53 protein-coding genes, 1 pseudogene and 1 riboswitch (1 of these 55 only partly in view) are annotated in these 57,531 nt (G+C 76.0%); of the genes and pseudogenes, 7 read left to right on the forward strand and 47 right to left on the reverse strand.

Going from position 1 to position 57,531, the window contains the following annotated elements; genetic code table 11:
* Positions 1-257 precede the first annotated feature (257 nt).
* The gene (gene pyk, locus ACRYMY_RS09675; protein ID WP_432547050.1) at positions 258-1,697 is read right to left on the reverse strand and encodes a pyruvate kinase; all 1,440 of its coding nucleotides are present in this window, start codon (positions 1,695-1,697) and stop codon (positions 258-260) included.
* A 135-nt stretch (positions 1,698-1,832) separates the two neighbouring features.
* On the opposite strand from pyk, the gene ACRYMY_RS09680 reads away from it, so the two are divergent.
* Positions 1,833-2,273 (forward strand): hypothetical protein, encoded by a 441-nt coding sequence (locus ACRYMY_RS09680; protein WP_432547051.1) that lies wholly within the window; start codon positions 1,833-1,835, stop codon positions 2,271-2,273.
* 85 nt (positions 2,274-2,358) lie between these two features.
* Here the strand turns inward: ACRYMY_RS09680 and ACRYMY_RS09685 are convergent, their stop codons facing one another.
* The 10 genes from ACRYMY_RS09685 to hisI form a co-directional block, all read right to left on the reverse strand.
* Positions 2,359-3,819, reverse strand: coding sequence for a glutamate synthase subunit beta (locus ACRYMY_RS09685; protein ID WP_432547052.1), 1,461 nt, complete (start codon positions 3,817-3,819; stop codon positions 2,359-2,361).
* Complete coding sequence (gene gltB / locus ACRYMY_RS09690) at positions 3,812-8,398, reverse strand: glutamate synthase large subunit (RefSeq protein WP_432547053.1); 4,587 nt, start codon at positions 8,396-8,398, stop codon at positions 3,812-3,814. Before gltB ends, ACRYMY_RS09685 begins: the two co-directional genes overlap by 8 nt.
* A gap of 229 nt (positions 8,399-8,627) precedes the next feature.
* The gene (gene lgt / locus ACRYMY_RS09695) at positions 8,628-9,662 is read right to left on the reverse strand and encodes a prolipoprotein diacylglyceryl transferase (protein ID WP_432547054.1); all 1,035 of its coding nucleotides are present in this window, start codon (positions 9,660-9,662) and stop codon (positions 8,628-8,630) included.
* Entirely contained in the window at positions 9,659-10,510 is an 852-nt protein-coding gene (locus ACRYMY_RS09700; protein ID WP_432547055.1) for a DsbA family protein, read from the reverse strand. The genes lgt and ACRYMY_RS09700 overlap by 4 nt, the downstream gene beginning before the upstream one ends.
* A gap of 127 nt (positions 10,511-10,637) precedes the next feature.
* Positions 10,638-11,465 carry a tryptophan synthase subunit alpha gene (trpA, locus tag ACRYMY_RS09705; RefSeq protein WP_432547107.1) on the reverse strand — a complete coding sequence of 276 codons (828 nt, stop codon included), beginning with the start codon at positions 11,463-11,465 and terminating at the stop codon, positions 10,638-10,640.
* Between the two features lie 17 nt (positions 11,466-11,482).
* Positions 11,483-12,790, reverse strand: coding sequence for a tryptophan synthase subunit beta (trpB, locus tag ACRYMY_RS09710; protein WP_432547056.1), 1,308 nt, complete (start codon positions 12,788-12,790; stop codon positions 11,483-11,485).
* Positions 12,787-13,611 carry an indole-3-glycerol phosphate synthase TrpC gene (gene trpC / locus ACRYMY_RS09715; RefSeq protein ID WP_432547057.1) on the reverse strand — a complete coding sequence of 275 codons (825 nt, stop codon included), beginning with the start codon at positions 13,609-13,611 and terminating at the stop codon, positions 12,787-12,789. The genes trpB and trpC overlap by 4 nt, the downstream gene beginning before the upstream one ends.
* Before the next feature lie 138 nt (positions 13,612-13,749).
* Positions 13,750-14,025 carry an HGxxPAAW family protein gene (locus tag ACRYMY_RS09720; RefSeq protein ID WP_432547058.1) on the reverse strand — a complete coding sequence of 92 codons (276 nt, stop codon included), beginning with the start codon at positions 14,023-14,025 and terminating at the stop codon, positions 13,750-13,752.
* Between the two features lie 63 nt (positions 14,026-14,088).
* The gene (locus ACRYMY_RS09725; protein ID WP_432547059.1) at positions 14,089-14,757 is read right to left on the reverse strand and encodes a Trp biosynthesis-associated membrane protein; all 669 of its coding nucleotides are present in this window, start codon (positions 14,755-14,757) and stop codon (positions 14,089-14,091) included.
* Complete coding sequence (gene hisI / locus ACRYMY_RS09730; RefSeq protein WP_432547060.1) at positions 14,754-15,179, reverse strand: phosphoribosyl-AMP cyclohydrolase; 426 nt, start codon at positions 15,177-15,179, stop codon at positions 14,754-14,756. The genes ACRYMY_RS09725 and hisI overlap by 4 nt, the downstream gene beginning before the upstream one ends.
* Before the next feature lie 99 nt (positions 15,180-15,278).
* Between hisI and ACRYMY_RS09735 the strand changes: the two genes are divergently transcribed.
* Positions 15,279-15,926, forward strand: coding sequence for a TIGR03085 family metal-binding protein (locus ACRYMY_RS09735; protein ID WP_432547061.1), 648 nt, complete (start codon positions 15,279-15,281; stop codon positions 15,924-15,926).
* Positions 15,927-15,932: 6 nt separating this feature from the next.
* Here the strand turns inward: ACRYMY_RS09735 and hisF are convergent, their stop codons facing one another.
* Positions 15,933-16,706: an imidazole glycerol phosphate synthase subunit HisF gene (gene hisF, locus ACRYMY_RS09740; protein ID WP_432547062.1), complete on the reverse strand. Its 774-nt coding sequence runs from the start codon at positions 16,704-16,706 to the stop codon at positions 15,933-15,935.
* Between the two features lie 68 nt (positions 16,707-16,774).
* Between hisF and ACRYMY_RS09745 the strand changes: the two genes are divergently transcribed.
* Entirely contained in the window at positions 16,775-18,031 is a 1,257-nt protein-coding gene (locus ACRYMY_RS09745; protein WP_432547063.1) for a GNAT family N-acetyltransferase, read from the forward strand.
* 3 nt (positions 18,032-18,034) lie between these two features.
* The gene (locus ACRYMY_RS09750; RefSeq protein ID WP_432547064.1) at positions 18,035-18,664 is read left to right on the forward strand and encodes a nucleoside/nucleotide kinase family protein; all 630 of its coding nucleotides are present in this window, start codon (positions 18,035-18,037) and stop codon (positions 18,662-18,664) included.
* Positions 18,665-18,679: 15 nt separating this feature from the next.
* Here the strand turns inward: ACRYMY_RS09750 and ACRYMY_RS09755 are convergent, their stop codons facing one another.
* The 11 genes and pseudogenes from ACRYMY_RS09755 to def form a co-directional block, all read right to left on the reverse strand.
* The gene (locus ACRYMY_RS09755; protein WP_432547065.1) at positions 18,680-19,132 is read right to left on the reverse strand and encodes a PH domain-containing protein; all 453 of its coding nucleotides are present in this window, start codon (positions 19,130-19,132) and stop codon (positions 18,680-18,682) included.
* Complete coding sequence (hisG, locus tag ACRYMY_RS09760; RefSeq protein ID WP_369052222.1) at positions 19,129-19,974, reverse strand: ATP phosphoribosyltransferase; 846 nt, start codon at positions 19,972-19,974, stop codon at positions 19,129-19,131. Before hisG ends, ACRYMY_RS09755 begins: the two co-directional genes overlap by 4 nt.
* Positions 19,975-20,003: 29 nt before the next feature.
* Positions 20,004-20,267 carry a phosphoribosyl-ATP diphosphatase gene (locus ACRYMY_RS09765; protein WP_369052223.1) on the reverse strand — a complete coding sequence of 88 codons (264 nt, stop codon included), beginning with the start codon at positions 20,265-20,267 and terminating at the stop codon, positions 20,004-20,006.
* Positions 20,268-20,343: 76 nt separating this feature from the next.
* The gene (ribH, locus tag ACRYMY_RS09770) at positions 20,344-20,823 is read right to left on the reverse strand and encodes a 6,7-dimethyl-8-ribityllumazine synthase (protein ID WP_432547066.1); all 480 of its coding nucleotides are present in this window, start codon (positions 20,821-20,823) and stop codon (positions 20,344-20,346) included.
* 76 nt (positions 20,824-20,899) lie between these two features.
* A pseudogene (gene ribB, locus ACRYMY_RS09775) lies at positions 20,900-21,470 on the reverse strand (3,4-dihydroxy-2-butanone-4-phosphate synthase); the annotation flags it as partial.
* A gap of 41 nt (positions 21,471-21,511) precedes the next feature.
* A complete protein-coding gene (gene ribD, locus ACRYMY_RS09780) occupies positions 21,512-23,278 on the reverse strand; it encodes a bifunctional diaminohydroxyphosphoribosylaminopyrimidine deaminase/5-amino-6-(5-phosphoribosylamino)uracil reductase RibD (protein WP_432547067.1) in 1,767 nt (588 codons plus the stop codon).
* 89 nt (positions 23,279-23,367) lie between these two features.
* Positions 23,368-23,495, reverse strand: a riboswitch (FMN riboswitch).
* A gap of 96 nt (positions 23,496-23,591) precedes the next feature.
* Positions 23,592-24,257 (reverse strand): ribulose-phosphate 3-epimerase, encoded by a 666-nt coding sequence (gene rpe, locus ACRYMY_RS09785; protein WP_432547068.1) that lies wholly within the window; start codon positions 24,255-24,257, stop codon positions 23,592-23,594.
* Positions 24,258-24,282: 25 nt separating this feature from the next.
* Positions 24,283-25,404 (reverse strand): alpha-hydroxy acid oxidase, encoded by a 1,122-nt coding sequence (locus ACRYMY_RS09790; protein WP_432547069.1) that lies wholly within the window; start codon positions 25,402-25,404, stop codon positions 24,283-24,285.
* A gap of 52 nt (positions 25,405-25,456) precedes the next feature.
* Positions 25,457-27,058 carry an RsmB/NOP family class I SAM-dependent RNA methyltransferase gene (locus ACRYMY_RS09795; protein WP_432547070.1) on the reverse strand — a complete coding sequence of 534 codons (1,602 nt, stop codon included), beginning with the start codon at positions 27,056-27,058 and terminating at the stop codon, positions 25,457-25,459.
* Positions 27,055-27,984: a methionyl-tRNA formyltransferase gene (fmt, locus tag ACRYMY_RS09800; protein WP_432547071.1), complete on the reverse strand. Its 930-nt coding sequence runs from the start codon at positions 27,982-27,984 to the stop codon at positions 27,055-27,057. The genes ACRYMY_RS09795 and fmt overlap by 4 nt, the downstream gene beginning before the upstream one ends.
* Positions 27,984-28,529 carry a peptide deformylase gene (def, locus tag ACRYMY_RS09805; RefSeq protein ID WP_432547072.1) on the reverse strand — a complete coding sequence of 182 codons (546 nt, stop codon included), beginning with the start codon at positions 28,527-28,529 and terminating at the stop codon, positions 27,984-27,986. The genes fmt and def overlap by 1 nt, the downstream gene beginning before the upstream one ends.
* Before the next feature lie 152 nt (positions 28,530-28,681).
* On the opposite strand from def, the gene ACRYMY_RS09810 reads away from it, so the two are divergent.
* Positions 28,682-29,635, forward strand: coding sequence for a DUF368 domain-containing protein (locus ACRYMY_RS09810; RefSeq protein ID WP_432547073.1), 954 nt, complete (start codon positions 28,682-28,684; stop codon positions 29,633-29,635).
* Positions 29,636-29,649: 14 nt separating this feature from the next.
* Here ACRYMY_RS09810 and ACRYMY_RS09815 read toward each other — a convergent pair whose 3' ends face one another.
* From ACRYMY_RS09815 to pyrR, 22 genes are all read right to left on the reverse strand, one after another.
* Positions 29,650-31,533 (reverse strand): primosomal protein N' family DNA-binding protein, encoded by a 1,884-nt coding sequence (locus ACRYMY_RS09815; RefSeq protein WP_432547074.1) that lies wholly within the window; start codon positions 31,531-31,533, stop codon positions 29,650-29,652.
* 266 nt (positions 31,534-31,799) lie between these two features.
* A complete protein-coding gene (metK, locus tag ACRYMY_RS09820) occupies positions 31,800-32,999 on the reverse strand; it encodes a methionine adenosyltransferase (protein WP_432547075.1) in 1,200 nt (399 codons plus the stop codon).
* A complete protein-coding gene (gene coaBC / locus ACRYMY_RS09825) occupies positions 32,996-34,234 on the reverse strand; it encodes a bifunctional phosphopantothenoylcysteine decarboxylase/phosphopantothenate--cysteine ligase CoaBC (protein ID WP_432547076.1) in 1,239 nt (412 codons plus the stop codon). Before coaBC ends, metK begins: the two co-directional genes overlap by 4 nt.
* The gene (rpoZ, locus tag ACRYMY_RS09830) at positions 34,231-34,494 is read right to left on the reverse strand and encodes a DNA-directed RNA polymerase subunit omega (protein WP_369052233.1); all 264 of its coding nucleotides are present in this window, start codon (positions 34,492-34,494) and stop codon (positions 34,231-34,233) included. Before rpoZ ends, coaBC begins: the two co-directional genes overlap by 4 nt.
* A gap of 2 nt (positions 34,495-34,496) precedes the next feature.
* Complete coding sequence (gmk, locus tag ACRYMY_RS09835) at positions 34,497-35,132, reverse strand: guanylate kinase (protein ID WP_432547108.1); 636 nt, start codon at positions 35,130-35,132, stop codon at positions 34,497-34,499.
* Entirely contained in the window at positions 35,129-35,509 is a 381-nt protein-coding gene (mihF, locus tag ACRYMY_RS09840) for an integration host factor, actinobacterial type (RefSeq protein ID WP_432547077.1), read from the reverse strand. Before mihF ends, gmk begins: the two co-directional genes overlap by 4 nt.
* 137 nt (positions 35,510-35,646) lie before the next feature.
* Complete coding sequence (locus ACRYMY_RS09845; protein WP_432547078.1) at positions 35,647-36,714, reverse strand: ABC transporter ATP-binding protein; 1,068 nt, start codon at positions 36,712-36,714, stop codon at positions 35,647-35,649.
* Positions 36,711-37,757, reverse strand: coding sequence for an ABC transporter ATP-binding protein (locus ACRYMY_RS09850; RefSeq protein WP_432547079.1), 1,047 nt, complete (start codon positions 37,755-37,757; stop codon positions 36,711-36,713). Before ACRYMY_RS09850 ends, ACRYMY_RS09845 begins: the two co-directional genes overlap by 4 nt.
* Positions 37,754-38,671, reverse strand: a complete 918-nt coding sequence (locus tag ACRYMY_RS09855; RefSeq protein ID WP_432547080.1) for an ABC transporter permease — start codon at positions 38,669-38,671, stop codon at positions 37,754-37,756. Before ACRYMY_RS09855 ends, ACRYMY_RS09850 begins: the two co-directional genes overlap by 4 nt.
* Positions 38,668-39,672 carry an ABC transporter permease gene (locus ACRYMY_RS09860; RefSeq protein WP_432547081.1) on the reverse strand — a complete coding sequence of 335 codons (1,005 nt, stop codon included), beginning with the start codon at positions 39,670-39,672 and terminating at the stop codon, positions 38,668-38,670. The genes ACRYMY_RS09855 and ACRYMY_RS09860 overlap by 4 nt, the downstream gene beginning before the upstream one ends.
* Positions 39,672-41,375 (reverse strand): ABC transporter substrate-binding protein, encoded by a 1,704-nt coding sequence (locus ACRYMY_RS09865; RefSeq protein ID WP_432547082.1) that lies wholly within the window; start codon positions 41,373-41,375, stop codon positions 39,672-39,674. The genes ACRYMY_RS09860 and ACRYMY_RS09865 overlap by 1 nt, the downstream gene beginning before the upstream one ends.
* Positions 41,376-41,736: 361 nt before the next feature.
* Positions 41,737-42,495 carry an iron ABC transporter ATP-binding protein gene (locus ACRYMY_RS09870; protein ID WP_432547083.1) on the reverse strand — a complete coding sequence of 253 codons (759 nt, stop codon included), beginning with the start codon at positions 42,493-42,495 and terminating at the stop codon, positions 41,737-41,739.
* On the reverse strand, positions 42,492-43,514 hold the full coding sequence (locus ACRYMY_RS09875; protein ID WP_432547109.1) for an iron chelate uptake ABC transporter family permease subunit: 1,023 nt from the start codon (positions 43,512-43,514) through the stop codon (positions 42,492-42,494). Before ACRYMY_RS09875 ends, ACRYMY_RS09870 begins: the two co-directional genes overlap by 4 nt.
* 43 nt (positions 43,515-43,557) lie before the next feature.
* The gene (locus tag ACRYMY_RS09880) at positions 43,558-44,559 is read right to left on the reverse strand and encodes an ABC transporter permease (protein WP_432547084.1); all 1,002 of its coding nucleotides are present in this window, start codon (positions 44,557-44,559) and stop codon (positions 43,558-43,560) included.
* Positions 44,556-45,515 (reverse strand): siderophore ABC transporter substrate-binding protein, encoded by a 960-nt coding sequence (locus ACRYMY_RS09885; RefSeq protein ID WP_432547085.1) that lies wholly within the window; start codon positions 45,513-45,515, stop codon positions 44,556-44,558. Before ACRYMY_RS09885 ends, ACRYMY_RS09880 begins: the two co-directional genes overlap by 4 nt.
* A gap of 275 nt (positions 45,516-45,790) precedes the next feature.
* On the reverse strand, positions 45,791-46,654 hold the full coding sequence (pyrF, locus tag ACRYMY_RS09890; RefSeq protein WP_432547086.1) for an orotidine-5'-phosphate decarboxylase: 864 nt from the start codon (positions 46,652-46,654) through the stop codon (positions 45,791-45,793).
* Complete coding sequence (gene carB / locus ACRYMY_RS09895; protein WP_432547087.1) at positions 46,651-49,956, reverse strand: carbamoyl-phosphate synthase large subunit; 3,306 nt, start codon at positions 49,954-49,956, stop codon at positions 46,651-46,653. Before carB ends, pyrF begins: the two co-directional genes overlap by 4 nt.
* Positions 49,956-51,191: a glutamine-hydrolyzing carbamoyl-phosphate synthase small subunit gene (gene carA / locus ACRYMY_RS09900; protein ID WP_432547088.1), complete on the reverse strand. Its 1,236-nt coding sequence runs from the start codon at positions 51,189-51,191 to the stop codon at positions 49,956-49,958. Before carA ends, carB begins: the two co-directional genes overlap by 1 nt.
* Complete coding sequence (locus ACRYMY_RS09905) at positions 51,188-51,721, reverse strand: PH-like domain-containing protein (protein WP_432547089.1); 534 nt, start codon at positions 51,719-51,721, stop codon at positions 51,188-51,190. Before ACRYMY_RS09905 ends, carA begins: the two co-directional genes overlap by 4 nt.
* Entirely contained in the window at positions 51,721-53,028 is a 1,308-nt protein-coding gene (locus ACRYMY_RS09910) for a dihydroorotase (RefSeq protein WP_432547090.1), read from the reverse strand. The genes ACRYMY_RS09905 and ACRYMY_RS09910 overlap by 1 nt, the downstream gene beginning before the upstream one ends.
* On the reverse strand, positions 53,025-53,993 hold the full coding sequence (locus ACRYMY_RS09915; RefSeq protein WP_432547091.1) for an aspartate carbamoyltransferase catalytic subunit: 969 nt from the start codon (positions 53,991-53,993) through the stop codon (positions 53,025-53,027). Before ACRYMY_RS09915 ends, ACRYMY_RS09910 begins: the two co-directional genes overlap by 4 nt.
* Positions 53,993-54,598, reverse strand: a complete 606-nt coding sequence (pyrR, locus tag ACRYMY_RS09920; protein ID WP_432547092.1) for a bifunctional pyr operon transcriptional regulator/uracil phosphoribosyltransferase PyrR — start codon at positions 54,596-54,598, stop codon at positions 53,993-53,995. The genes ACRYMY_RS09915 and pyrR overlap by 1 nt, the downstream gene beginning before the upstream one ends.
* Before the next feature lie 299 nt (positions 54,599-54,897).
* On the opposite strand from pyrR, the gene bldD reads away from it, so the two are divergent.
* Positions 54,898-55,392 (forward strand): transcriptional regulator BldD, encoded by a 495-nt coding sequence (bldD, locus tag ACRYMY_RS09925; protein ID WP_106206055.1) that lies wholly within the window; start codon positions 54,898-54,900, stop codon positions 55,390-55,392.
* An 82-nt stretch (positions 55,393-55,474) separates the two neighbouring features.
* Here the strand turns inward: bldD and nusB are convergent, their stop codons facing one another.
* Both nusB and efp read right to left on the reverse strand, forming a co-directional pair.
* Positions 55,475-55,885, reverse strand: a complete 411-nt coding sequence (nusB, locus tag ACRYMY_RS09930) for a transcription antitermination factor NusB (RefSeq protein WP_432547093.1) — start codon at positions 55,883-55,885, stop codon at positions 55,475-55,477.
* 1 nt (position 55,886) lies between these two features.
* Entirely contained in the window at positions 55,887-56,447 is a 561-nt protein-coding gene (gene efp / locus ACRYMY_RS09935; protein WP_369052252.1) for an elongation factor P, read from the reverse strand.
* A 182-nt stretch (positions 56,448-56,629) separates the two neighbouring features.
* Here efp and ACRYMY_RS09940 point away from each other — a divergent pair, with 182 nt between their 5' ends.
* Positions 56,630-57,531: the 5' portion of a hypothetical protein gene (locus ACRYMY_RS09940; RefSeq protein ID WP_432547094.1), read on the forward strand. 349 nt of this gene lie beyond the right edge of the window; 902 of the gene's 1,251 nt are visible here — the first part of the coding sequence; its start codon is at positions 56,630-56,632; its stop codon lies beyond the right edge, outside the window.

Consider the following 57,531-nt stretch of genomic DNA (forward strand, 5'->3'; position numbering starts at 1 on the left):
GACGACGACCACCGCGCCGCCCTGCCCGGCACCGCGCACGAGGGAGGCCGCGGCCGTCCACCGGCGCAGCGCCTCCTCCTGGGCGCGCAGGTCCGGCCGGCCCAGCAGCACCCACCCGTCGAGCAGCAACGCCGCCCCGAAGCCCCCCCCCCCCGCCCCCCCCCCCCCCCCCCCCCCCCCCCCCCCCCCCCCCCCCCCCCCCCCCCCCCCCCCCCCCCCCCCCCCCCCCCCCCCCCCCCCCCCGTCCCGCCCACGCCTCAGGCGTAGGCCGAGGACACGCCCGCGGTCGCGTCGCCGATGCGGTGCACGCGCACGGCGTTGGTCGAGCCGACGATGCCCGGGGGGGCACCGGCCACGATGACCACGAGGTCGCCGACCGCGCAGCGGCCCATCTCCTGCAGGCGGGCGTCGACGGCCTTGACCATCTCGTCCGTGGTGTTGATGAACGGCGCGTACTCCGGCTCGGTGCCCCAGCTGAGCGCCAGGCGGCGGCGGACCGCCTCCTCAGGCGTGAACGCCAGCAGCGGGATGGCCGAGCGCAGGCGCGAGAGCCGGCGCGCGGAGTCGCCGCTCTGGGTGAAGGTCACCAGCAGCTTCGCGTCCAGCTGCTTGCCGATCTCTGAGGCGGCCAGGGTGACCGCCCCGCCCTTGGTGTGCGGGGTGGTGCCCAGCGGGGCGATGCGCTCGCCGCCGTGCGCCTCGGTGTTCTCGATGACGCGGGCCATCGTCCGCACGGCCTCGAACGGGAAGGCGCCCACGCTCGTCTCGCCGGACAGCATGAGGGCGTCCGCGCCGTCCAGGACCGCGTTGGCGCAGTCCGACGCCTCGGCGCGGGTGGGCCGCGGGCTGGTGATCATCGACTCGAGCATCTGCGTGGCCACGATGACCGGCTTGGCCTGGCGGCGGGCCAGCTCGATGACGCGCTTCTGGACGAGGGGGACCTCCTCCAGCGGCAGCTCCACGCCCAGGTCGCCGCGCGCGACCATGATGCCGTCGAAGGCCGCCACGATCTCGCGCAGGTTGTCCACGGCCTGCGGCTTCTCGATCTTGGCGATGACGGGGACGGTGACGCCCTCCTCCGCCATGATCCGGTGCACGTCGTCGACGTCGGCGGCGCTGCGCACGAACGACAGCGCCACCATGTCGACGCCCAGGCGCAGGGCGAAGCGCAGGTCGTCGACGTCCTTGTCCGACAGCGCCGGCACGCTGACGGCCACGCCCGGCAGGTTGATGCCCTTGTTGTTCGACACCGGGCCGGGGACCGCGCAGCGGGTCACCACGCGCGGGCCGTCCACCTCCAGGACGTCGAGGCCGACCTTGCCGTCGTCGATGAGGATGCGGTCGCCGGGCGAGACGTCGCCGGGCAGGCCCTCGTAGGTGGTCGAGCACAGGTCCTTCGTGCCGAGGACGTCCTCCGTCGTGATGGTGAAGACGTCGCCGACCGCGAGGTCGTGGGGTCCGTCGGCGAACTTGCCGAGGCGGATCTTCGGACCCTGCAGGTCGGCGAAGATGCCGACGGCGCGGCCCGACGCCTCCGCGGCGGCCCGCACGGTCTCGTACCGGGCCCGGTGCTCGTCCTGGGACCCGTGGCTGAGGTTCATCCGGGCGACGTCCATCCCGGCGTCCACCAGCGCCCGCACCCGCTCCTCGCCGTCCACGGCCGGCCCGAGCGTGCAGACGATCTTGGCTCTGCGCATGCTCCGAGCCTAGGGGGCGGCCGTCCCGCGCCGCGCACCGGGCGGCACCACCGGCTCGTGGGGAGGTCGTGGAGGTCCTCCGGCGCCCGGGGGACCTCGACGTGCGCCGGCGGCGGGAGCGGTCATGCTGGCGGCATGGACGTGCTGGGCCGACACGACGACCGCCTCGACCGCCCCGACCGCGCGCGCGGGGACGACGCGCTGGTGCAGGGCACCGCCGTGGACCTGGAGATCGACGAGCTCATCGAGGAGGGCATGGGCGACCTCGACCACGAGTACGCCGTCTACGTGCGCCTGCACCCCGACGGCACCTGGTCCGCCGACGACCTCGCCGGGCTGGTGCGCCAGCTGCAGGCCGCCCACCCGCGCGTGGAGGACGTCGAGGCGCCCGAGCACGACGTGGTCATCAGCGTCGACGGCGACGGCCTGGACGCCGAGAGCGCCGCCCAGCGGGCGCTGGAGAAGGTCGGCGAGGCCGCCGCCGCGCGCGGGCTGCGCGGGCACGCCGCCGACGTGACGGTCATCAGCGACACGGCCGTGTGGAGCTACGACCGCGAGCAGGTCGCCGCCTGGTGAACCGGGCCGGCTGAGCGCCCGCGGGCACGCGCGAGGGGGCCTCCCGGTCGCACCGGGAGGCCCCCTCGCGCGTGCGGGGCGGCGCTCAGACGGTCAGCGGCTTGGCGTCGGCGCGCACCGGCGCCGGCAGAGCCGTGTCCCCCATGAGGTACTCGTCCACGGCCGCGGCGCACGCCCGGCCCTCGGCGATGGCCCAGACGATGAGCGACTGCCCGCGCCCGGCGTCCCCGGCGACGAACACGCCCGGGGTGGTGGTGGCGTAGCCCGGCGTGCGCGCGAAGCGCGTGCGCTCGTCCTGCGCCAGGCCCAGCTGCTGCACCAGCGGGCCGGCCTCCGGGCCGGAGAAGCCGATGGCCAGCAGCACCAGCTGCGCGGGCAGCTCCCGCTCGGAGCCCTCCACGGGGGTCCAGGTGCCGTCGACCTTGCGCACCTCGACGATCTGCAGGGCGCGCACGCGCCCGTCCTCGTCGCCCAGCAGCGCCTTGGTGCTGGCGGAGAACTCCCGGCGCCCGCCCTCCTCGTGCGAGGAGGACACGGTGAACACCTTGGGCATCGTGGGCCACGGCTCGGCGTCGGCCCGCTCCCCCGGCGCCTGCGGGTAGATGTCCAGCTGCGTCACCGAGCGCGCGCCCTGGCGCAGCGAGGTGCCGTAGCAGTCGGAGCCGGTGTCGCCGCCGCCGATGATGACCACGTCCAGGCCGTGGGCGTCGATGTAGTCGTGCGGCCGCTCCTCGCCCACCGCGACGCGGTTGGTCGGCGGCAGGAACTCCATCGCCTGGTGGATCCCGGCCAGCTCCCGGCCGGGGACGTCCACCTCGCGCCACTGGGTGGCACCCGTGGCGACCACGACGGCGTCGTAGCGCTCGCGCAGCTGCTCACCGGTGATGTCGGTGCCGATGTCGACACCGGGGCGGAAGCGGGTGCCCTCGGCCTCCATCTGCGCCAGCCGGCGGTCCAGGACGGCGCGCTCCATCTTGAACTCGGGGATGCCGTAGCGCATCAGCCCGCCGATCTTGTCGTCGCGCTCGAAGACGGCGACGGTGTGACCGGCCCGGGTCAGCTGCTGCGCGGCCGCCAGGCCCGCCGGGCCGGAGCCGACGACGGCGACGGTCTTGCCCGTCAGGCGCTCCGGCGGGCGCGGCTCCAGCCAGCCGCGCTCGGCGGCCGTCTCGGCGATCATCACCTCGACCTGCTTGATGGTCACCGGCGGCTGGTTGATGCCCAGCACGCACGCCGACTCGCACGGGGCCGGGCACAGCTTGCCCGTGAACTCCGGGAAGTTGTTCGTCGCGTGCAGGCGCTCGGAGGCCTCGGCGAAGTCCCCGCGCGTGACCAGGTCGTTCCACTCGGGGATGAGGTTCCCCAGCGGGCAGGCGCTGTGGCAGAACGGGATGCCGCAGTCCATGCAGCGGCCCGCCTGCCGGCGCAGCTGGTCGGTGTCCTGCTTCTCGTACACCTCGCGCCAGTCCATCAGGCGCAGCGGGACCGGCCGGCGCGGCGGCAGCTCGCGCTCGCGGACCCGCAGGAACCCCCGGGGATCAACCATGAGAAGCCTCCATGATGCGGGTGAGCACGGCGTCGGAGTCGGGCTCCAAGCCCTCGTCGACGGCCTTGGCCCGGACGTCCAGCACGCGCTGGAAGTCCCGCGGGACGATGGTGGTGAAGCGCTGGCGCGCGGCGCCCCAGTCGGCGAGGAGCCGGGCGGCCAGCGGGGAGTCGGTGTTCTCCCGGTGCTCCACGAGCAGGTCGTGGACGCGGGCGGCGGCCTCGTCGTCCAGGGGGCGCAGCGAGACCATGTCGTGGTTGACCCGGTGCTCCTTGAGGTCGAGCACGTGGGCGAACCCGCCGGACATGCCGGCGGCCACGTTGCGGCCCGTGCGGCCCAGGACGACCACCTCCCCGCCCGTCATGTACTCCAGCGCGTGGTCGCCCACGCCCTCCACGACGGCGGTGGCGCCGGAGTTGCGCACGCAGAAGCGCTCGCCGACCTCCCCGCGCAGGAACAGCTTGCCGCTGGTGGCGCCGTAGCCGATGACGTTGCCGGCGACGATGTCGCGCTCGCGCACGGCCGAGGCGCGGTCGGGCCGGACCACGACCGTACCGCCGGACAGGCCCTTGCCGACGTAGTCGTTGGTGTCGCCCACCAGGCGCAGCGTGATGCCGCGCGGCAGGAAGGCGCCGAAGGACTGCCCGCCCGAACCGGTGAGGGTGACGTCGATCGTCCCCTCCGGCAGCCCCCGCTCGCCGTGGCGCAGCGTCAGCTCGTGCCCGAGCATCGTGCCCACGGTGCGGTTGACGTTGCGGATCGGCAGCTCGAAGCGCACCGGTGTGCCGTTCTCCAGGGCCTCGGCGCTGCGCTCGATGAGCACGTGGTCCAGGGCCTTCTCCAGCGCGTGGTCCTGGGTGACCGAGCAGTGCAGCGTGGTGCCCTCCGGCGCCGCGGGAGCGTGCAGGATCGGCGACAGGTCCAGGCCCGAGGCCTTCCAGTGCGCCACGGCGCGGCGGGTGTCGAGGACCTCGACGTGCCCGACGGCCTCCTGCAGGGACCGGAAGCCCAGGGAGGCGAGCAGCTCGCGCACCTCCTGCGCCAGGAACTCGAAGAAGTTCACGACGTGGTCGGCCTGGCCCGTGAAGCGGGCGCGCAGCTCGGGGTTCTGGGTGGCGACGCCGACCGGACAGGTGTCCAGCTGGCACACGCGCATCATGATGCAGCCGGCGACCACGAGCGGTGCGGTGGCGAAGCCGTACTCCTCCGCGCCCAGCAGCGCCGCCACGACCACGTCGCGGCCGGTCTTCAGCTGACCGTCGACCTGCACCGAGATGCGGTCGCGCAGGCCGTTGACCACGAGCGTCTGCTGCGTCTCGGCCAGGCCCAGCTCCCAGGGCCCGCCGGCGTGCTTGAGGCTCGTCAGCGGCGCGGCGCCCGTCCCGCCGTCGTGGCCGGAGATGAGCACGACGTCGGCCTTGGCCTTGGACACGCCCGTGGCGACCGTGCCGACCCCGACCTCGGAGACGAGCTTGACGTGCACGCGCGCCGCGGGGTTGGAGTTCTTCAGGTCGTGGATGAGCTGGGCGAGGTCCTCGATCGAGTAGATGTCGTGGTGCGGCGGCGGGGAGATCAGCCCGACGCCCGGCGTGGAGTGCCGCGTCTTCGCGATGTTCGGGTAGACCTTGTGCCCGGGCAGCTGCCCGCCCTCGCCGGGCTTGGCGCCCTGGGCGACCTTGATCTGCAGGTCGGTGGCGTGCGTGAGGTAGCTGCTGGTGACGCCGAAGCGGCCGGAGGCGATCTGCTTGATCGCCGAGTTGCGCACCGGGTCCAGCAGGCGGTCGACGTCCTCGCCGCCCTCACCGGTGTTGGACTTGCCGCCCAGCCTGTTCATGGCGACGGCCAGGACCTCGTGGGCCTCCTGGCTGATCGAGCCGTAGCTCATCGCGCCGGTGGAGAAGCGCTTGACGATCTCGCTGACCGGCTCGACCTCCTCCAGCGGCACGGGCTCGCGCACGCCCTTCTTCAGCTGCAGCAGGCCGCGCAGCGTCATGAGCCGCTCGGACTGCTCGTCCACCCGCTGGGTGTACTCGCGGTACACCTGCTCGTTGCGCTGGCGGGTGGAGTGCTGGAGCTTGAAGACCGTCTCGGGGTCGAACAGGTGCGGCTCGCCCTCGCGGCGCCACTGGTACTCCCCGCCGACCTCCAGGCGCCGGTGCGCGCGCTCCTGCCCCTCGACGGGGTAGGCGACGCGGTGGCGGCGGGAGACCTCCTCGGCCAGGACGTCGAGGCCGACGCCGCCGAGGCGCGAGGTGGTGGCGGTGAAGTACTCGTCCACCAGCGTCTGGCTCAGGCCGATGGCCTCGAAGACCTGCGCGCCGCGGTAGGAGGCGACCGTCGAGATGCCCATCTTGGACATCACCTTCAGCACGCCCTTGCCCAGCGCCTTGATGAGGTTCCTCACGGCGGTCTGGGCGTCGACGTTGGTGATGACGCCGGTGCGGACGAGGTCCTCGACCGTCTCCATCGCCAGGTACGGGTTGATCGCCGCGGCGCCGTAGCCGATGAGCAGCGCGACGTGGTGCACCTCGCGCACGTCGCCGGCCTCGACGATCAGACCGACCTGGGTGCGCAGCTTCTGGCGCACCAGGTGGTGGTGCACCGCCGAGGTCAGCAGCAGCGACGGGATCGGCGCGTGCTCGGAGGTGGAGTCGCGGTCGGAGAGCACGACGAAGACGGCGCCGTCGGCGATGGCGCGCGAGACCTCCGCGCGGATCTCCTCGATGCGCCGGGCCAGCTCCGCGCCACCGCCGGCGACCCGGTACAGGCCCTTGACGGTGTGCGTCGTGCGGCCCGGGTTGCGGCGGTCGCGGTCGATGTGGACGATCTTGGCGAGCTCGTCGTTGTCGATGACCGGGAAGGGCAGCACCAGCTGGTGGCAGTGCGCCGGGGACTCCGTCAGGACGTTCTGCTGCGGGCCCGCGATGGTCATCAGCGAGGTGACCAGCTCCTCGCGGATCGCGTCCAGCGGCGGGTTGGTCACCTGCGCGAACAGCTGCGTGAAGTAGTCGAAGAGCAGCCGGGGGCGGTCCGACAGGACGGCCAGCGGGGTGTCGGAGCCCATCGAGCCGATCGGCTCGGCGCCCGCGCGCGCCATCGGCGCGAGGATGAGGCGCAGCTCCTCCTCGGTGTAGCCGAAGGTCTGCTGCCGGCGCGCCACCGAGGCGTGGGTGTGCACGACGTGCTCGCGCGGGGGCAGGTCGCCCAGGTGCACGACGTTCTTCAGCCACTCCGCGTACGGCTGGGCCGCGGCCAGCTCCGCCTTGACCTCCTCGTCGTCGACGATGCGCCCGCGGGCGGTGTCGACGAGGAACATCTTGCCCGGGGCCACGCGCCCGCGGGAGACGATCGAGGCGGGGTCGAGCTCGAGGACGCCGACCTCGCTGGCCAGGACCACCAGGCCGTCGTCGGTGACCCAGTAGCGGGAGGGGCGCAGGCCGTTGCGGTCCAGGACGCCGCCGATGACGGTGCCGTCGGTGAAGACCAGGTTGGCCGGGCCGTCCCACGGCTCGGCGGACATGGCGTGGAACTCGTAGAAGGCCCGGCGGGCCGGGTCCATCTCGGTGTTGTTCTCCCACGGCTCGGGGATCATCATCAGCACCGCGTGCGGCAGGGAGCGCCCCGCCAGGTGCAGCAGCTCCAGGACCTCGTCGAAGGAGGCCGAGTCCGAGCCCTCCGTCGCGCACACCGGGCCCAGCCGCTGCACGTCGCCCGGGATGAGCGGGGTGCTCATCGTCGACTCGCGCGCGGCCGTCCAGTTGCGGTTGCCCTTGACCGTGTTGATCTCGCCGTTGTGGGCGATCGTGCGGAAGGGGTGCGCCAGCGGCCACGAGGGGAACGTGTTCGTGGAGAAGCGGGAGTGGACCAGGCCCAGCTCGCTGGTGAAGCGGCGGTCGGACAGGTCGGGGAAGAAGGGCTCCAGCTGACCGGTGGTCAGCATGCCCTTGTAGACGAGCGTCCGCGCCGACAGCGAGGGGAAGTACACGCCCAGCTCGCGCTCGGCGCGCTTGCGCACCGCGTACACGCGCCGGTCCAGGTCGATGCCCGTCTCACCGGCCAGGCCCTCGACGAAGACTTGTGCGAAGAAGGGCATGCAGGCGCGGGCCTGCGCGCCGACGAGGTCGGCGGTCACCGGCACGTCGCGCCAGCCCAGGACGCGCACCTGCTCCTCGGCGGCGATCTCCTCCACGCGCGCGACGGCGGCTGCCCGCTCGTCGGGGTCGACGGGCAGGAAGGCGTTGCCGACCGCGTAGGCGCCCTTGGCGGGCAGCTCGACGCCCAGCTCCGCGGTCACGGCGCGCAGGAACTCGTCGGGGACCTGGGTCAGGATCCCGGCGCCGTCGCCCGTGGTCGTCTCGGCGCCCACCGCGCCGCGGTGGTCGAGGTTGCGCAGGGCCGTCAGGGCGTGCTGGACGATGTCGTGCCCGGGCTCACCGCGCATCGTCGCCACGAAGGCGACGCCGCAGGCGTCCTTCTCGGAGGCGCGGTCGTACAGGCCCGCCTCGGCCGGCAGCGCGGAGAAGGGCAGCGGGTTGGTCGTGCGGTCCGCGGGGGTCCGCGGCGCGAGGGGGAACGACATGGGTGCACCGTCCTCGGAGGTGAGACCCGCAGGGCCTCGGTGGACAGGGGGAGTCCCGGGCGGCGACGTGGGTCGTCCCCGGGCGAGTCCGACTCTCGCTGGGCTGGCCGCGCGCCCGGCGGGCACGCGTCGAACGAGGGGCGGCGCTGGCCCACGTTCACCTCACTGTAACGCCCAGGACCGACGCTTCAGCGCCGCCGGGTCGTCACCGAACCATCACGAACCGGCGTCACCGTGGTGCGGCGCCGTCCTCGCGCGGGTCCTCTCGAGAGCCGCTGACCGGCTCGCTCACGGTCCGTGGCTGCGCCGAGCGCTCAGGGTCGACGGGACGGGCGTCACCGTCGGCCGGCCCTCCGGACGGGGTGTCCGCCGGGGTGGCCAGGGAGGACGGTACCCGCTCCAGCGGCTGGTCCGGACCACCGCCGTGACGGCGGCGGGAGACCACCAGCGCGACCAGGGCCACCAGCAGCACCACCGCGCTGACCCAGGTGTTGACCCGCTGGCCCGCGATGATCGTGGCGTCGTCCACGCGCAGCGCCTCCGTGACCGAGCGCCCGGCCGTGTACAGCACCACGTACAGCAGGAAGGCCTGCCCGTGCCGCAGCCGCCAGCGCCGGTCGGCCAGCACGAGGACGCCCGCGGCCAGCAAGCACCACAGCGACTCGTACAGGAACGTGGGGTGGAAGGTGCCCAGCACCTCGGCGGTGCCGTCCGGGCCGGTGACGGCGCGGCCGGCGGAGCCGTCCCAGCGGTGCACCTCCAGCGCCCACGGCAGGTCGGTCTCGCGCCCGTACAGCTCGTTGTTCCACCAGTTGCCCCAGCGGCCGACGGCCTGCGCCACCAGGAGACCGGGGGCGATGGCGTCGGCGAACGGCGCGAACCGGTAGCCCGCGCGACGGCAGGCGATCCACGCGCCCACGGCCCCCAGGGCGATGGCCCCCCAGATCCCCAGGCCGCCGTCCCACACGTACAGGGCACGCACCGGATCCCCGCCGGGACCGAAGTACGCGTCCGGGGAGGTGACGACGTGGTAGAGCCTGGCACCGACGATGCCCAGCGGCACCGCCCACACGGCCACGTCGAGGGCGAAGTCCTTGCGGCCGCCGCGCGCGCGCCAGCGCCGGTCGGTGATCCACAGGCCCAGCACGATGCCCAGCACGATGCACAGCGCGTAGGCGCGCACGGGCACCGGGCCCAGGTACCAGACCGCCTGCGTGGGGCTCGGGATCGCGGCGGCCAGGCCGGCGCTCAGGCCGGCGGTCACGGGGCGGCCACCGCGGCGACCTGCTCGCGCAGGTACTGCGGGCCCTGGGCGTCCAGGAGGCGGGAGGCGTCCAGGTCGGTCGCCTCCCCGCCGTCGGCCGGGGTCAGCCGCACGGTCGGGGTGCCCTGCACGCCCTGCTCGGCGCGCGCGGCCTCCACCCGGCGCACGTACCCGACGTAGGTGCCCTCGTCGTAGGCGCGCTGCCAGGCCTCCAGGTCCGGCACGCCGGCCTCCTCGGCGAAGGCGCGCAGCTGCTCGTCGGTGTACCCGTCGCCCTCGGCGCCCGGGTTGCCGTCGTGACCGGGCTGGTCGGCGAAGACCACCCGCGTGTACTCGGCGAAGCGGTCCTGCTCGGCGGCCGCGGCGGCCGCGGCGGCCGCCCGCTCGGAGGAGTCGTTGCGCAGGTTGGCGTCCAGGAAGCTGACGGCGTGCACGACCACGCGCGCCTCGCCCTCGGCGGCCAGCTCGGTCAGCGCCTCGCCGGTGGTGTCCTCCAGCTGCGCGCAGAAGGGGCACTGGTAGTCCAGCCACACGTCGACCGTGGGCGCCTCGCCCTCGGCGGGGCTGCCCTCCAGCACGATGCCGCCGGAGGCGGAGGTGGCGGCGGCCGGTGTCGCGCCCTCGGTCGAGGTGGCCGCGTCGCGCTGGCGCACCACGAGGACGACGACGGTGGCCACGACCGCGAGGGCCACGACGACCGCGGTGGTGACCAGCGTCACCCGGCGCCGGCGCTCGCGGGCCAGCTCGCGCTCGCGCAGCGCCGCGGCCCTGGCGCGCCGGGCCTCGCGCGCGTCCTCGGCCTGGCCGGCGCGGGCGGGGTTGCCGCCGGGGCGCTTCTTGCTGCTCACGAAGGGACTCCTCACGGGACGCGCGGACGCCCGCGGGCGGGCCCGCGGGCGGGCGGGAGCGCGCGAGCGCCCTCCCGCGGGTACGACTCCCGGGCCCGGCGGGGGGTTCCGGTGGCCCGGGCGGGCCTCAGCGGCGCCGCACGCCGGCCGACAGGTCGGCGGCCAGGGCACCCACGGCCCGCACGCCCTCGGCGCGCGAGGGCGCCTCGAGCAGTCGGGAGACGAACGCGGAGCCGACGATGACGCCGTCGGCGTAGCCGGCGACCTCCTGCGCCTGCTCCGGGGTGGACACGCCCAGGCCGACGCACACGCGCTCGGCGCCGGCGGCGCGGGTGCGCGCGACGAGGTCGCGGGCCCCGGCGCCCACGCTGGCGCGGGCGCCCGTGACACCCATCAGCGAGGCCGCGTAGACGAAGCCGCGGCAGGCGGACGTCGTGCGCACCAGGCGCGCGTCGGTGGAGCTGGGGGCGACGAGGAAGACGCGCTCCAGGTCGTGGGCGTCGCTGGCGGCCAGCCAGGCGCCCGCCTCGTCGGGGATGAGGTCGGGTGTGATGAGCCCCGCTCCCCCGGCCGAGGCGAGGTCGGCGGCGAACCGGTCGACGCCGTAGCGGTCCACCGGCGGCCAGTAGGTCATGACCAGGACGGCCGCGCCCGTGGCGGCCACGGCCTCGACCGCGCGCAGCACGTCGGCCGGGCGGGTGCGGGCGGCCAGCGCGGCGTCGACGGCGCGCTGGATGGTCGCCCCGTCCATGGTCGGGTCCGAGTAGGGCAGGCCGAGCTCGACCACGTCGGCGCCGCCGTCGACGGCCGCCTTCGCGGCCTCCACGCTGCCGGCCACGTCGGGGAAGCCGACGGGCAGGTACGCCACCAGGGCCGCGCGGCCCTCCTCGCGCGCCCGGTCCACGGCCGCCGCGGCCCGGCCGGCGGCGGGCGCCGCCGTCCCCGTCGCGCCCACCGGCTGCTGCGCCGCGCTCACCACCCGGAGGCCTCCGTCTCCTCGGGCGCGTCCGCGACGCGCTCCGCCTCCGACGCCACCAGGTCGGCGTCGCTGACCAGCCCGAACCAGCGGGCCGCGGTGTCCACGTCCTTGTCGCCGCGCCCGGACAGGCTGACCAGCACCACCGGCGGCTCCTCGCCCGGCCCGCGCCGGGCGGCCAGCTCCCGGCCGACCACGAGCGCCCCGGCGAGGGCGTGCGCGGTCTCGATGGCCGGGATGATGCCCTCGGTGCGGCACAGCAGGCGGAAGGCCTCCATGGCCTCCGCGTCGGTGACCGGCCGGTACGTGGCGCGGCCGCTGGCCGCCAGCCAGGCGTGCTCGGGGCCGACGCCCGGGTAGTCCAGGCCGGCGGAGATCGAGTGCGAGTCCAGCGTCTGGCCGTCCTCGTCCTGCAGCACGTAGCTGCGCGAGCCCTGGAACACGCCCGCGGCCCCGCCCGTGATCGACGAGGCGTGCCGCTGCGTGTCCACGCCGTCGCCGCCGGCCTCGAAGCCGAACAGGGCGACCTGCGGGTCGTCGAGGAAGGCGTGGAAGATCCCGATGGCGTTGGAACCGCCGCCCACGCACGCGCACACCGCGTCCGGCAGGCGGCCGACCAGCGCCGGCACCTGCTCGCGGGCCTCCAGGCCCACCACGCGCTGGTAGTCGCGCACCAGCACCGGGAAGGGGTGCGGACCGGCGACCGTGCCGAAGACGTAGTGGGTGGTGTCCACGGAGGCCACCCAGTCGCGGAACGCCTCGTTGACGGCGTCCTTGAGGGTGCGGGTGCCGACGGTGACGGGCACGACCTCAGCGCCCAGCAGACGCATCCGGGCGACGTTCAGCGCCTGGCGGCGGGTGTCCTCCTCGCCCATGTAGACCGTGCACTCCAGGCCCATGAGCGCGGCGGCCGTCGCCGTGGCCACGCCGTGCTGACCCGCGCCGGTCTCGGCGATGACCCTCTTCTTGCCCATCCGGCGGGTCAGCAGCGCCTGCCCCAGCACGTTGTTGATCTTGTGGGAGCCGGTGTGGTTGAGGTCCTCGCGCTTGAGCAGCACGCGCGCGCCACCGGCGTGCTCGGCGAAGCGCGGCACCTCGGTGATGATGCTCGGGCGCCCGGAGTAGCTGCGGTGCAGCTCGGCCAGCTCGGCCAGGAAGCCCTCGTCGGCCATCGCCGCGGTGTGCGCGGCCTCGATCTCGTCGAGGGCCGCGACCAGGGCCTCGGGCACGAACCGGCCGCCGAAGTCGCCGAAGTAGGGGCCGCGTTCGGCGGCCAGGCTGCGGGAGGGCGTCTGCGCGGTCACGGGCGCACCGCCTGCACCGCCGGGTGGGCGCCGGCCGCGACGAGGTCGGCCACGGCGCGGCGCGGGTCGTCCCCGCGCACGAGCGTCTCGCCGACCAGCACGGCGTCGGCGCCGGCGCGGGCGTACTCGACCACGTCGTGCGGGCCGCGCACGCCGGACTCGGCGACCTTGACGACCGTGTCGGGCAGCAGCGGGGCCAGGTCCGCGAAGCGGCCGTTGTCGACCTCGAGGGTCTTCAGGTCCCGGGCGTTGACCCCGACGACGCGGGCGTCGGCGTCGAGCGCGCGGGCCACCTCCTCGGCGGTGTGCACCTCGACCAGGGCGGTCATCCCCAGGGAGCGGGTGCGCTCGACCAGCGAGACGAGGGCCTCCTGCTCCAGCGCGGCCACGATGAGCAGGACGACGTCCGCGCCCCACGCCCGCGCCTCCCACAGCTGGTACGACTCCACGACGAAGTCCTTGCGCAGCACGGGGACGTCCACCGCGCAGCGCACGGCGCGCAGGTCCTCCAGGCTGCCGCCGAAGCGGCGCTGCTCGGTCAGGCAGCTGATGACGCTGGCGCCGCCCAGCTCGTACTGCGCCGCCAGGTGCGCCGGGTCCGGGATGTCGGCCAGCGCGCCCTTGGAGGGGCTGCGGCGCTTGACCTCCGCGATCACCTTGACGCCGCGCTGCCCCTCGTCGCGGGGCTTGAGCACCGCGACCGCGTCCTTGGCGGGCACCTGGCGGTGGGCGCGCTCCTTCAGCTCGTCCAGCGAGGTGGCCGCCTTCCGGGCGGCCAGGTCCTCACGGACACCGGCGAGGATGTCGTCGAGCACGGTCACGACCCCGATGCTAGCCCCGGGCGGGCGCGCCCCCGAGCCGCCCGTGCACCCCGCGCACCGGCCACCGCACGCACGACGGCGCGCGTCCCCCCGCGGGGGGGGGGACGCGCGCCGTCGGTGGCCGCGGCGGGCCGGGTGTCAGTGCGAGGGGCGGCGCAGGCCCACCGGCTTGCCGGAGGCGTCCTTGACGCCGTACCCGGCCTTGGACAGCGCGAAGCTCGCGACGAGCGAGGCGAGGACCACCACGCTGCCGATCACGCCCCAGACCAGGCTCGGGAAGACGACCGCCAGGCAGAGGATCGTGAAGCCGACGAGGGCGATGCCCACCCCGGCCCAGGCCGCCACGCTGTGCCCGTGGCCGAGCTCGTCGTGCGCCCCGTCGGGGTGCTGGTCTTCGGGTCGCTCGGTCGTCACGGTCGCTCCTCGGTCACGGTCTGCGTGCGGTCCTGCCGACGACCACGGTACCGGCGCCCCCGCTCAGCGCGACGGACCGGACCCGCCGGGTCCCGTGGACCCGGCGGACCCGCTCCCGGCGGGCCCGCCCCCCGTGGGGTCGTCGCCGCGGGTCAGGGAGTCCCACGCCGCGGCCGGGTCCTCGGCGACCTCCGGGGCCCGCGGGGCCGGGTGGGTGCCGGGGGCCGCGGAGGCGTCGCGCTCGTAGCGGCGCGAGGTGGGGGCGCTCGTCCAGCGGCGGCCGCGCACGAGCACCCCGGCGCCCGCCAGCGCCGCCGCGGCGCCGCCGGCCGCGGACACCACCGGCCAGGGTGAGACGTCGACGGGACCGGCGGCCACCGCGCTCGTGCGCGCGCTGGCCGCCCGGGCCGCCGCGTCCAGGCCGTCCTGCGGCTGCGCGAGGACCGCGAGGCTGGCGACGGCCACGCCCGCCCCGGCCAGCACCAGCACGAGGGCGGCCAGCGCGCGGGCCAGGCGGCGGCCGATGGCGGCGGCGACCGCGGCCGCGGCGCCGACGAGGGCCGCCGCGGTGGCCAGCGGGGCCGCCGCGCGACCGGTGGCGCCCACCGGCACGAGACCGGTGGGGGTCTCCACCGCGCCCGCCAGCCACTGCGGCGCACCGGTCGCCAGCGCCAGCAGCGACCCGCCGGCCGCCAGCAGGAGCAGGGCGCCGCGCTCGCGGGCGGGGGTCACGCGCTCGGCCCTGCCTCGGTGACCGGCAGCGGGCGGGCGTCGAAGCACGTGCGGTCGCCGGTGTGGCAGGCGGCGCCGACCTGGTCGACCTCCACGAGGAGGGCGTCGCCGTCGCAGTCCAGCGAGACGCGCTTGACGTGCTGCACGTGCCCGGAGGTGTCGCCCTTGCGCCACAGCGAGCGCCGGCTGCGCGACCAGTAGGTCGCCCGGCCCGTGCTCAGGGTGCTGGCCAGCGCCGTCTCGTCCATCCACGCCACCATGAGCACCTCGCGGGTGTCGTGCTGCTGCACGACGGCGCACACCAGGCCGGCCGGGTCGCGCTTGAGCAGGGCGGCGACGGCCGGGTCGAGGACGGGGCCAGGCGCGGGCGCGGGAGCAGCGGGGGCGGGGGTCGGGGCGGAGGTCGGGACGGCGTCGGGCACGGGCTCGATGATGGCACCGCCCGCGGCGGCGGCGGGCACCCGCGCGGGCGGCGCGGGCGCCCCGCGGCGCCGCCCCGGCCGCCGTGCGACGATCTCGCCGTGACCGCCCTCGCCGCCCGCGAACGCTCCGGCCTGTGCGACGACGCGCTGGCCGCCGGCCCCGACGCGCCGACGCTGTGCGAGGGCTGGAGCGTGCGCGACCTGCTCGTGCACCTGCACGTGCGCGACGGGCGCCCCGGCGTGGCCCTCGGCGGGGTCGCGGGGCGGCTGGTGCCCGCGGCCGGCCGCCGCGCCGAGCGGGTGCAGGAGGAGCTGGCCGCGCTGCCGTTCGGCGAGCTCGTCGACCGGGTGCGCTCGGGGCCGCCGGCGTGGAGCCCGGCGCGCGCGGGCGCCGTCGACGAGCTCGTCAACCTCGCCGAGTTCTTCACCCACCGCGAGGACGTGCGGCGCGCCCAGGACGGCTGGACCCCGCGGGAGCTGGACGCGCAGGAGTCGCGGGCGCTGTGGCGCACCGCGCGCACCCTGGCCCGGGTGGCGTACCACCGCTCCGGCGTGGGCGTGGTGCTCGTCGTGCCGGACGGCCCGCGCGCCGCCGTCCGCAAGGGCGTGCCCGCCGTCACGCTCACCGGGCAGCCGCAGGAGCTGCTGCTGCACGCCTTCGGGCGCCGCTCGCGGGCCCGCGTGGAGGTCGGCGGCTTCCCGCAGGCCGTCCACCGCTTCCAGCAGGCCTTCCCCGCCGCGGGCTGAGGGCCCTCAGCGCACGGGGACGCCGTCGGCGCGCAGGGCGTCCTTGACCTGCCCGATCGTCAGCTGCTGGAAGTGGAAGACGCTCGCCGCCAGGACGGCGTCGGCGCCCGCGGCCACCGCGGGCGCGAAGTGCTCCACCGCGCCGGCGCCGCCGCTGGCGACCAGCGGCACGGACACGCGGGCGCGGACGGCCGCGAGCATCTCCAGGTCGAAGCCGGCCTTCGTGCCGTCGGCGTCCATCGAGTTCAGCAGGACCTCCCCCGCCCCCAGCTCGGCGGCGCGCGCGGCCCACTCCACCGCGTCCAGGCCCGTGCCGCGCCGGCCGCCGTGCGTGGTGACCTCGTAGCCGGAGGGGGTCGGGGGCGTGCCCGGCGGGGTGCGGCGGGCGTCGACGGAGACGACGAGGACCTGCGAGCCGAAGCGGTGGGCGATCTCGCGGATCAGCTCCGGGCGGGCGATGGCGGCCGTGTTGACGCCCACCTTGTCCGCGCCGGCGCGCAGCAACCGGGAGACGTCGTCGGCGCTGCGCACCCCGCCGCCGACGGTCAGGGGGATGAACACCTGCTCCGCGGTGCGGCGCACCACGTCGTACGTGGTCTCGCGCGAGCCCGAGGAGGCCGTCACGTCGAGGAACGTCAGCTCGTCGGCGCCCTCGGCGTCGTAGCGGTGCGCCAGCTCGACGGGGTCGCCCGCGTCGCGCAGGTCGGTGAAGTTGACGCCCTTGACGACGCGCCCGGCGTCCACGTCCAGGCAGGGGATGACTCGCACCGCGACGCTCACACCGGGAGGGTAGTCGCCCCCGCGCGCTCCCCCGGCGCACCCGCGATCACCGGGGTAGCGTGCCGGGCGTGACCTCCCTGCGGTTCGCCGACGTCGACAGCCACGACCCGGACGCGGTGGACGCCTGGGCCCGCGTGCCCGCCGTGGCGATGCTGCAGGAGCTGCCCGACGAGGCGCAGCGCGCCGCCCGCCGCCGCTCCGTGGCCGGGCACCGGCTGCGCGCGGCCTTCGACGGCGACGAGCCGGTGGGCACGCTGCGCTCCTTCGACACCGAGCTGACGCTGCCGGGCGCCGGGCCGGTCACCGTGGACGCGGTCAGCTCCGTGGGCGTGCTGCCGACCCACCGCCGCCGCGGCGTCCTGCGCCACCTCCTCGGCGAGGACCTGCACCGCGCGCGCGAGACCGGGCACGCCCTGGCGGCGCTCATCGCGATGGAGGCGCCCATCTACGGCCGCTTCGGCTTCGGCGCCGCGACCCGCTCGACGACGTGGACGCTGGACGCCGACCGGGCGGCCCTGCGCCCCGACGCCCCCACCGGGGGGACGCTGCGGCTGGTCGACCCGCGCGCCGGCACCGACGCGCAGCGCGAGGTGCACGACCGCGCCCGCCGCTCCCGCGCCGGCGGGCTGGAGCGCGACGGGCGCTGGTGGGACGAGCGCTTCGCCGTCCCGTCGGCGGCGGACCGGCGCACCCACCTCGTCGTGCACTCCGGCGAGGACGGTCACCCCGACGGGTACGCCCTGTACGAGCTGACCGAGGCGTGGGCCGGGCGCGTGCCGCGCTCCACGGCGCGCGTGCTGGACCTGACCGCCACGACGACGGCGGCCTACGCCGACCTGTGGCGGTTCGTGGCGTCGGTGGACCTGGTGCGCTCGGTCAGCGCGGGCGACCGCCCCGAGGACGAGCTGCTGCCGCACCTGCTGGCCGACCCCCGCGCCGCGCAGCAGCAGCCCGTCGACGACTTCCTGTGGCTGCGCGTCCTCGACGTGCCCGGCGCCCTGTGCGCCCGGCGCTACCTGGGCCGCGACTCCCTCGTGCTGCGCGTCGTGGACCCCGACGGCCTGGCCGGCGGCACCGTCCGGCTGACCGTCGAGGGCTCGGCGCGCACCCCGGACGGGTGGACGTGCGGGCAGGTCGAGACGTGCGCGGACGAGCCCGACGTGACGCTGGGCGTGGCCGAGCTGGGGACGCTGCTGCTGGGCGGCGGCCGCGCGACCGCGCTGGCGGCCGCCGGGCGGCTGGTGTGCGCCTCCCCCGACCGGGCCTGGCGGCTGGACGCGCTGCTGGCCACGCCCGAGCAGCCGTGGTGCCCCACCTGGTTCTGACCCGTGGCCGCCGTGGCCGGCGGTGAGGTCGTGCTGGGCACCGCGGCGCTCGTCGAGCGGCTGCTGCCGCTGGTGAGCCCTCCCGCGCCCGTGGCGCGCCCGTGGCTGGTGGCTGTCGACGGGCCGTCGGGGGCGGGCAAGACGGTGCTGGCCGGGGCCCTGGCGGCCGCGCTGACGGCCCCGCTGCTGCACGTGGAGGACCTCTACCCCGGCTGGGACGGGCTGGCGGTCTCGGTGCCGCTGCTGGCCGACGGCGTCCTCACCCCGCTGGCCGCGGGACGGCCCGGCCGCTACCGGCGCTGGGACTGGACCGCCGACGCGCCCGGCGCGGTCGTCGAGGTGCCGCCGGCACCGCTGCTCGTCGTCGAGGGCGTCGGCTGCGGGGCGCGGGCCGCGGCCCGGTGGGTCTCGCGCCTGGTGTGGGTGCAGGCCCCGGCCGGCGTGCGCCGCGAGCGGGCGCTGGCCCGCGACGGCGACGTGTACGCCCCGCACTGGGAGCGCTGGGCCGCGCAGGAGACCCGGCTGTTCGCCGCCGAGGGCACCCGCGAGCGGGCGGACGTCGTGGTGGACAGCGCGCTGCCGGGCGGTGCCGACGGGCCCGGCTGGCGCGTGCTGCGCCCGGCCGCCGGGTGAGGACCCGCGGCGGCCTCAGCCCGGCGGGGGCTGCGGCGCGCGCGAGCGCACCAGCCGCGCCAGCCGCTCGGCCTCGGCCTGGGCGTGGGCGCCGTCGGCGCGCTGCACGGCCATGACCGCCAGGTTCTGCCCGTCGTCCAGGTCCAGCGTCAGCCACGGGTCGGCGCCGCCGAAGCGCACGGCGATCACCGCGCCCCAGTCCACCCGCGTCGTGTACAGGACGTTGCGCACCACGAGCGCCTCGTCGGTGGGCAGGGCGCGCACCCCCACCAGGCGCACGAGCCCGCCGGCGACGAGGGCGGCGAACACCAGCGCGGACAGCGTGTCCACGACCGTCCACCCCGAGTCCGGGGAGGTGCCCAGCGCCAGCGAGATCACGACCATCGTCACCACGACGAGGACGGCGACGGCGTACCCGGCGATCCGCGCGCGCCGGGGCCGGAACGGCGCGTCCAGCGGCGCTGTCACAGCCGGCAGGCGTGGATGCTGGTCACGAGGATCGCGCGCGCACCCAGGTCGTACAGCTCGTCCATGACGCGGTTGGTGGACGACTTGCTGACCATGGCCCGCACCGCGACCCAGTCCGGGTCGGCCAGCGGGGAGACCGTGGGCGACTCCAGGCCGGGGGTGATGGCGCAGGCGGCCTCGACGAGGTGCTTGGGGCAGTCGTAGTCGACCATCGCGTACTGGCGGGCCACGAGCACGCCCTGCAGGCGGCGCACCAGCACGTCGACGGCCGGGTCGGCGGGGGCGCCCGTGCGGCGCACCAGGACGGCCTCCGAGCGCATCACCGGCTCGCCGAAGACCTCCAGCCCGGCGGCGCGCAGGGTGGTGCCGGTCTCGACGACGTCGGCGATCACGTCGGCGATGCCGAGGGCCACGGCGGTCTCCACGGCCCCGTCCAGGTGCACGACGTCGGCGGACACGCCGTGCTCGGCCAGGTGCTTGCCCAGCAGCCCCGAGTAGCTCGTCGCGATGCGCCGGCCCTGCAGGTCGGTCACCGAGGCGGCCGTGCCCGGGCGGGCCGCGAGCCGGAAGGTGCTGCGCGCGAAGCCGAGCGGCAGCACCTCGTCGGCGGGCGCGCGCGAGTCCAGCAGCAGGTCGCGGCCGGTGACGCCGACGTCCAGCGTGCCCGAGCCCACGTACAGGGCGATGTCGCGCGGGCGCAGGAAGACGAACTGGGCGTTGTTGTCCGGGTCGTCGAGGATGAGCTCCTTGGCCTCGCGGCGCTGGTTGTACCCCGCCTCGCGCAGCATGGCGCTGGCGGCCTCCGACAGCGACCCCTTGTTGGGGACGGCGATGCGCAGCACGGGTCGTTCTCCTCGTCTGGGGCGGTGCGTCACAGGTGGGCGTACACGTCGTCGAGCGTCAGGCCGCGGGCGATGAGCAGCACCTGCAGGTGGTACAGCAGCTGCGAGACCTCCTCGGCGGTGCGCTCGGCGGTCTCGTGCTCGGCGGCCATCCACACCTCGGCGGCCTCCTCGACGACCTTCTTCCCGATGGCGTGCACGCCGGCGTCGAGCTCGACGACGGTGCCGGAGCCCGCCGGGCGCGTGCGCGCCTTGTCCGTCAGCTCGGCGAACAGCTCGTCGAAGGTCTTCACGGCGGCGAGTCTAGGCGGGCGCGCCGGCGGGCCCGGGAGCGGTGGGGGCCGCCCCCGGGCCGCGCCGCGGGACGGCTCAGGCGAGGGGGGCGACCCCGCGCAGCGCGACGACCGTCTCCAGCGCCGCCAGCACCGCCTCGGCGCCCTTGTCCTCCCGCGAGCCGCGCAGGCCGGCCCGGTGCAGCGCCTGCGCCTCGTTGTCGACGGTGAGCACGCCGAAGCCCACGGGCACGCCCGTGGCGACGGCCACCTGCGTCAGGCCCTGGGTGGCGGCGTCGCAGACGTAGTCGAAGTGCGGGGTGCCGCCGCGGATGACGACGCCGAGGGCGACGACGGCGTCGACGCCCGTGCGGGCCAGGCGGGACGCCGCCACCGGCAGCTCGAAGGCGCCGGGGACGCGGACCTCCACGACGTCGGTGGTGCCGGACTCCTCCAGGGCGCGGCGCGCGCCGGCCAGCAGGCCGTCCATGACCTCCGCGTGCCAGCGGGCGGCCACGACGGCCACCTTCAGGCCGCGGCCGTCGACCGTGATCTCCGGGCTGCCGTCGCCGCTCATCGCGCGTCCTCCGTGTCGCTCGTGGTGCTGGTGCTGGTGGTGCTGTCCGGCCCGCGGGTGCCGGCCAGGTGCTCGCGCAGCTGCGCGATGGTCAGGACGGGCAGGTCGTGGGCCCGGCCGAGGGCGACGACGTCCTCCCAGCGGGCCATCGACCCGTCGTCGCGCACGAGCTCGGCGATGACGCCCACGGGCGCCAGGCCGGCCAGCCGGCACAGGTCGACCGCGGCCTCGGTGTGCCCGGGCCGCTCCAGGACGCCGCCCGGGCGCGCCCGCAGGGGGAAGACGTGCCCGGGGCGCACGAGGTCGGCCGGGGTGCTGGCCGGGTCGGCGAGGACCCGGGCGGTGCGGGCCCGGTCGGCCGCCGAGATGCCGGTGGTGATGCCCGTGGCGGCGTCGGCGCTGACCGTGTAGTCGGTGCGCAGCGAGTCCTCGTTGCGCTCGACCATGGGCGGCAGGTCCAGCGCGGCGGCCCGCTCGGCGCTCATCGGGACGCAGAGCATCCCCGAGGTGTGCCGCACCGTCCAGCCGATCCACTCGGCGGTGGCCAGCTGCGCGGCCAGGACGACGTCGCCCTCGTCCTCGCGGGCGGCGTCGTCGGTGACCAGGACGGGGCGCCCGGCGGCCAGCGACTCCAGCGCGGCGGCCACCGCCTCGGCGGCGCCCGTGGGGGCCGGTGCGCAGGGCGCGCTCACAGGGCCGCCTCGACGGCCTGGGCGAGGTCGGCCGGCGGGCGCGGCCCGGCCAGCGACATGCGCTCGACGTACTTGGCCAGGACGTCGACCTCGAGGTTGACCACGCTGCCGGCGGGCTTGGCGCCCAGCGTCGTGGCCTCCAGCGTCGTGGGGATGAGGGAGACCTCGAACCACGGGGCGGGGTCGTCGACGGCGCTGACGGCGCTGACGGTCAGGGAGGTGCCGTCGACGGTGACCGAGCCCTTCTCCACGACGTAGCGGGCCAGCTCGGGGGCGATGCCCACCCGCACGACCTCCCAGCGCTCCCCGGGGGTGCGGGCGGTCACCGTGCCGGTGCCGTCGACGTGGCCCTGCACGACGTGGCCGCCGAAGCGGCCGCCGGCGGCCATCGCGCGCTCGAGGTTGACCAGGCGGCCGGGGGCCGCGTCGCGCAGGGAGCTGCGCACGAGGGTCTCGCGCATGACGTCGACGGTGAAGGTGTCCGGCGTCGGCTGCTCGACGACGGTCAGGCACACGCCGTCGACGGCGATGGACGCGCCGTGGACGGCGTCGCTGGTGACGAGCGGCCCGCGCAGGGTGAGGCGGGCGGAGTCGTCCCCGGCCTCGACGGCGACGACCTCGCCGACCTCCTCGACGATCCCGGTGAACACGGCTGACCTCCTGGGTGCGGACGGGTGGGACGGGTCGGTGGGCCCCGTGGGCCTGGTGGGCCTGGTGGGCACCGCGGGGCGGGCGACCAGGCGCACGTCGTCGCCGACGCGGGCGACGTCGTGCACCCGCAGCCGGGCGATGCCGGGCATCGAGGTGACGCCCAGGTCGCCGACGGCGGCGGGCCCGGCGCCCAGCAGGGCGGGCGCGAGGTAGGCGACGACCTCGTCCACGACGCCGGCCCGCCAGAACGCGGCGGCCAGCCGGGGCCCGCCCTCGAGCAGCACGGTGCGCACCTCGCGGGCGCCCAGCGCCTCCAGGGCGCGCACCGGGTCGTGGGTGCGCAGGTGCAGCAGGGGCGCGTCGCCGTCGCGCAGCCGGGCGCCGGCCGGCACCTCGCGCGCGCCGACGACCACCCGCAGCGGCTGCGGGCCGTCCACCCGCCCGTCGCGGCGGACCGTCAGGGAGGGGTCGTCGGCCAGGGCGGTGCCGGTGCCGACGAGGACGGCGTCGTGCTCGGCGCGCAGCCGGTGCACGTCGGCGCGCGCGGCGGCGGAGGTGATCCAGCGGCTGGTGCCGTCGGCGGCGGCCGAGCGTCCGTCGAGGGTGGTGGCGACCTTCCACGTCACCCAGGGGCGGCCGCGGGCGACGGCGGCGGCCCAGCGCTCGTTGAGGGCGCGCGCCTCCTCCTCCAGCACGCCGACGACGACGTCGACGCCGCGCCCGCGCAGGACCTCGGCGCCGCCGGCGGCGCGGGGGTTGGGGTCGGGCGAGCCGACGACGACGCGGGTGACGCCGGCGCGGGTGAGGGCGTCGGTGCACGGGCCGCTGCGGCCGGTGTGCCGGCACGGCTCCAGGGTGACGACGGCGGTCAGGCCGGCCGCGGAACCGCCCGCGCGGGCGGCGAGGTCGGCCAGGGCGGCCACCTCGGCGTGCGGGGTGCCCGCGCCGGCGTGGTGGCCCTCGGCGAGCGGCGCGCCGTCCGCGTCGAGGAGCACGCAGCCCACCCGCGGGTTGGGGCCGGTGACCGGTCCGCGGCGGGCGAGGTCGAGGGCGCGGCGCATCGCGCGCACCTCGTGCGCGCTCGCGCCGCCGCCGCGGGTGCCACCCGTCATGCCTCGCTCCTCCGGGGCACGGGTGCTCCGGGGGGTCGGGCGCGCGACGACGGGCTCCCGCGCGCGGTGCGCGGGAGCGTCGGCGGGCGCCGCGTGCTGCCTCTCCTCCGGACTCTCACCGTCGGTCCCGGAGTCCCACCGGGTCGGCCCCCACCGGGGTGGGGGCTCGCGGACTGTCACCGCCGGTTCGGACTTCCACCGACCCCGGAGCACGCGCGCTGGTCCTGCTGCTGGTCCTGCTTCTGGCCCTGCGATTCAACCACGCGGCCCGCGGCCCGCACCCCCGCGCGGGGGAGGCGTCCCCCGGCCGGCGTCAGTGGGCGCAGGCGGCCGTGGCCAGCTCGCGCAGCTGCGCGATGGCGGCCGCGGCGTCCTCGGCCCCGTACACGGCGCTGCCGGCGACGAGGACGTCGGCGCCGGCCTCGGCGGCGCGCTCGACGGTGGCCGCGGAGATGCCGCCGTCCACCTGCAGGCGCACGTCGAGGCCGGAGGCGCCGATGGCGGCGCGGGCGCGGCGGACCTTCGGCAGCGTCACGTCGAGGAAGCTCTGCCCGCCGAAGCCGGGCTCGACGGTCATGACGAGGAGCATGTCGAACTCCGGCAGCAGGTCGACGAACGGCTCCAGCGGGGTGGCCGGGCGCAGGGCCAGGCCGGCGCGTCCGCCGGCGGCGCGGATCTCGCGGGCGAGCTTGACGGGGGCGGCGGCGGCCTCGGCGTGGAAGGTGACGCCCGCGGCCCCGGCCTCGGCGTAGGCCGGCGCCCACCGGTCGGGCGCCTCGATCATCAGGTGGCAGTCCAGCGGGACGGGCGAGACCGCCTGCAGCGCCTCCACCACCGGCAGGCCGAGGGTGAGGTTGGGCACGAAGTGGCCGTCCATGACGTCCACGTGCGCGGCGTCGGCCGTGGAGATGCGCGCCAGCTCCGCGGCGAGGTGCGCGAAGTCGGCGGAGAGGATGCTGGGGTTGACCTGGATCGCCACGCGGCGACCCTAGCGGGGCGGCCCGTCAGGCCCGGCGCACCACGTCCGCCGGGGTCAGGTCGCGCTGGTGGGCGAAGCCGGTCTGGCGCAGGCAGGTGACCAGCTCCGCCTGCAGCTGGTCCAGGACGGCGCCGACGCCGTCGGCGCCGTCGGCGGCCAGGCCCCACATGACGGGCCGGCCCACGTGCACGGCGCGGGCGCCCAGCGCGAGCGCCGCGACGGCGTGGTGGCCGGCGCGCACGCCGGAGTCGACGTGCACCTCCACCTCGGCGCCGACCTCCGCCAGGACCTCCGGCAGGGCGTGCGCGGAGGTCACCGACGGGCCCAGCCGGCGCCCGCCGTGGGTGGAGACGACGACTCCGTCGGCGCCGGCGTCCACGCAGCGGCGCGCGTCGCGGGCGGTCAGGACGCCCTTGGCGAGCACGGGCAGCCCCGACTCCTCGGCCAGCCAGCCGATGACGTCGGGCGTCAGGTCCAGCGCCATCGCCAGCCCGTCGGGCCCGGCCGCCTCGACCTCGGCGGGCGTGAGGTTGGCGGTGCGGTTCTTGCGGGGGGACTCCACCCAGTTGGAGGGGTCCAGCCGCGGGCCCTCCACGGCCAGGGAGGTGGTGTCCACGGTGAGCAGCAGCGCGCGGGCGCCGGCGGCGGCGGCGCGCTCGACGAGGCGGGCCGTGACCGAGCGGTCCCGGCAGACGTACACCTGGTACCACCAGGGCGCGCCCTCGGCGGCGACGTCGGCGAAGCGGGCGCCGGTGTTGGTGGACAGGCCGAGCAGGTGGCCGCGGGCGGCGGCGGCGCGGGCGGTGAGGACCTCGCCCTCGGGGCGGGCGGCGACCTGCTGGGCCATGGGCGCCACGACGAGGGGGCTGCTCACGGCGGTGCCCAGCAGGGTGGTCGCGGTGGTGACCTCGGAGGTGTCGTGCAGGACGCGCGGGCGCAGCCGGAAGGCGTCCCAGTCGGCGACGCCCTCGCGCGCGCAGGTGCCGTCGCCGGCGGCGGAGTGGAAGTAGCCGGAGACGTAGTCGGGCAGGGCCGCGTCGGCGCGGGCCGCGAGCTCCTCGACCCAGCCGGGCGCGGCGAGGGGGCCGGGGGTCGCACCGGGGATCGCGTCGGGGGTCGCACCGGGGGCGGGTGGCGTCGTCGTCACGGCGCCCATCCTCCCCCACCCGCCGCCGGCGGCGGGTGGGGCAGGTGCGGGCTCAGGAGGTGCGGCGCAGCAGGGCCACGTGCATGGCGTCGGTCCCGTGGGCGTGCGGCCACAGCTGCACGGCCCCCTCCCCCGCCGCAGCGCCCGGCAGCTGCTCACCGCCCAGGACGGACGCCAGGACGGCCGGGGTGTCCAGGCGCTCCACCTGCACGCCCCGCTTCGCGGCGGCCTTGAGCGCGTCGTCGACGACCAGCCGCGTCTCGGCCAGGACGGGCGAGCAGGTGGCGTAGGCGACGACCCCGCCGGGGCGCACGGCGTCCAGCGCCGAGCCCAGCAGGGCCCGCTGCAGCGGGCCCAGGGTGCCCAGGTCGGCGGGGCTGCGCCGCCAGCGGGCCTCCGGGCGCCGGCGCAGCGCGCCCAGGCCCGTGCAGGGCGCGTCGACGAGGACGCGGTCGAAGACCGCCGGGTCGCTGTCGGCGACCTCGCGGCCGTCGCCGACGCGGACCTCCACCTCGCCGGGCACGGCCGCGAGCGCCTGGCGGACGAGGTCGGCGCGGTGGGGGGCGACCTCGACGGCCGTCAGGGACGCCCCGCGCCCGGCGGCGTGGGCGGCCAGCAGCGCGGCCTTGCCGCCCGGGCCGGCGCACAGGTCCAGCCAGCGCTCCCCCCCGGCCCCACCGCCGGCGCGCGCCTCGACGTCGGCGGCGGCCAGGACGTGGGCGACGAGCTGGCTGCCCTCGTCCTGCACGCGCGCGCGGCCCTCGCGCACGGCGGGCACCCGGCCGGGGTCGCCGTGCTCGAGCACGGCGGCGGTCGGCGACCAGCGGCCGGGGCGCACGGTGAGGGCGCGGTCGTCGCTGAGCAGGTCGGCGGGCTCGGCCAGGCCCGGCAGGGCCGCCAGGGCGACGGCCGCGGGGGCGTTGTCGGCGGCCAGCAGGTCGGCCAGCTCACCGGCGTCGCGACCGTGGGCGACGAGGGCCTCGCGCAGGCTGCGCACGACCCACGCCGGGTGCGACCAGCGCACCGCCAGGTGCCCGACGGGGTCGGTGGCCGCGTCGGGGGCCACCTCCTCCAGCCAGGGGCCGAGCTCGCGGCCGGCGAGGTTGCGCAGCACGGCGTTGACGAGCCCGGACGGGCCGCTGCCGAGCTCGCGGCGGGCCAGCGCCACGCTCGTGGCGACCGCGGCGTGGTCGGGCACGCGCGTGGCCAGCACCTGGTGCGCGCCCAGCCGCAGCACGTCCAGGACGCCGGGGTCCAGCTCGCTCAGCGGCCGGTCGCTGACCGAGGCCAGCAGGGCGTCGTAGCTGCCGCGCCCGCGCAGCACGCCGTAGGCCAGCTCCGTGGCGAAGGCGGCGTCGCGCCCGGCCAGGCGCTGCTGGCGCAGCATCCGCGGCAGGACGAGGTTGGCGTAGGCGTCCTCCTCCTCGACGGCCCGCAGCACCGCGTAGGCGACGCGGCGGGCGTCGTCGACGGCGGTGAAGCGGTCCTGGCGCACGCCGCGGCGCTGGCCGGGACGCTCACCGGTGCGCTCACCGGGGCGGTCGGGACGCTGGCCGCGCCGGTCCTGCTGACCACGCTGCCCACCGGATCCTCGGGGGCCGCCGGGGCCGCCGGGGCCGCCGGAGCGGGAGGGGCGGCGGGGGGTCTCGCTCACTGCAGCTGTTCTCCGTCCTCGGGGCGCGCGCCGCGCGCCCAGTCACCGGCCGCCAGGACCTTCCCGCCGGCCGCCTGCACCGTGCCGAGCTCGACGGCGCCGTCCCCGGTGCCTGCGAGCACGCGCCGGCGCTCCACGCGCAGGGCCCCGGGCGCCGGCGGGTCGCCGGCGTCGGCCACGGGCAGGACGGGGCCCAGCTTCAGCCGGTCCCCGCGGAAGGTCGTCCACGCCCCCGGGTCGGGGGTGCAGCCGCGCACGAGCCGGTCCACGCGCGCGGTCGGGGCGCTCCAGTCCACGCGGGCCTCCTCGACCGGGATCTTCGGGGCGTGGCTGACCCCGTCGGCGGGCTGCGGCACCGCGCTCAGGACGCCGCGCTCCAGGCCGTCGAGGACGTCCACGAGCAGCCGGGCGCCGGAGACCGCCAGCCGCCCCAGCAGGTCCCCGGCGGTGTCGCGCGCGCCGACCGGCTCGGTCAGCTGCCCGTACACCGGGCCGGTGTCCAGGCCGGTCTCCAGCTGGAAGACGCACGCGCCGGTCACGTCGTCGCCGGCCATCACGGCGCGCTGCACGGGGGCGGCGCCGCGCCAGGCCGGCAGCAGCGAGAAGTGCAGGTTGACCCAACCGAGGCGCGGCACGGCCAGCGCCTCGGCGGGCACGAGCGCGCCGTAGGCGACGACCGGGCACACGTCGGGCGCCAGCGCGCGCAGCCGGTCCAGGAACTCCGGCCCGCGCGGGCGCTCGGGCTGCAGCAGCTCCAGCCCGGCCTCGCGGGCGCGCACGGCCACCGGGGAGGCGGCCTGGCGCCGCCCGCGGCCGCGGGCGGCGTCGGGACGGGTCAGGACGGCGACGACCTCGTGCGAGGAGGCCAGCAGGGCGTCCAGGGAGGCGAGCGCGACGTCGGGGGTGCCGGCGAAGACGACCCGCACTAGCGGGCCTGGCCGAAGGTGGCGTGCGGGCTGACCTTCACCTGCGGGACGGGCTGGCCCATCCACTCCGCCTCGCGCACGGCCTTGAGGGCCAGCTTGCGCTGCTGCTTGTCGAGGCGGTCGATGAACAGGACGCCGTCGAGGTGGTCGGTCTCGTGCTGGATGGCGCGGGCCTTGTACTCCGAGCCGGTGATCGTCACCGGCTCGCCGTGCTGGTCGAAGCCCCTGGCGACCACGTGCAGGGCGCGGCGGGTGTCGGCGACGATCCCGGGGAGCGACAGGCACCCCTCGTCGCCGTCCTGGCACTCCTCGGACAGCTCCAGCACCGGGTTGACGAGGTGCCCCAGCTCGCCGTCGGCGTGGTAGGTGAACACGCGCAGGCCCACGCCCAGCTGCGGAGCGGCCAGCCCGGCGCCGGGGGCCGCGAGCATGGTGTCCTCCAGGTCCTTGACGAGCTTGCGCAGCTCCTTGTCGAAGGTGGTGACCTCCTGCGCGCGCTGGCGCAGCACGGGGTCGCCGAACAGCCGGATCGGCTGGACCGCCACGGGGCTCCTCTCGGGTCGGGGTGCGGGTGCGGACCGGGGTGCGCGGGACGGTGCCCGCGGGCCCGGCTCCGCGCGACCCTCCATGGTAGGCGGGCCCGGCGCGGCCGCCGTCGTGCGCGGTCGGGGCCGCCCGGTCCCCTACCGTTCGGGGCATGGACACCGCCCGCCGCGAGCCCAGCGCCTCCCCGCCCGACTCCCCGCCCACCGGCGGCCGCCCGTCCGCGCGCCGCCTGCCGGTGGACGTCGTGCGCGGCGCCCTCATCGGCAGCGCCGAGGTGGTGCCGGGTGTCAGCGGCGGGACCGTGGCCCTGCTCACCGGCGTGTACGAGACCCTGATCTCCTCGGCGTCGCACGTGGTGACCGCGGCGCGGCTGCTGGTGACCGGCCCGCGCTCGCAGGCGCGCGCCGAGCTGGCGAAGGCCCGCTGGTCGGTCGTGCTGCCGGTCCTGGCGGGCATGGCGGTCGCGGTGGTCGTGGGCGCCTCGGTGCTGGAGCCGCTGGTGACCGAGCACGAGGTGGGCAGCCGGGCGGTGTTCTTCGGGCTGGTGCTGGCCTCGCTGGTGGTGCCGGCGCGGATGGTGGGCCGCTGGACGCCCGGGCTGGGTGTGGTGGCCCTGCTGATGGCGGTGGCGGCCTTCGCGCTGACGGGCCTGCCGGCGGGCTCGAGCGCGGACCCGTCGCTGCTGGTGGTGGCCGCGGCCGCGGCCGTGGCGATCTGCGCGCTCGTCCTGCCGGGGGTGTCCGGCTCGTTCCTGCTGCTGACCTTCGGGCTGTACGAGACGACGCTGGCGGCGGTCTCCGAGCGCGACCTGGCCTACGTCGGGGCGTTCGCCCTCGGCGCGACCGTCGGGCTGGCCTCGTTCGTGCGGCTGCTGCAGCACCTGCTGAGCACCCACCGGGCGGTGACGCTGGCGGTGATGACGGGGCTGATGGCCGGCTCGCTGCGCGCGCTGTGGCCGTGGCAGGAGGAGGACCGCACCCTGCTGGCGCCCACGGGCGACGTGCTGGGCGTCGTGGGCCTGGCGGTGGCGGGCGCGGCGCTGGTGGCCGTGCTGCTGGTGGTCGAGCGCCGGCTGGAGCGCAGCGGCGTCCTCGCCGACGGCTGAACGCCCGACCCGGGTCAGCCGATCTGCAGGGGGTCCACGCGCACCCGCACGGGCGGCAGCTTGCGCAGGCTGCGCCCGGCGGCCAGGGCCCGCAGGGCCGCGGCCAGCTCGTCGGAGCGCTCGCGCGGCACCCGAACGACGGTTCGCACCAGCGGTTCGGGGTCGCGCCCGCGCGGCGGCGCCGGCAGCGGGACCGGCCCCAGGACGCGGGCGTCCGGCAGCGGCGGCAGGGCCGCCACGGCCTCGGCCACGTCGGCGGCCGCGCCGATGAGGCCGGCGAACCGGGCGGCGGGCGGCAGCTGCAGCTCGGCGCGCGAGGCCAGCTCGCGCTCGGCGAACCCGGCCGGGTCCCAGCGCACGAGGGCCTGCACGGCCGGGGCCTGCGGGTCGGCGACGACGACCACCGCGCCGCCCTGCCCGGCACCGCGCACGAGGGAGGCCGCGGCCGTCCACCGGCGCAGCGCCTCCTCCTGGGCGCGCAGGTCCGGCCGGCCCAGCAGCACCCAGCCGTCGAGCAGCATCGCCGCCGCGTAGCCGCCCCCGGCCACCGGCTCGGCGCCCGGGGTCGCGATGACCAGCGCGGGCCGGTCGCCCACCCGGTCCACGACGCGGGAACCGCCGGAGGTGACGACGTCCACGCCGGGGAAGGCGCGACCCATCTCCTCGGCGGTTCGCCGGGCGCCGGTGACCACGGCGCGGAAGCGCGTGTCACCGCAGTGCGGGCAGACGTGGTCGGCGGCGGGGCGCCCGCACCAGCGGCACGAGGGGGTGCCGGCGGCCTCGTCCAGGGCCAGCGGCCCGGCGCACACGGAGCAGCGGGCCGGCTCGCGGCAGGTCGCGCAGGCCAGCGTGGGCACGTAGCCGCCGCGCGGGACCTGCACGAGGACGGGCCCGCGGCGCACGGCCTCGCGCAGCACGCGCCAGCCGTCGCTGGGGAGGCGGGCCGCCGCGGCGACGGGGTCCTGCGCGTGCGGGGCGGTGCCGGCGACGCTGACGCGGGGCGCGCGCTCGCGCACGACGTCGCGGTCGGCGACGACGGGGCGCGCCCATCCGTCGTGCAGGAGCTGCTGCGCCTCCGCGGTGCGGGCGGTGCCGGCCAGCAGGGCCGCGGCGCCCTCGAGGTCGGCGCGCAGGCGGGCGACCTCGCGCGCGTGCGGGTAGGGGGTGCGCTGGTCGGCGTGGGAGTCGTCGCCGTCGTCGAGGACGGCGACCAGGCCCAGGTGCTGCACGGGGGCGAAGACCGCGGCGCGGGTGCCGGCGACCACGCGGGCGCGGCCGGTCAGGGCGCGCACGTAGGCGTCCCAGCGCGCCGGCGGGCCGGCGTCCGCCTCCAGCCGCACGTGCGCGCCGGCGGGCAGGCGGCGGGTCAGGGCGGCGTCGAGGCGGTCCAGGTCGCGGTGGTCGGGCACGACGAGGACGGCCGAGCGGCCCGAGGCCAGGCAGGCGCGGGCGGCCACCGCGAGCGCGTCGGCGGGGTCGGTGCCGGGGGCGAGGGTGGCCACGGCCCGGGGGGCGCCGCCGTCGGCGAGGTGGCGCAGGAACGCGGGGCCGGCGCGGTGCAGGTCCCAGCCGGCCAGGTCGTCGCCGGGCGCGGGGGCGGGCACCGCGGCGGTGGGCTCGGGCGCGGAGGCCAGGACGGCCGCCTCTGCGGCCGCGTGCCGGCCGGGCACCGCCAGGCGCACGACGTCGGCCAGGGTGCCGGCGTAGTGGTCGGCCACGCGCCGGCACAGCTCCAGGACGCGCCGGTCCAGCACCGGCAGGTCGCTGACGACGCGGCGCAGCCGGGCCAGCCGGCCGGGGTGCTCGCTGGCGGCGGCGCGCTCCAGGACCCAGCCCTCGACGTCGGCGCCGGCGAACGGCACCCGCACCAGGACGCCGGGCTGGGCCGTGTCGGCCATCGAGGCCGGGACCAGGTAGTCGAACGGGCGGTCCAGGTGGGCCAGGCCGACGGCGACGAGGACGCGCGCGACGGGATCCTGCTCGGCGACCTCCTCGGCGGGCCGGCGCGCCGGCCCCTTCCGCCGCCCGGCCGCGCGCCGCGCCGGGCGCCCGGCGGACGGGGCCTCCTCCGCGGGCGGCTCCGTCGCGGGGCCGGGGCCGTCTCCGCTCCCGGCGCCGTCCCCGGACGCCGGGAGCCCGCCGGGCTCCTGCTCGTCCAGGGCGCTCAGCCGGCGGCGGCGCGCAGCGCGTCGACGCGGTCGGTGCGCTCCCAGGTGAAGCCGGGCAGCTCGCGGCCGAAGTGGCCGTAGGCGGCGGTGGGGGCGTACTTGGGCTGCAGCAGGTCCAGGTCGCGCACGATGGCGGCCGGGCGCAGGTCGAACACCTCGCGGATGGCGGCCTCGATGCGGGCGCGGGCGACGGTCTCGGTGCCGAAGGTCTCCACGTACAGGCCGACCGGCTGCGCCTTGCCGATGGCGTAGGCCACCTGCACCTCGCAGCGCGCGGCCAGGCCGGCGGCGACGACGTTCTTGGCGACCCAGCGCATGGCGTAGGCGGCGGAGCGGTCGACCTTGGAGGGGTCCTTGCCGGAGAAGGCGCCGCCGCCGTGGCGGGCCATGCCCCCGTAGGTGTCCACGATGATCTTGCGGCCGGTCAGCCCGGCGTCGCCCATCGGCCCGCCGATCTCGAAGCGGCCGGTGGGGTTGACCAGCAGCCGGATGTCGGAGGTGTCCAGCTCCAGGCCCTCGAGGACCGGCTCGATGACGTGCCGGCGCACGTCCGGGGTCAGGGTGCGCACGAGGTCGACGTCCGGCTCGTGCTGGGTGGACAGCACGACGGTGTCCAGGCTGACGGCGCGGTCGCCGTCGTAGCCGACGGTCACCTGCGTCTTGCCGTCGGGGCGCAGGTAGGGGATCTCGCCCTTCTTGCGCGCCTCGGACAGCCGCTGGGACAGCCGGTGCGCCAGGTGGATGGGCAGCGGCATGAGCTCGGGGGTGTCGTCGCAGGCGTAGCCGAACATCAGGCCCTGGTCGCCGGCGCCCTGCAGGTCCAGCGGGTCGGCGCCGCCGCCCGCCTGCCGGTTCTCCCACGCCTCGTCGACGCCCTGGGCGATGTCCGGCGACTGCGAGCCGATGGACACCTCGACGCCGCAGGTGGTGCCGTCGAACCCCTTGGCGGAGGAGTCGTAGCCGATCTCCAGCAGGGTGCGGCGCACGATGGTGGGGATGTCGGCGTACGCCTCGGTGCTGACCTCCCCGGCCACGTGCACGAGGCCGGTGGTGACCATGGTCTCCACGGCGACGCGGCTGGCCGGGTCCTGCGCCAGGAGGGCGTCCAGGACGCCGTCGGAGATCTGGTCGCAGATCTTGTCCGGGTGGCCCTCCGTGACCGACTCGGACGTGAACAGGCGCAGGGGGGACGTCACGGGGTCAGCATAGGGACCACCGCGTCCCACACCGCGTCGGCCACCACGTCCTTGCTGGCCTCGGGGACCTCCCGCTCGGTGCCGTCGGCGCCCAGCAGCGTGACCGCGTTGACGGGCTCGGCGAACCCGCGCCGCTCCCCCACCTCGTTGAGCACGAGCAGGTCGCAGCCCTTGCGGGCCAGCTTGGCGCGCCCGTGCTCCAGGACGTCGCCGTCCTCGTCGCCCGTCTCCGCGGCGAAGCCGACGAGCAGGGGCGCGCGGCCGGTGCGGTCGGCGACGAGCTCGGCGAGGACGTCGGGGTTGCGCTCCAGCAGGACGACGGGGTCGCGGGCCGGGTCGTCGCCCTTCTTGATCTTGGCGTCGCTGCGGGTGGCGGGGCGGAAGTCGGCCACGGCCGCGGCCATGACGACGACGTCGGCGCCCTCGGCGGCGGCGCGCACGGCCGCGCGCAGCTCCAGCGCGGTGCCCACGTGGACGGCCTCGACGGCCGCCGGGACGGGGACCTCCAGGTGGGCCGCGACGAGGGTGACGGCAGCGCCGCGGGCGGCGGCGGCCGCGGCCAGGGCCACGCCCTGCCGGCCCGAGGAGCGGTTGCCGAGGAAGCGGACCGGGTCCAGCGGCTCGCGGGTGCCGCCGGCGGAGACGACGACGCGGCGCCCGGCCAGGTCGCGCCCGCGCGCGCCGCCGGCCAGCAGGCGCCGGCAGGCGGCGGCGATGTCGGCGGGCTCGGGCAGCCGGCCCGGCCCGGAGTCGGCGCCGGTCAGGCGCCCGGAGGCGGGGTCCAGCACGGTGACGCCGCGGCGGCGCAGCAGGGCGACGTTGTCCTGCACGGCGGCGTTGAGCCACATCTCGGTGTGCATGGCGGGCACCAGCAGCACGGGGCAGGTGGCCGTCAGCAGGACGTTGGTCAGCAGGTCGTCGGCCAGGCCGTGCGCGGCCCGCGCCAGCAGGTCGGCGGTGGCGGGGGCCACGACGACGAGGTCGGCGTGCCGGCCGATGCGCACGTGCGGGACCTCGGGCACGTCGTCCCACACGTCGGTGGTGACGGGGTTGCCCGACAGGGCCTCCCAGGTGGCGCGCCCGACGAAGCGCTCGGAGGAGGCGGTCGGCACGACGCGGACGTCGTGGCCGGTCTCGGTGAGCTCGCGCAGCAGCAGCGCCGCCTTGTAGGCGGCGATGCCACCGGCGACCCCGAGGACGACGCGGGGACGCGCGCCCTGCGGGGAGGTGCTCACTGCTCGATGGGCTCCGAGGTCAGCAACCCCTCGTTGATCTCGCGCAGGGACACGGACAGCGCCTTCTCCTGCACGTGGGTCTCCACCAGCGGGCCGACGTACTCCAGCAGGCCCTCGCCGAGCTGGGAGTAGTACGCGTTGATCTGGCGCGCGCGCTTGGCGGCGTAGATGACCAGGGCGTACTTGGAGTCGGCGGCCGTCAGCAGGTCGTCGATGGGCGGGTTGGTGATGCCCTCGGGCGCGGCGACGGTTCCAGCCACGGTCAGGTCTCCTCAGGGGTCGGCGGGTGGTGCGGTGCCCCGGCCCCGGCCGGAGCCGGCGGCTCGTGCGGGGACAGTCCCATCCATCCTACGAGCTCGTCGGTGGCGCGGCGCACGTCGTCGTTGTAGATCGTGACGTCGAACTCCGGCTCGGCGGCCAGCTCGACGCGGGCGGTGGCCAGCCGGCGCTCGCGCTCCTCGGGGGTCTCGGTGCCGCGGCCGACGAGGCGGCGCACCAGCTCGTCCCAGCTGGGCGGTGCGAGGAAGACGAAGCGCGCCTCGGGCATCGCGGCGCGCACCTGGCGCGCGCCGGCGAGGTCGATCTCCAGCAGCGCGGGGCGCCCGGTGGCCAGCACCTCGGCGACGGGGCCGCGCGGGGTGCCGTAGCGGTGCCGGCCGTGGACGCGGGCCCACTCCAGCAGCTCGCCGCGCTCGACGAGGCCGTCGAAGTCCTCCTCGCCGACGAAGTGGTAGTGCACGCCGTCGACCTCGCCGGGCCGCTGCGGGCGCGTGGTGGCCGACACCGAGATCCACACCTGCGGGTAGCGGGCGCGCAGGTCGGCGGAGACGGTGCCCTTGCCGACGGCGGTGGGCCCGGCGAGGACCGTCAGGCGGGAGGGGGTGGGCGCGGGGCTCAGGACCGCTCCTCCCCCGCCTCGGACCCGGCCCCGGTCCCGTCCTCGGGCGCCGCGCCGTTCCCGTGGGCGCCGAAGCGCTCGACGAGGGCGGCGATCTGGTGGGCGCCCAGCCCGCGCACCCGGCGGGACTCCGAGATGCCGATCTCCGCCATGATCTGGCGGGCGCGCACCTTGCCGACGTTCGGCAGGGACTCCAGCAGCGCGGAGACCTTCATCTTGCCCAGCACCTCGTTGTCCTGCCCCTCGCGGACGACGTCCTCGAGGCTGCCCCCGGCGTACTTCAGGCGGTTCTTCACCTCCGCGCGCTCCCGCCGCGCGGCCGCGGCCTTCTCGAGCGCGGCGGCGCGCTGTTCGGCCGTCAGGGGAGGCAGGGGCACGGTGTCACCTCGGGGTCCTTCGGGGGCAGCGGTCGGCGGGGCTGGCCGGCGCGTCGGGCGCTGGGCGGGGGCGTGCGGGGCAACCTAGCGACCCCCCTCCGGCAGCGGCAACGGCGGGGTCCGCGAGCGCGCGGGGCTCACCGCGCCACGGCCCCCGCCGCGGGGTCCAGGCGCCCGGCGGCGATGTCCTCGGCCCAGTGGCAGGCCACCCGCTGGGCCGGGGCGGCGCTCGCTGCCGCCGGTCCGGCGCCGGGCGCGTCGGCGGGCAGGACCCGCAGGAGGGGGCGCTCGTCGGCGCAGCGGGTGGGCTGCACCCACGGGCAGCGGGTGCGGAAGCGGCAGCCCGAGGGCGGGTCGGCGGGACTGGGCAGGTCCCCGGACAGCAGGATGCGCTCGCGGCGCTCCTCCACCTCGGGGTCGGGCACGGGCGCGGCGGACAGCAGCGCCCGCGTGTACGGGTGCAGCGGCCGGGCGTAGACGGCGGAGGCGGGGCCCTCCTCCACGACCGCGCCGAGGTACATGACGCCGACCACGTCGCTGACGTGCTTGACGACGGCCAGGTCGTGGGCGATGACGAGGTAGGTCAGCCCGAGCTCGCGCTGCAGCTCCTCCAGCAGCACGAGGACCTGGGCCTGCACCGAGACGTCGAGGGCCGAGACGGGCTCGTCGGCCACCAGCAGCTCGGGGTCCAGGACGAGGGCGCGGGCGATGCCGACGCGCTGGCGCTGCCCGCCGGAGAACTCGTGCGGGTACTTGGCCGCGGCGGAGGAGGGCAGGCCGACCCGCTCCAGCAGCTCGCGCACCCGCTCGCGGTGCCCGGCGGTGCCGCCCTCGATCCCGTGCACCCGCAGCGGCTCCAGCAGGGCGCTCTCGACGTCCTGGCGCGGGTCGAGGCTGGCCAGGGGGTCCTGGAAGACCATCTGCAGGCCGCGGCGGGCGCGCCGCAGCTCCTCGGGGCGCAGCTGCAGCAGGTCGCGCCCGCCCACGCGCACCTCGCCGGCCGTCGGCTCGGTCAGGCGCAGCACCGCCCGGCCCAGGGTGGACTTGCCGCAGCCGGACTCCCCCACCAGCCCGTAGGTCGTGCCGCGCTCGACGTCGAGGTCGACGCCGTCCACGGCGCGCACGGCGCCGCCGCGCCGGCGCAGCAGGCCCCCGCGCACGGGGTAGTGCACCTCCAGGCCGCGGACCTCCAGCAGCGCGCTCACGCCGCTCCCCCGCCGGCGCGCGCCGGGGTCCCCGAGGCGGGGTGGACGCAGCGGGCCGCGTGCGGCGCGCGCTCCCCCGTGGCGACGTCCCCGGTGGTCCCGGCGGTGCCGTCCGCGGACCCCGCGGTCAGGGGGATGTCCCCGGAGCGGCAGGCGTCGTCGGCGTGCGCGCAGCGGGGGCTGAACGCGCAGCCGCGCTCCCAGGGCAGCAGGTCGCGCACGGACCCGGGCACGGGGCTCAGCCCGGTGCCCTCGGGCGCGTCCACGCGCGGGACGGCCGCGAGCAGGCCGGTGGTGTAGCGGTGGCGCGGGTGCGCGAACAGCTCGCGGCGCCCGGCGGTCTCGACGACCCGCCCGCCGTACAGGACGTTGACGCGGTCGCACGTGCCGGCGACGACGCCCAGGTCGTGGGTGATGAGGACCATGGCCGTGCCGGACTCCCGGACGAGGGTCGTGAGCAGGTCGAGGACCTGCGCCTGGATGGTGACGTCGAGGGCGGTGGTCGGCTCGTCGGCGATGATCAGCCGCGGGGAGCAGGCCAGCGCGATGGCGATGAGCACGCGCTGGCGCATCCCGCCGGACAGCTGGTGCGGGTACTCCCCCACGCGCCGGCGCGGGTCGGGGATGCCCACGCGGGCCAGCAGGTCCACGGCCTCGCGCTGGGCGGCGGCGCGGCCGAGGTCGGTGTGCGCGCGCAGGACCTCGGTCAGCTGGCGCCCGAGGGTGAGCACGGGGTTCAACGACGTCATCGGGTCCTGGAAGACCATGGCCAGGTCCCGGCCGCGCCGGGCGGCCAGGGCCCGCGGGGGCAGGGTGAGCAGGTCGGTCCCGTCGAAGCGGACGGAGCCGGTGACGCGCGCGGTGCGCGGCAGCAGACCCATGACGGCCAGCGACGTGACGGACTTGCCGCAGCCGGACTCCCCGACCAGCCCGACGACCTCGCCGGCGTCGACGCTGAACGAGACGCCGTCGACGGCGGTGGCGTCGGCCGCGCCGCGGCGGGTGAAGCGGACCCGCAGGTCCTCGACCTCCAGCAGGCTCACCGGGTGCTCCTCGGGTCCAGGGCCTGGCGCAGCGACTCGCCGAGCAGGGTGAAGCCGAGCGCGGTGACGGCGATGCACGCGCCGGGCAGGAGGGCCAGCTGCGGCGCCTGCTCCAGGCGGTCCTGGGCGCGCACGAGCATCCGGCCCCACTCGGCCACGGCGGGGTCCGGGTCGCCCAGTCCGAGGAAGGACAGGGCGGCGACCTCGATGACCGCGGTGGCCAGCACGAGGGTGGCCTGCACGAGCACGGGGCCGGTGGAGTTGGGCAGCATGTGGCCCAGGACGATGCGCCGCTGGCGCAGGCCCAGCGAGCGCAGCGCGAGGACGTAGTCCTGACCGCGCTGGGCCAGCAGCGAGGCGCGCAGCAGCCGCGCGAAGATCGGCACCTGCGCGGCGGCGATGGCGAGCATGACCGAGGTGGAGCTGCGGCCCAGGACGGCGGCGACGCTGACGGCCAGCAGCAGCGCCGGGATGGACAGCAGCACGTCGACCACGCGCATGACGGCGGTGTCGACCCAGCCGCCGATCCCGCCGGCCAGCAGGCCCAGGACCGCCCCGGCGCTCAGGCCGACGGCGGTGGAGACGACACCGATGACGAGGGAGGAGCGCGCCCCGTGCAGCAGCTGCGTCAGCAGGTCCGAGCCGAAGGAGTCCAGACCCAGGGGGTGCTCGGCGCTGGGCCCGGGCACGGAGGTCGGCGTCACCTGGGCGAACCACTCCGAGGTGGCGGGCCGGTACGGCGCCAGCACGGGCGCCAGGACGGCGACGAGGACGAACAGCGCGACGATGACGGCGCCGGCGATGCCGGCGGGGTCGCGGCGCAGGCGCCGCCACGCGGCGCGCCAGGGGCCTGCGCCGGAGGAACCGGTCGGCTCGACCTGCCCGGGGTCGGGCAGCGCTTCGAGGGCGGTCACGAGACGCGCACCCGCGGGTCGACGAGGCCGTAGCTGACGTCGACGAGGAGGTTGACGAGGGCGTACACGACGGCGATGAACAGGATGAACCCCTGGAGGACCGGGTAGTCGAGCTGGGTGACGGCCTGGAACAGGTAGCTGCCGATGCCGTTGATGGCGAACACCGTCTCGGTGAGCACCGCCCCGGACAGCAGCGCCCCGGCCTGCAGCCCGAGGGTGGTGGACACCGGCAGCAGCGCGTTGCGCAGCACGTGCCGGCGGCTGACGACGGAGCTGGGCAGGCCCTTGGCGCGGGCGGTGCGCACGTGGTCGTCGCCGAGCACGTCGAGCACGGAGGCGCGGGTGATGCGCACGATGATGGCCAGCGGGATCGACCCCAGCGCCAGGGCCGGCAGGACCAGGTGCACCAGGGCGTCCCAGGAGGCGTCCCACTCGCGGGTGAGCAGGCCGTCCAGGACGTAGAACCCGGTGACGTGGGTGGCGTCGATGCGCGCGTCCTGGCGCCCGGCGGTGGGGAACAGCCCCAGCTGCAGCGAGAACAGGTACTTCAGCAGGACCGCCAGGAAGAACACCGGGACGACGACGCCCAGGAGCGAACCCCCGACGGCGAGGTGGTCCAGCGCGCCGCCGCGCCGCCGCGCCGCGAGGTACCCCAGGGGGATCCCCGCGACGACGGCGAGCAGCAGGGCCGCCACGGCCAGCTCGACCGTGGCCGGGAACCGCTCGGCGAAGGTCGCCAGCACGGGTTCGCCGGTGCGGATCGAGGCGCCGAAGTCGCCGGTGAGCAGGCGGCCGACGTAGGTGACGTACTGCTGCCACAGCGGCTGGTCGAACCCGTACCGCTCGGTGACCGCGGCGATCCCGGCGGGGGTCGCGCGCTCGCCGAGCAGCGCTCGGGCCGGGTCCCCCGGCAGGGCCCGCACCCAGGCGAACAGCAGCAGCGACAGGCCGGCCAGGACCACCAGGAGCAGTCCCAGCCGGCGGGCGACGAAGGAGAGCATCAGCCCTCGGAGACGGTGACGGTGTTCCAGACCTCGTCCTGCACGGGGCTCGCGATGTAGCCCTCCACGCCGGCGGCGAACGCCAGCGACGGCACGGGGCTGGCGACGGGGACGCCCGGCAGCAGCTGCATGACCTGCTCGTTGAGGGCCTCGTAGGCCTCCTGCTGCGCGTCCTCGCCGACGACCGTGCGGGCCTGGGCCAGCCCGTCGAACAGGGCCTGGTCGGTGAACCCCCACTCGTTGGTGGCGGCGCCGAAGAACACCCCGATGAAGTTGTCTGGGTCGTTGTAGTCGCCGGTCCAGCCCAGCAGGTGCAGGCCGTGGTCGGTGCCGCCCTGCACGGTGCCCAGGTAGTCCGGGGTCCACTGCTCGGCGACGGGCTGCACGGTGATGCCGACGGCGGACAGCTGCTGGGAGATCGCGTTGTAGATGGTCTCCGGGTCCGGCATGTACGGCCGCGAGACGCCCGTGGGGTAGTTGAACGGCAGGGTGAGGTCGGACTGGCCGGCCTCGGCGAGCAGCTGGCGCGCGCGGTCGGGGTCGTACTCGTAGGTGGTGACGCCGGCGTTGTAGCCGATGACGTTCTCGGGCATGAACTGCGTCGCCGGCTCGGTGCCCTCGGGCAGCGCGTTGGAGATGACGGCCTCCTTGTCGATCGCGTGGGCGATCGCCTGGCGCACGCGGATGTCGTCCAGCGGCGGGTAGGCCTGGTTCATCCCCAGGTACAGGACGTTGAAGGCGGGCCGCTCCAGGACCTGGAACCCGGCGGAGGACAGGGTGTCCACGTCGGCGGGGGCGACGAGGTCGTAGCCGTCGATGTCGCCGTTCTGCAGCGCCTGCCGGCGCGCGGTGCCGTCGCCGATGAACCGGACGACGGCGGTGGCGACCTTCGCGGGCTCGCCCCAGTAGTCGTCGTTGCGGCGCAGGCGGATCTGCTGCCCGCGCTCCCAGGAGTCGAACACGAACGGGCCGGTGCCGACGATCCCGCCGGTGGCGTAGGCGCTCTGGCGCGGGTCGGAGCCGTCGGCGCCGTTCCCGCCGCCGGCCTCGACGGCGCCGGTCTCCTGCATGGCGAACGCGGGCAGCGTGAGGGAGGCGAGGAAACCGGCGAACGGCGCGGTGAGGTTCACGGTGACCGTGCCGTCGTCGTTGGCGGTGCTGCCCGCGTACAGGCTGGTGCCCAGCGCGGGGTCGTCGTTGACGGCGAAGCCGCGGAAGATGGAGCGGTAGTAGTACGCGAGGTCCTCGCCCTGGGCCAGGCCGCGCAGGTTGTACCAGCGCTCGAAGTTGGCGACGACGGCCTGGTTGTCGAAGGGCTCGCCGTTGGAGAAGGTCACGCCCTCGGCGAGGGTGAAGGTGTAGCTCAGGCCGTCCTCGGACACCTCCCAGGAGGTCGCCAGGCCGGGCGCGAGCTCGGTGGTCCCGGGCTCGGTGCTGACGAGCCCCTCGAAGACCTGCCGGGTGATGCGGAACGTCTCGCCGTCGCTGGCGAAGACGGGGTCCAGGGCGTCGGGGTCGGCCGCGCCGCCGAAGACGAACGTGTCGACCTCGGACCCGCCACCGACGCCGCCCTCGGCGCCCTCCTGCCCGCCGGTGTCGCGCTGGCTCTCCGCGCAGGCCGCGGTCGTGGCCGTCGCGGCCACGGCCAGCGAGGCGAGCGTGAAGGTGCGGCGGGTGGGAGCGTTCTCAGACGACTCGGTCATCGAGGTCCTCGTTCTCGTGTCGGGGTGGTCGGCGCGCGGGGTGGCCGCGCGGCCCGGAGGGACGTTAGGCGGTCGCCGCGTGCTCACCAAGAGCCCCACGCACGTGTCACACAGTCGTAACAGGCGTTGCGCGGCGGGCGGGTCGCCCTGTCCGCCGTTCCCGGCGGTCCGCCGGTCGGGTGGTGCACTCGTCCTCCTCGACGGCGCGCACGGGCCGGTCCCGGGGCGCGAGCAGACCTTCCGCCAGCGCGACCGGCACGCGCAAGCCGACACGCCACGCGCGCCGGCCCGGCAGGGGCGCGGTCGGACCGGGCGGGCACCGCCCCGCTCACCGGCCCCCGGGGGCGAGGTCCCCGCCGGCTCAGCGGTAGTAGACCGCCGTGGGCACCCCGTCGAGGACGTGCACGCGCACGGGGGTGTCGAAGACGCGCTCGAGGACCTCGGCGGTGACCATCTCGGCCGGCGTCCCGGAGGCGACGACCCGGCCGTCGCGCAGAGCGACGATCCGGTCGGACCAGGCGGCGGCGAAGTTGATGTCGTGGACGACGAGGACGACGCTCTTGCCCAGCTCGTCGGCGGCGCGGCGCAGCAGACCCATCATCCGCACGGCGTGCTTGATGTCGAGGTTGTTCAGCGGCTCGTCCAGCAGCACGTGCTCGGTGTCCTGCGCCAGGACCATCGCCACGTGCGCGCGCTGGCGCTGCCCGCCGGAGAGCTGGTCCAGGAAGCGGTCCTGCAGGTCGGTCAGCTCCAGGAACCCCAGGGCGCGGTCGACGTGCTCGACGTCCTCGGTGCTCAGGCGCCCGCCGGAGTGGGGGAAGCGGCCGAAGCCGACGAGCTCGCGGACGGTGACGCGCGCGGTGACGTGGTTCTCCTGGCGCAGGACGGCCAGCCGGCGCGCCACCTGCGAGGACTTCGCGCGGTGCACGTCGAGGCCGTCGAGCAGCACCTGCCCGGTGTCCGGCGCGGTCAGGCGCCCGGTGATGGTCAGCAGCGTCGACTTGCCGGCGCCGTTGGGCCCGATGAGGGAGGTGAGGCCGCCGACGGCGAGGTGCTCGGTGACGGGCCCGAGGACGGTCTGGGCGTCGTAGGTCTTCGTCAGGCCCGAGACGGTGATCACAGGGAGCCCTTCCGCAGCAGGAGCGCGATGAACAGCAGGCCGCCGGTGAACTCCACGACGACCGTGAGCATGCCGCTGGCGTAGAAGACGTGCTCGAGGACGAACTGCCCGCCGACGAGGGTCAGCACGCCCAGGGCGAACGCCGTCGGCAGCAGCACCGCGTGGCGGTGGGTGCCGGCCAGCTGGCGGGCCAGCGCGGCCACGAGGAACCCGAAGAAGGTCATGGGCCCGACCAGCGCGGTGGAGAACGCGACGAGGACGGAGACCGCGACGAGCGCGACCGTCAGCTCGCGCCGGTGGTCCAGGCCGAGGCCGGTGGCCGTGTCGCGGCCCAGCTGCAGGACGTCGAGGCGGTGCCGGCGGCGCCAGACGACGGCACCGACGCCCGCGCAGACGAGCGCCGCCAGCGGCAGGGTCGCGGGGTCGACGGCGGTGAGGCGGCCGAACAGCCGCACCGACAGCACGTCGTGGTCGGTCGGGGACAGGACGCGCTGCAGGAAGACGGACAGGCTGTCGAACGCCAGCCCGAGGGTGACGCCGACGAGCAGCAGGACGTGCAGGTCGCCCCAGCGCCCGGAGAACAGCCACCGGAACAGCAGCGTGGCGAAGGTGACCATGACGAGCGTCTGGACGACGAGCTTCGGCAGGCCGTCGGTGGCCGCGAGCACGCTGCCGCCGAAGACGACGACGAGGGCGGTCTGGGCCAGGACGTACAGGGAGTCGAAACCCATGATGGACGGGGTGAGCACCCGGTTGCGGGTGACGGTCTGGAACACCACGGTGGCCACGCCCTGCGCGAAGGCCGCCACGACCATCGCCCCCACCGTGGTCGCCCGCCGCTCGAGGGCGAACGCGAAGGAGCCCCGCACGAACAGCAGCAGGTAGCAGGCGACCGCGACGAGCGCGAGGACGCTCAGCAGCACCGGGCGCAGCTCGGGGCGCGGTCCCGGGCGCGGCCGGCGGAGCGCCGGGCGGGCCGCACCGGCCGGGCCGGGGGCCGCGGGAGTGTTGCGGCGCAGCACCTCCAGGGCTCGTGGACGGGCGGCGGGCGGGGCCGGGGAGTCAGACACGCAGCCACCTCCGGCGGTGCAGGACGAGGGCGACGAAGCAGGTGGCGCCGACGGCCCCGAGGACGACGGAGGCGGGGACCTCCAGCGGCGCGACGACGGTGCGGCCGACGAGGTCGCACACGAGGACCAGGGCGACGCTGCCGAGGAGGACCCACGGCAGGTTCCGGCGCACGTCGTCGCCGCGCAGCAGGGCGACGACGTTGGGCACGACCAGCCCGAGGAAGGGCAGCATCCCCACGACGACGGTGGTGACGCCCGTGGCCAGCGCCACCATCGCCGTGCCGGCGAGCACGACGCGGCGGTGGTCCAGGCCGAGGTTGGTCGACACGTCGCGGCCGAGCCCGGCGATGGTGAACCGGTCCGCCGTCAGGTACACGGCGACGACGACGGCCGCGACGACCCACAGGGGTTCGTACTGGCCGCGCACGACGCCGCTGAAACCCCCCGAGCGCCAGGTGGCGAGCATCTGCAGCAGGTCGGCGGAGTTGGCCAGGAACAGCGTCGCGGAGCTGACGACGGCGCCGAGCATGATGCCGACGAGCGGCACGACGACCGAGGAGCGCAGCGAGACGCCGCGCAGGACGCCCAGGAACACCATGGTCCCGGCGAACGCGAACGCGGTGGCGCAGGCCATCCGCACGAGGGTGGGCGCGGCCGGGTACCACAGCGCCAGGACGACGACGCCGAGCGCGGCCCACGCGCCGGCACCGGTCGTCGTGGGCTCGACGAACCGGTTCTGCACGAGGACCTGCATCACCACGCCGGACACGCCCATCGCCGCGGCGGCCAGGACGAGCGCGGCGGTGCGCGGGACGCGGGAGATGAGGAACATCTCCCGCGCGGCGGGGTCCTCGAGCATCGTGCGGACCGTGATGTCGTACCCGCCGACTGCCAGGGAGAGCACGAGCAGGGCGGCGACGGCGAGCGCGCCGACGGCCAGCGGCCCCCGCTCGCGCGCGGGGGACCGCCGGCCGGTGGAGGTGGTGCTGCTCACGCGGTGAAGGCGTCGGTGATCTGGTCGAAGACGGCGGTGTAGGCCTGGACGCCCTCGGTGACGTAGAAGGTCGGCGGCAGGTAGATCACCTGGTCCTGGGCCAGGAACGTGGTGCCCTCCCAGGCCTCCTGCTCGGAGACGAGCTGGCGGGCCGGGGACGCCGCCCCCTCCTCGACGGCGGCGTCGCGGTCCAGCACGACCATCCAGTCGGGGTTCAGCTGCGCGATCGTCTCGGGTGCCAGGCCGGAGTCGCTGTGGACGGCGTCGCCCTCGTCGGCGAGGACGTTGACGAGGTCGAGCGGCTCGAGGATGCGGCCGAGGCGGCTGGCGCCGTTGTCGATCTTGCCACCGCTGGCGACGGCGAGGAAGACGCTCTCGCCGTCGGTGGCGGCCGCCGCGGCGGCCACGGACTCCTCGAGGTCGGCGATGAGCTCGGCGGCCTCCTCCTCGTGCCCGAGGACCTCGCCGAGCGTCTCGGTCTGGCGCTTCAGCGACTCGACGTAGCCGCCCTCGTGCTCCTCGCTGGGGGCCAGGTCGAGGACGGGGGCGATCCGGCTCAGCTGCTCGGTGTGGCCCTCGAAGCGGTAGCCGCCGAGGATGAGGTCGGGCTCGGCCTCGCTGACGGCCTCGAGGAGGGGTTCGCGGTGGCTGCCGGCGTCGGCGATGGACTCGGCGGCCTCCCAGTCCTCGAAGCCGGTGCCGGGCAGCAGCGGCTTGGGGACGGCCACGGGCGTGATGCCGAAGGCCTTGACGGTCTCGAAGGCGGTGTTGTCCAGGACGGCGACGCGCAGCGGCTCGGCGGGGACCTCGACCTCGCCGTTGTTGGCGCTCACGACGACGGTCGCGGCCTCGGCGGTACCGGCGTCGGCCTCGGCACCGGAGCAGGCGGTCAGGAGGGCGGCGCCGAGGGCGAGGGACGCTCCGGCGAGAGCGCGGCGGGAGACGTGGGTGAGCACGGGTGGAGCCTTCCGGGCAGGGTGCGGTGGAGTCGGCTCCGCGGTGAGGCGAGCCTGACCTCACGGAGCTTAGCCACACCTTTGTTCCCGGCATCACGGGCACCCGGGGTGACGTGGATCTCACCGTCCGCGCCACCCAGCGCTCCGCCGCAGCCCTCCCCCGCCGTGATCTTGCACTGGGTCACACGCCTGCCCGCGGGTCGGACGAACCGGTGGGTCGCGTGTGACTCAGTGCAGGATCACGGCAGGCGGGGCGGTGGGTACCGCCGCTGCGGTCAGTCCTGCGCGAGCGCGGCGCGCACGGCGTCGGCCGAGCGCCGGGCGGCCTCGCGCAGCGCCGCGGTGCCGGGACCGGCGGACAGGACCTCGCGGGAGCTGGCGGCCAGCACGTACCGGCGGGCGTCGCCGAACACGGCGCGCAGGTCGGCCGCGGTGGCGCCCTGGGCGCCCACCCCGGGCGCCAGCAGCGGCCCGTTGACCGCGGCGAGGTCGATGCCCAGGTCGTGCACCGCCGTGCCGACCGTGGCGCCGACGACGAGGCCGACGTCGCCCATCAGCGGCGCGCCGGCGTTCTCGGCCGCGGCGGCCTCGGCGACGGCGCGCGCCACCGAGCGCCCGTCGGGGCCGGTGGCGTGCTGGACGCCGGGCCCCTCGGGGTTGGACGTCAAGGCCAGCACGAACACGCCGCGCCCGTGCGCGGCGGCCACGTCGAGCAGCGGCCGCAGGGAGCCGAACCCCAGGTACGGCGAGGCGGTCACGGCGTCCCCGGCCAGCGGGGAGTCCCCGGCGAACGCGTCGGCGTAGGCGGCCATCGTCGAGCCGATGTCGCCGCGCTTGGCGTCCACGACCGTGAGCAGCCCGGCCTCGCGGGCGTCGGCGACGACGCGCTCCAGGGCGGCGACCCCGCGCGAGCCGTGCCGCTCGAAGAACGCCGCCTGCGGCTTGAGCGCCGCCACGTGCCCGGCGACGGCCTCCACGACGGTGCGCCCGAAGCGCTCCACGCCGGCCGCGTCGTCGTCCAGCCCCCACGCCGCCAGCAGCGGCGGGTGCGGGTCCACGCCCACGCACAGCGGGCCGTGCCGCTGCACGGCCGCGGCCAGGCGGGCGCCGAAGCGCCGCCCGGCCGGCGGTGCGCTCACGCCCGGAACCCGTCCCAGGCCGCGGCCAGCGCGGCCGCGTGCTCCTGCAGCGGTGCCACCGACGTGCCGTGCCCGGCGCGCAGCGCCTCGATGGCCTGCACGGCCGCCGCCAGCTCCTGCACGGTGGTGATGATGGGCGCGCCCACGGCCGTGGAGGCTGCGCGGATCTCGTAGCCGTCGGCGCGCGCCTGGTTGCCCGAGGGCGTGTTGACGACGATGGAGACCTCGCCGGCGGCGATCTGCGCGACGATGGTCGGCTCCCCCGCCTCCCCCGGGCCCGCGGAGTGCTTGCGGACCACCGTGGACTCGATGCCGTTGCGGCGCAGCACGTCCGCGGTCCCCTGGGTCGCCAGCAGCCGGAACCCGAGGTCGGCTAGGCCCTTGACGGGGAACACCATGGCCCGCTTGTCGCGGTCGGCCACGGAGATGAACGCCGTCCCCGTCGTGGGCAGCCCGCCGTAGGCGGCGGCCTGCGCCTTGCCGAAGGCCGTGGGGAAGTCGACGTCGATGCCCATGACCTCGCCGGTGGAGCGCATCTCCGGCCCCAGCAGCGAGTCGACGACCTCCCCCTCGGCGGTGCGGAACCGGGCGAAGGGCAGCACGGCCTCCTTGACGGAGGTGGGCGCCTCCACCGGCAGGACGCCGCCGTCGCCGCGGGCGGGCAGCAGCCCCTCGGCGCGCAGGTCGGCGATCGAGGAGCCGGCCATGACGCGCGCGGCGGCCTTGGCCAGCGCCACCCCGGTCGCCTTGGACACGAACGGCACGGTCCGCGAGGCCCGCGGGTTGGCCTCCAGCACGTACAGGGTGTCGGCGGCGAGGGCGAACTGGACGTTGAGCAGGCCGCGCACGCCGACGCCGCGGGCGATGGCCTCGGTGGAACGGCGCACCCGCTCCAGCTCGGCGCGGCCCAGCGTGGCCGGCGGGATGACGCACGCGGAGTCGCCGGAGTGGATGCCGGCCTCCTCGATGTGCTCCATGATCCCGCCGAGGTACATCTCCTCGCCGTCGAACAGGGCGTCGACGTCGATCTCCACGGCGTCGTCGAGGAACCGGTCCACGAGCACGGGGCGGTCCGGGGAGACCTCCGTGGCCGTGGCCATGTAGTCGCGCAGCGAGGCCTCGTCGTAGACGATCTGCATCCCGCGCCCGCCCAGGACGTAGGAGGGCCGCACGAGGACCGGGTAGCCGATGCCCGCGGCGATGGCCGTGGCCTCCTCGACGCTGACGGCGGTGCCGTGCTGCGGCGAGGGCAGGCCCGCCCGGTCCAGGACGCGGCCGAACGCGCCGCGCTCCTCGGCCAGGTCGATGGCCTCCGGCTGCGTGCCGATGATCGGCACGCCGGCGGCCTGCAGGCCGGCGGCCAGGCCCAGCGGCGTCTGCCCGCCCAGCTGCACGATCACCCCGTGCACGGGACCGCAGCGGGTCTCGGCGTGCACGACCTCCAGGACGTCCTCCAGCGTCAGCGGCTCGAAGTAGAGCCGGTCGGAGGTGTCGTAGTCGGTGGAAACCGTCTCCGGGTTGCAGTTGACCATGACGGTCTCGAACCCGGCGTCGCGCAGCGCGAAGGAGGCGTGCACGCAGGAGTAGTCGAACTCCACGCCCTGCCCGATCCGGTTGGGACCGGAGCCGAGGATGACGACGGCCGGCCGCTCGCGCGGGCGGGTCTCGTCCTCCTCGTCGTAGCTGGAGTAGTGGTAGGGCGTGCGGGCGGCGAACTCGGCCGCGCACGTGTCGACGGTCTTGTAGACCGGGCGCACCCCCAGGGCGTGCCGCACGCCGCGCACGACGTCCTCGGGCAGGTGGCGCAGCTCGCCCAGCTGGGCGTCGGAGAAGCCGTGCCGCTTGGCGTGCCGCAGCAGCTCCGGGGTCAGCTGGTCGGCGTCGCGGACCTCGCGGGCGACCTCGTCGAGCAGGAACAGCTGGTCCAGGAACCACGGGTCGATGCGGGTGGACTCGAACAGCTGCTCGGGGGTGGCGCCGGCGCGCACCGCGCGCATCACCAGGCCGATGCGCTCGTCGGTGGGCCGGCGCGCGCGCTCCAGCAGGTCGTCCAGGTCGCCGGGCTCGCCGGCCCAGGTGAAGGGCGCGCCGCGCTTCTCGGTGCTGCGCAGCGCCTTCTGCAGCGCCTCGGTGAAGTTGCGGCCCAGCGCCATGGCCTCGCCGACGCTCTTCATCGTCGTGGTGAGCGTGGGGTCGGCGGCCGGGAACTTCTCGAACGCGAACCGCGGCACCTTGACGACGACGTAGTCCAGCGTCGGCTCGAAGCTGGCCGGCGTCTCCTGCGTGATGTCATTCGGGATCTCGTCGAGGGTGTACCCGACGGCCAGCCGCGCAGCGATCTTGGCGATGGGGAACCCGGTCGCCTTGGACGCCAGCGCGCTGGAGCGCGAGACGCGCGGGTTCATCTCGATGACGATGATGCGCCCGTCGGCGGGGTTGACCGCGAACTGGATGTTGCAGCCGCCGGTGTCCACGCCGACCTCGCGGATGACGGCGATGCCGATGTCGCGCATGCGCTGGTACTCGCGGTCGGTGAGCGTCATGGCCGGCGCGACGGTGATGGAGTCGCCGGTGTGCACGCCCATCGGGTCGAAGTTCTCGATGGAGCAGACGACGACCACGTTGTCGGCGCGGTCGCGCATGAGCTCCAGCTCGTACTCCTTCCAGCCGAGGATGGACTCCTCCAGGAGCACCTCGGTCACCGGGGAGTGGTGCAGACCCTGCCCGGCGATGCGCCGCAGCTCCTCCTCGGTGTGCGCGAAGCCGGAGCCCAGGCCGCCCATGGTGAAGCTGGGGCGCACGACGACGGGGTAGCCGAGGTCCTCGGCCGCCGCCAGCACCTCGTCCATGGAGTGGCACAGGTGGCTGCGGGCGGACTCCGCGCCGCAGCGCTCGACGACGCCCTTGAACAGCAGGCGGTCCTCGCCCAGCTTGATGGCGTCCACGTCGGCCCCGATGAGCTCGACGCCGTGCCGCTCCAGCGCCCCGCTCTCGTACAGCGCGATCGCGGTGTTCAGCGCGGTCTGCCCGCCCAGGGTCGCCAGGACCGCGTCGGGCTTCTCCTTGGCGATGATCGCCTCGACGGTGGCGGGGGTGATGGGCTCGACGTAGGTGGCGTCGGCCATCTCCGGGTCGGTCATGATCGTGGCCGGGTTGGAGTTGACCAGCACGACCCGCAGGCCCTCGGCCTTCAGGACGCGGCAGGCCTGCGTGCCGGAGTAGTCGAACTCGGCGGCCTGGCCGATGACGATCGGCCCGGAGCCGATGACGAGGACCGAGGAGATGTCGGTGCGGCGGGGCATCAGGCGTCCTTCGCGGTCGCGCCGTCGGCGGCGGGGTTCTCGGTGGTGTCGGCGTCGGCGGTGTCGTCGACCAGCTGCGCGGCCGGCACGCCCTCCATGAGGGCGAGGAACCGGTCGAACAGGTAGGAGGCGTCGTGCGGGCCGGCGGCGGCCTCGGGGTGGTACTGCACGCTGAACGCGGGCGCGTCCAGGCAGCGCAGCCCCTCCACCACGTCGTCGTTGAGGCAGACGTGGCTGACCTCCGCGCGGCCGTACGGGGTCTCGCGCACCTCCCCGGCGCGGCCCTCGACCGCGAAGCCGTGGTTGTGGGCGGTGACCTCGACCTTGCGGGTGGCCAGGTCCATGACGGGCTGGTTGATGCCGCGGTGGCCGTACTTCAGCTTGTAGGTGCCGAACCCGAGGGCGCGGCCCAGCAGCTGGTTGCCGTAGCAGATGCCGAAGAACGGCACCCTCCGCTCCAGGACGCCGCGCAGCACCTCGATCTCGTGGGTCGCGGCGGCGGGGTCTCCGGGGCCGTTGGAGAAGAACACCCCGTCGGGGGCCGAGCCGCCGGGCCCGGCGGTGAGGACCTGCTCCAGCGTCGCGGTCGAGGGCAGCACGGTGACCTCGACGCCGCGCTCGGCCAGCCGCTGCGGCGTCATCGACTTGATGCCCAGGTCGACCGCGGCCACGGTGAAGCGCCGCTCCCCGTGCGCCGGGACGGTGTACGCCTCGGGAGTGCTGACCAGGGAGGCCAGGTCGGTGCCGACCATGTCGGGCGCGCCGCGCACGGCGTCCAGCAGCTGCTCGACCGGGCGGGCGGCGGCCTCGCCGGAGAACACCCCGACCTTCATGGCGCCGCGCTCGCGCAGGTGCCGGGTCAGCGCGCGGGTGTCCACGCCGGAGATGCCGACGACGCCCTGGGCGTCCAGCTCGTCGGCCAGGGTGCGCCGCGAGCGCCAGTTCGAGGGCACGCGGGCGGGGTCGCGCACGACGTAGCCGGCGACCCAGATGCGCGAGGACTCGGCGTCCTCGTCGTTGTAGCCGGTGTTGCCCACGTGCGGGGCCGTCATGACGACGACCTGCCGGTGGTAGCTGGGGTCGGTCAGCGTCTCCTGGTAGCCGGTCATGCCGGTGGAGAACACCGCCTCGCCGACCGTCTCGCCGACGCGGCCGTAGGCGTCGCCGCGGAACGTGCGTCCGTCCTCCAGCACCAGCACCGCGGGGGTGCGGGCGCCGTTCGCGCCTGTGCTCACTCCTGGCCTCCCTGCTGCTCGCGCTGCGTGCGCCGCGCACGGTCCGTGCTGCGCACGAGCTCCTCCACCTGCTGGGCGAAGCGCTTGCCCTCGGCCGGGTGCCGCGGCTTCACCCCCGTGTCCACGACGCGGTCGCCGAGCCGCCAGCGCAGCACGAGGAGCCCGTCGGGCCTGCCCATCCACTTGCCGACCATCCCGGGGCCGTGGCCGACGCCGACGATGGCGTCGGCGGGCACCACGAACGAGCGCGCCCCCTGGCGCAGGAACCCCACACCGCCGTCGACGAAGCCGAGAGCGACGGCGCTGCGGGTGCCCAGGCCGTGGGCGGCGATGCGGTCCAGCGCGTTCTCGGCGTCGGTCGTGGAGACGTACACGCCCTCGACGGCGTCGGTGAGCGCGTCCCAGTCCCGCGCGCCGAGCGGGCGCGGCAGCATCTTCTGCCGCAGCGCGCGCCCGCGGTAACCGGCGAACATCATCCGCCACAGGATGAGCAGGCCGATGACCAGCAGGGCGACGGCGATCCAGCGCATCAGTTCGGACCCCTCTCGACGAGGCGCGCGTCGAGCACCGTGGGCTCGCCGCGCAGGAAGGTGGCCTCCACGCGCCCGGGCAGCTCCATGCCCCGGAACGGGGAGTTGCGCCCGCTGGTGGCCATCGCCTCCGGGTCGACGACCGTGCGGGCCGCGGGGTCGAGCAGGACGAGGTTGGCCGGCTCGCCCGCGGCCAGCGGGGTCCCGTGCCCTGCCAGCCGCCCGATGCGCGCGGGTACCGCCGACATCCGCTGCGCGACGTCGGCCCACGTGAGCAGGCCGGTGTCGACCACGGCGTGCTGCACGACCGACAGGGCGGTCTCCAGCCCCGTCATGCCCATGGCGGCCGCGGACCACTCGCAGTCCTTGGCCTCCACCGGGTGCGGGGCGTGGTCGGTGGCGACGACGTCGATCGTGCCGTCGGCCAGGCCCTCGCGCAGCGCCTCGACGTCGGCCTGCGTGCGCAGCGGGGGGTTGACCTTGTAGACGGGGTCGTAGCCGCGCACCAGCTCGTCGGTGAGCAGCAGGTGGTGCGGGGTGACCTCGGCGGTCACCTGGACGCCGCGCTGCTTGGCCCAGCGGATGATCTCCACCGAGCCGCGGGTGGACACGTGGCACACGTGCAGGCGCGAGCCGACGTGGTCGGCCAGCAGCACGTCGCGGGCGATGACGGCCTCCTCGGCCACGCTGGGCCAGCCGCGCAGGCCCAGGACGGCGGAGACGGTGCCCTCGTTCATCTGCGCGCCCTCGGTCAGCCGCGGCTCCTGCGCGTGCTGGGCGATGACGCCGTCGAAGGCCTTGACGTACTCCAGCGCGCGGCGCATGAGGACCGCGTCGGACACGCAGTGCCCGTCGTCGGAGAAGACGCGCACGGCGGCGGCGGAGTCGGCCATCGCGCCCAGCTCGGCCAGCTGCTCGCCCGCCAGGCCGACGGTGACGGCGCCGACGGGGCGCACCTCGGCCCAGCCGGCCTCGTCGCCCAGGCGCTTGACCTGCTCCACCACGCCGGCGGTGTCGGCCACGGGGAAGGTGTTGGCCATGGCGAAGACGGCGGTGTAGCCGCCGCGGGCGGCGGCGCGGGTGCCGGACTCGACGGTCTCGGCGTCCTCGCGGCCCGGCTCGCGCAGGTGGGTGTGCAGGTCGACCAGGCCGGGCAGGGCCACCAGGCCGCGCGCGTCGAGCACGGTGGCGCCCTCGGCGGCCGGGGTGCCGGCGAGCGCCCCGACCTCGGCGATGGTGCCGCTGCGCAGCAGCAGGTCGGTCGGCTCGCCGCCGAGGACGCGGGCGCCGTGGACGAGGACGCTCACCGCGCACCTCCGGGGGTCTCGGCCCGCTCACCGGCGAGCAGCAGGTACAGGACGGCCATGCGCACCGCGACGCCGTTGCCGACCTGCTCGACGATGGTCGAGCGGGGGCTGTCGGCGGCGTCGGCGGAGATCTCCAGGCCGCGGTTCATCGGCCCGGGGTGCATGACGAGGGTGTGGTCGGGCAGGGCGGCCAGCCGCGCGCGGCCCAGGCCGTAGCGGCGGGTGTACTCGCGGGCGGAGGGGAAGAACCCGCCGCCGGCGGCCTCCATGCGCTCGCGCTGCACGCGCAGCATCATCACCGCGTCGGGCTCGCCCAGGGCCAGGGCGGCGTCGAGGTCGCTGGTGACCTCGCACGGCCAGGCCTCCACGCCCACCGGCAGCAGGGTGGGCGGGGCGACGAGGGTGACGTGCGCGCCGAGGGTGTGCAGCAGCAGGACGTTGGAGCGGGCCACGCGGCTGTGCAGGACGTCCCCGACGATCGTGACGCGCACGCCGTCCAGGCCCTCGCCGGGCGCGCGCAGGTGCCGGCGCAGCGTGTAGGCGTCCAGCAGGGCCTGCGTGGGGTGCTCGTGGGTGCCGTCGCCGGCGTTGACGACGGCACCGCGGGTCCAGCCGGCGTGCGCGAGGCGGTGCGGGGCGCCGGAGGCGGAGTGCCGCACGACGACCGCGTCGGCGCCCATGGCCTCCAGGGTCAGCGCGGTGTCCTTCAGGCTCTCGCCCTTGGAGACGCTGGAGCCCTTGGCGGAGAAGTTGATGACGTCCGCGGACAGCCGCTTGGCGGCGGCCTCGAAGGACGTGCGGGTGCGGGTGGAGTCCTCGAAGAAGAGGTTGACCACGGTGCGCCCGCGCAGCGTGGGCAGCTTCTTGATCTCCCGGCGCTGGGTGGCGGCCATCTCCTCGGCGACGTCGAGGACCTCCACGGCCCCCGCGCGGTCCAGGTCGGCGGCGGACAGCAGGTGGCGCATCAGGCGTCGCCCCCCGCTGCGCCCGGGGCGGCCAGCGGCGTGGTGAGGACGACGGCGTCGCGGCCGTCGGCCTCGGCCAGCAGCACCCGCACGCGCTCGGCGGAGGAGGTGGGCAGGTTCTTGCCGACGTGGTCGGCGCGGATGGGCAGCTCGCGGTGGCCGCGGTCGACGAGGACGGCCAGGCGCACGGCGCGCGGGCGGCCCAGGTCGTTGAGGGCGTCCAGGGCGGCGCGCACGGTGCGCCCGGAGTACAGGACGTCGTCGACGAGCACCACGACCTTGTCGTCGACGCCGCCGGCGGGCAGCTCGGTGGGCAGCAGGGCGCGCACGGGGTGCCGGCGCAGGTCGTCGCGGTACATCGTCACGTCGAGGGAGCCGACGGGCACCGCGGTGCCCTCCACCTCGGCCAGGCGACGGGCCAGGCGCTGCGCGAGCGGGACGCCGCGCGTGGGGATGCCGAGGAGCACCAGGTCGCCGGGGCCCTTGTTGGCCTCCAGCAGCTCGTGCGCGATGCGGGTGAGCGCGCGCGCGACGTCCGGGGCCTCCAGCAGCACCCGGTCCGCCGTCGCCGGCGCGGACCCGGCCGGGTCGTGGGCAGCGGTCACCACCGACCTCCTTCCCCGCCTCACGGGACGGTTCCTTAAAGGACGTCTGCGGGTCGGCCCTGGACAGCGGCCGACCGTCGCGGCGACCCTACCGGAGGGCCGGTCGTCCCCCGCGACGGCCTGCGAGGGCCTGGCTCGGGCTGCGACGCGCCCACGACAGCCCGTGCACCTCGTTGTGAGGTCAAGCGCTCACGTGGAGTAACGGAAGTCGTGCCGTCCGGGTGGGATCCTGTGTCCGCGGAGGGCGAAGCGGCAGGTCAGCTTGACGAGGGCGTTCACGTACAGTGACGATTCTGGGCATGGCATCGGACTACTCCCGCGCACTCGGATCGCGCCTTCGCGCCATCCGTACCCAACAGGGGCTGTCCCTGCACGGCGTCGAAGAGAAGTCCGAGGGACGGTGGAAGGCCGTCGTCGTCGGCTCCTACGAACGGGGCGACCGTGCGGTGACCGTCCAGCGACTCGCCGAGCTGGCGGACTTCTACGGGGTCCCCGTCTCGGCCCTCCTGCCCGAGGGCGCGCCGCAGGGCAGCTCCGAGCCGCCCCCGCGGCTCGTGCTCGACCTGGAGCGCCTCCAGGAGGTCCCGGCCGAGAAGGCCGGCCCCCTGGACCGCTACGCGAAGACCATCCAGTCCCAGCGCGGCGACTACAACGGGCGCGTCCTGTCCATCCGGGCGGACGACCTGCGCACCCTGGCCGTCATCTACGACGTGCCGGCGACCACCCTGTGCGACGAGTTCATCGCCTGGGGCGTGCTCAACGCCGACGCGCGCCGCGCCGTCGAGCACGGCTGAGGCGCACCGCACGGACGACGGCCCGGCACCCCTCGCGGGGTGCCGGGCCGTCGTGCGTGGTGGCTGACCGCGCTGGGGGCGCTCAGGCCTTCAGCGTCTCCGCCAGCTCCGCGATGCGGCCCAGCAGGCCGTTGACGAAGCGCGGCGACTCGTCGGTGGACAGCTCCTGGCAGATCTCCACGGCCTCGCTGATCGCGACGTGGTCGGGCACGTCGTCGGCGTGCAGCAGCTCCCACGTGGCCATCCGCAGCACCGCGCGGTCCACCGCGGGCATCCGGTCGACCGTCCAGCCCATCGAGTACGTCGCGAGGATCTCGTCGATGCGCTCCTCGTGGGCGACCACGCCCTCCACGAGCGTCACCGCGTACTCGCCCACGGGCGGGTCCGCCCGCTGGATCTTGGCCTTGAGGACCTCGAGCGCCGGGCGCTCGCGCTGGTCGGCCTCGAAGAGGACGTCCACCGCGCGCAGCCGCGCCTTGCGGCGGGCGGCCACGTCAGCTCACGCGGCCGAGGTAGTCACCGGTGCGGGTGTCGACCTTGACCTTGGTGCCCTGCTCCAGGAACAGCGGGACCTGGATCTCGTAGCCCGTCTCCACCGTCGCCGGCTTGGTGCCGCCCGTGGAGCGGTCGCCCTGCAGGCCCGGCTCGGTGTAGGTGATCTCCAGCACGACGGAGGTCGGCAGCTCCACGTACAGCGGGGTGCCCTCGTGGGTGGCCACGACGGCCTCCTGGCTCTCCAGCATGTAGTTGGCCGCGTCGCCGACGGTGGCCTCGGGGATCGTGATCTGGTCGTACGTCGAGGAGTCCATGAACACGAAGTCCTCGCCGTCGCGGTACAGGTACTGCATGTCGCGCTTGTCGACGGTCGCCGTGTCGACCTTCGTGCCGGCGTTGAAGGTGCGGTCGACCACCTTGCCGGACAGCACGTTCTTCAGCTTGGTGCGGACGAAGGCGCCACCCTTGCCGGGCTTGACGTGCTGGAACTCCACGACGGACCACAGGTTCCCGTCGAGGTTGAGCACGGTGCCGTTCTTCAGGTCGTTGGTCGTCGCCACGTGTCTCTCTGTCCGTCTCCGCTGGGTCGAGCGCGGCCGGGGGGCGCGCGCCTGTCGGCGCCATCGTACCGAGCGGTGCGGGGGCGTCCGGGCGGCGAGCGCTGGAGCGGGAGCGTCCCCCGTGCTCAAGACCTGTGGACGACGTCCCGATCACCAGCCGGGAACGGCTACGAGGGGGATGGGTGGAGACGACGGCGAACGCCGTGCCGAGCTGGGTGCACAAGCTCCTGCGTCACCGCTTGGTGATCGTGGCTCTCGTCGCGCTGGTGCCGACCCTGTGGCGCGTCGTCGGCGCCCCCGATCCCAGCGATTGGCGCTACTTCGCCTTCGGAGCTCAGGTCTTGAGCGGTGGGGTGAGCGAGGTCGCACCCCTCAGCCTCTACCGCGACCACCCCGAGGTCCAGATCGGACCCCTGGCTCTTCTGGTGTCACTGCCCTTTTCGGGGCTCCCCCTCAGTTGGGGCGCCGGCGTGGTCGCGGTGCTCCTGACGCTTGTCCTGCCCACCTGCTGCTGGCTGCTTGAGCGGACTGCCTGCGGGACCGCGGACGTCTCTCTGGCCGTGCAGGCCCGCACGGCGATCGGCGGATGCCTGGCCGGGGTGTACTGGTGGGCGGTCGCGGCCGACTACCCCCACCCCGACGACGTCCTCGTGGTTCTGGCCGCGTGCGGAGCGCTGTGGGCGGTCCGCACGGACCGCGCCTCTCTGGCGGCCTGCCTGGTGGCAGCAGCGGTGGCGTGCAAGCCGTGGGCCGTCGCTCTCGCCCCGCTCCTGCTGGCGCTCCCCGCACCCGGACGGTGGAAGGCGGTGGTGACCGCCCCGGTCCTGGCGGCCCTCCCGTGGCTGCCGTTCGTCCTCGCGGTGCCGGGCACGCTCGACTCGCTGAGCCACTTCCGACTGGACGTCTGGGAAGCCTCTCCGCTGGCACTGCTGGGTCTGGAGCACTCCCAACCCATCCCGGGGTGGCTGCGCACCGCTCAGCTCGCCTTCGCCGCCGCGTTGACGTGCGGAGCGGTCGCGCGAGGCAGGTGGCCCCTGGCCCTCATGGCCGTCATCGCGGGCCGGCTAGCCCTAGATCCTCAGGG

It is taken from the genome of Kineococcus haloalkalitolerans, from assembly GCF_050871905.1.
Classification (GTDB): domain Bacteria; phylum Actinomycetota; class Actinomycetes; order Actinomycetales; family Kineococcaceae; genus Kineococcus.

Coding starts and splice junctions, on each gene's coding strand:
- pyk (WP_432547050.1), bottom strand. CDS start 1,697: ATGCGCAGAGCCAAGATCGTCTGCACGCTCGGGCCGGCCGTGGACGGC.
- ACRYMY_RS09680 (WP_432547051.1), top strand. CDS start 1,833: ATGGACGTGCTGGGCCGACACGACGACCGCCTCGACCGCCCCGACCGC.
- ACRYMY_RS09685 (WP_432547052.1), bottom strand. CDS start 3,819: ATGGTTGATCCCCGGGGGTTCCTGCGGGTCCGCGAGCGCGAGCTGCCG.
- gltB (WP_432547053.1), bottom strand. CDS start 8,398: ATGTCGTTCCCCCTCGCGCCGCGGACCCCCGCGGACCGCACGACCAAC.
- ribH (WP_432547066.1), bottom strand. CDS start 20,823: ATGAGCGGCGACGGCAGCCCGGAGATCACGGTCGACGGCCGCGGCCTG.
- ribD (WP_432547067.1), bottom strand. CDS start 23,278: ATGACGGGTGGCACCCGCGGCGGCGGCGCGAGCGCGCACGAGGTGCGC.
- ACRYMY_RS09810 (WP_432547073.1), top strand. CDS start 28,682: ATGGACACCGCCCGCCGCGAGCCCAGCGCCTCCCCGCCCGACTCCCCG.
- ACRYMY_RS09815 (WP_432547074.1), bottom strand. CDS start 31,533: ATGGCCGACACGGCCCAGCCCGGCGTCCTGGTGCGGGTGCCGTTCGCC.
- ACRYMY_RS09860 (WP_432547081.1), bottom strand. CDS start 39,672: ATGCTCTCCTTCGTCGCCCGCCGGCTGGGACTGCTCCTGGTGGTCCTG.
- ACRYMY_RS09865 (WP_432547082.1), bottom strand. CDS start 41,375: ATGACCGAGTCGTCTGAGAACGCTCCCACCCGCCGCACCTTCACGCTC.
- carB (WP_432547087.1), bottom strand. CDS start 49,956: ATGCCCCGCCGCACCGACATCTCCTCGGTCCTCGTCATCGGCTCCGGG.
- ACRYMY_RS09905 (WP_432547089.1), bottom strand. CDS start 51,721: ATGCGCTGGATCGCCGTCGCCCTGCTGGTCATCGGCCTGCTCATCCTG.
- ACRYMY_RS09915 (WP_432547091.1), bottom strand. CDS start 53,993: ATGCGCCACCTGCTGTCCGCCGCCGACCTGGACCGCGCGGGGGCCGTG.
- bldD (WP_106206055.1), top strand. CDS start 54,898: ATGGCATCGGACTACTCCCGCGCACTCGGATCGCGCCTTCGCGCCATC.